Origin of the sequence: Rubrivivax sp. A210, assembly GCF_904426505.1 — a bacterium.
Taxonomy (GTDB): Bacteria; Pseudomonadota; Gammaproteobacteria; order Burkholderiales; family Burkholderiaceae_C; genus Rubrivivax.
This window is the reverse complement of sequence record NZ_CAJGBN010000002.1, coordinates 112,207-159,731: the sequence shown is the minus strand read 5'-3', so window position 1 is coordinate 159,731 and position 47,525 is coordinate 112,207. Positions and strand designations below refer to the sequence as shown.

Annotated in this window: 37 protein-coding genes (1 of these 37 running past the window's edge); 28 read left to right on the top strand and 9 right to left on the bottom strand. The window is 69.3% G+C overall.

The genetic code is table 11. From position 1 onward, the window contains the following. Both JMV16_RS04435 and JMV16_RS04430 read right to left on the bottom strand, forming a co-directional pair. The coding region (locus JMV16_RS04435) for an autotransporter-associated beta strand repeat-containing protein (protein WP_201492969.1) at positions 1 to 3,306 on the bottom strand (3,306 nt) is incomplete at its 3' end. 27 nt (positions 3,307 to 3,333) lie between these two features. Continuing rightward, positions 3,334 to 4,971: a ShlB/FhaC/HecB family hemolysin secretion/activation protein gene (locus tag JMV16_RS04430; protein WP_201492968.1), complete on the bottom strand. Its 1,638-nt coding sequence runs from the start codon at positions 4,969 to 4,971 to the stop codon at positions 3,334 to 3,336. A gap of 361 nt (positions 4,972 to 5,332) precedes the next feature. Here JMV16_RS04430 and tssA point away from each other — a divergent pair, with 361 nt between their 5' ends. The 18 genes from tssA to JMV16_RS04340 all read left to right on the top strand — a co-directional run bounded on the left by tssA (position 5,333) and on the right by JMV16_RS04340 (position 26,391). Then, positions 5,333 to 6,397, top strand: coding sequence for a type VI secretion system protein TssA (gene tssA, locus JMV16_RS04425; RefSeq protein ID WP_201492967.1), 1,065 nt, complete (start codon positions 5,333 to 5,335; stop codon positions 6,395 to 6,397). Between the two features lie 92 nt (positions 6,398 to 6,489). Then, complete coding sequence (tssB, locus tag JMV16_RS04420; protein WP_201492966.1) at positions 6,490 to 6,990, top strand: type VI secretion system contractile sheath small subunit; 501 nt, start codon at positions 6,490 to 6,492, stop codon at positions 6,988 to 6,990. Between the two features lie 44 nt (positions 6,991 to 7,034). Beyond that, positions 7,035 to 8,525 carry a type VI secretion system contractile sheath large subunit gene (tssC, locus tag JMV16_RS04415; protein ID WP_201492965.1) on the top strand — a complete coding sequence of 497 codons (1,491 nt, stop codon included), beginning with the start codon at positions 7,035 to 7,037 and terminating at the stop codon, positions 8,523 to 8,525. Between the two features lie 118 nt (positions 8,526 to 8,643). After that, positions 8,644 to 9,132: an Hcp family type VI secretion system effector gene (locus JMV16_RS04410; RefSeq protein WP_201492964.1), complete on the top strand. Its 489-nt coding sequence runs from the start codon at positions 8,644 to 8,646 to the stop codon at positions 9,130 to 9,132. Between the two features lie 177 nt (positions 9,133 to 9,309). Continuing rightward, positions 9,310 to 9,813: an Hcp family type VI secretion system effector gene (locus JMV16_RS04405; RefSeq protein WP_201492963.1), complete on the top strand. Its 504-nt coding sequence runs from the start codon at positions 9,310 to 9,312 to the stop codon at positions 9,811 to 9,813. Between the two features lie 92 nt (positions 9,814 to 9,905). Beyond that, positions 9,906 to 10,415, top strand: coding sequence for an Hcp family type VI secretion system effector (locus tag JMV16_RS04400; RefSeq protein WP_201492962.1), 510 nt, complete (start codon positions 9,906 to 9,908; stop codon positions 10,413 to 10,415). A gap of 125 nt (positions 10,416 to 10,540) precedes the next feature. After that, positions 10,541 to 11,344, top strand: coding sequence for a type VI secretion system accessory protein TagJ (locus tag JMV16_RS04395; RefSeq protein WP_201492961.1), 804 nt, complete (start codon positions 10,541 to 10,543; stop codon positions 11,342 to 11,344). A 19-nt stretch (positions 11,345 to 11,363) separates the two neighbouring features. Next, on the top strand, positions 11,364 to 11,870 hold the full coding sequence (gene tssE, locus JMV16_RS04390; protein WP_201492960.1) for a type VI secretion system baseplate subunit TssE: 507 nt from the start codon (positions 11,364 to 11,366) through the stop codon (positions 11,868 to 11,870). 114 nt (positions 11,871 to 11,984) lie between these two features. Further along, positions 11,985 to 13,856, top strand: a complete 1,872-nt coding sequence (tssF, locus tag JMV16_RS04385; RefSeq protein WP_201492959.1) for a type VI secretion system baseplate subunit TssF — start codon at positions 11,985 to 11,987, stop codon at positions 13,854 to 13,856. Further along, entirely contained in the window at positions 13,853 to 14,884 is a 1,032-nt protein-coding gene (gene tssG, locus JMV16_RS04380) for a type VI secretion system baseplate subunit TssG (RefSeq protein ID WP_201492958.1), read from the top strand. The genes tssF and tssG overlap by 4 nt, the downstream gene beginning before the upstream one ends. A 14-nt stretch (positions 14,885 to 14,898) precedes the next feature. After that, on the top strand, positions 14,899 to 17,637 hold the full coding sequence (gene tssH / locus JMV16_RS04375) for a type VI secretion system ATPase TssH (protein ID WP_201492957.1): 2,739 nt from the start codon (positions 14,899 to 14,901) through the stop codon (positions 17,635 to 17,637). Positions 17,638 to 17,643: 6 nt separating this feature from the next. Then, positions 17,644 to 18,987 (top strand): tetratricopeptide repeat protein, encoded by a 1,344-nt coding sequence (locus JMV16_RS04370; RefSeq protein ID WP_201492956.1) that lies wholly within the window; start codon positions 17,644 to 17,646, stop codon positions 18,985 to 18,987. Then, positions 18,980 to 20,917, top strand: a complete 1,938-nt coding sequence (locus tag JMV16_RS04365) for a type VI secretion system Vgr family protein (RefSeq protein ID WP_201492955.1) — start codon at positions 18,980 to 18,982, stop codon at positions 20,915 to 20,917. The genes JMV16_RS04370 and JMV16_RS04365 overlap by 8 nt, the downstream gene beginning before the upstream one ends. A gap of 31 nt (positions 20,918 to 20,948) precedes the next feature. After that, positions 20,949 to 22,679 carry a hypothetical protein gene (locus JMV16_RS04360; RefSeq protein ID WP_201492954.1) on the top strand — a complete coding sequence of 577 codons (1,731 nt, stop codon included), beginning with the start codon at positions 20,949 to 20,951 and terminating at the stop codon, positions 22,677 to 22,679. Beyond that, a complete protein-coding gene (locus tag JMV16_RS04355) occupies positions 22,679 to 23,473 on the top strand; it encodes a hypothetical protein (protein WP_201492953.1) in 795 nt (264 codons plus the stop codon). The genes JMV16_RS04360 and JMV16_RS04355 overlap by 1 nt, the downstream gene beginning before the upstream one ends. 51 nt (positions 23,474 to 23,524) lie before the next feature. After that, entirely contained in the window at positions 23,525 to 25,198 is a 1,674-nt protein-coding gene (gene tagH / locus JMV16_RS04350; RefSeq protein ID WP_201492952.1) for a type VI secretion system-associated FHA domain protein TagH, read from the top strand. Positions 25,199 to 25,217: 19 nt separating this feature from the next. Beyond that, on the top strand, positions 25,218 to 25,979 hold the full coding sequence (locus tag JMV16_RS04345) for a PP2C family protein-serine/threonine phosphatase (protein ID WP_201492951.1): 762 nt from the start codon (positions 25,218 to 25,220) through the stop codon (positions 25,977 to 25,979). 25 nt (positions 25,980 to 26,004) lie between these two features. Next, a complete protein-coding gene (locus tag JMV16_RS04340; RefSeq protein WP_201492950.1) occupies positions 26,005 to 26,391 on the top strand; it encodes a DUF4280 domain-containing protein in 387 nt (128 codons plus the stop codon). Positions 26,392 to 26,484: 93 nt separating this feature from the next. Here the strand turns inward: JMV16_RS04340 and JMV16_RS04335 are convergent, their stop codons facing one another. Next, positions 26,485 to 27,033 carry an OmpA family protein gene (locus JMV16_RS04335; RefSeq protein ID WP_201492949.1) on the bottom strand — a complete coding sequence of 183 codons (549 nt, stop codon included), beginning with the start codon at positions 27,031 to 27,033 and terminating at the stop codon, positions 26,485 to 26,487. A 284-nt stretch (positions 27,034 to 27,317) separates the two neighbouring features. Between JMV16_RS04335 and tssK the strand changes: the two genes are divergently transcribed. Genes tssK through greB form a run of 6 tightly spaced genes read left to right on the top strand, consistent with a single transcriptional unit; the run spans position 27,318 to position 36,804 of the window. Next, complete coding sequence (gene tssK, locus JMV16_RS04330; protein ID WP_201492948.1) at positions 27,318 to 28,655, top strand: type VI secretion system baseplate subunit TssK; 1,338 nt, start codon at positions 27,318 to 27,320, stop codon at positions 28,653 to 28,655. Between the two features lie 19 nt (positions 28,656 to 28,674). Beyond that, positions 28,675 to 30,003: a DotU family type VI secretion system protein gene (locus JMV16_RS04325; protein ID WP_201492947.1), complete on the top strand. Its 1,329-nt coding sequence runs from the start codon at positions 28,675 to 28,677 to the stop codon at positions 30,001 to 30,003. A gap of 9 nt (positions 30,004 to 30,012) precedes the next feature. Further along, positions 30,013 to 33,525, top strand: coding sequence for a type VI secretion system membrane subunit TssM (gene tssM / locus JMV16_RS04320; RefSeq protein ID WP_201492946.1), 3,513 nt, complete (start codon positions 30,013 to 30,015; stop codon positions 33,523 to 33,525). Continuing rightward, a complete protein-coding gene (gene tagF / locus JMV16_RS04315) occupies positions 33,507 to 34,226 on the top strand; it encodes a type VI secretion system-associated protein TagF (protein WP_201492945.1) in 720 nt (239 codons plus the stop codon). Before tssM ends, tagF begins: the two co-directional genes overlap by 19 nt. Positions 34,227 to 34,260: 34 nt before the next feature. Next, positions 34,261 to 36,231, top strand: a complete 1,971-nt coding sequence (locus JMV16_RS04310) for a serine/threonine-protein kinase (protein ID WP_201492944.1) — start codon at positions 34,261 to 34,263, stop codon at positions 36,229 to 36,231. Positions 36,232 to 36,234: 3 nt separating this feature from the next. Beyond that, positions 36,235 to 36,804 carry a transcription elongation factor GreB gene (greB, locus tag JMV16_RS04305; protein WP_201492943.1) on the top strand — a complete coding sequence of 190 codons (570 nt, stop codon included), beginning with the start codon at positions 36,235 to 36,237 and terminating at the stop codon, positions 36,802 to 36,804. On the opposite strand, the gene JMV16_RS04300 is transcribed toward greB, so the two are convergent. The 3 genes from JMV16_RS04300 to gmk all read right to left on the bottom strand — a co-directional run bounded on the left by JMV16_RS04300 (position 36,797) and on the right by gmk (position 40,059). Then, positions 36,797 to 39,094, bottom strand: a complete 2,298-nt coding sequence (locus JMV16_RS04300) for a RelA/SpoT family protein (protein WP_201492942.1) — start codon at positions 39,092 to 39,094, stop codon at positions 36,797 to 36,799. The two genes, greB and JMV16_RS04300, sit on opposite strands and share 8 nt — an antisense overlap. 102 nt (positions 39,095 to 39,196) lie before the next feature. After that, positions 39,197 to 39,400 (bottom strand): DNA-directed RNA polymerase subunit omega, encoded by a 204-nt coding sequence (gene rpoZ / locus JMV16_RS04295; RefSeq protein WP_054155240.1) that lies wholly within the window; start codon positions 39,398 to 39,400, stop codon positions 39,197 to 39,199. 38 nt (positions 39,401 to 39,438) lie between these two features. Continuing rightward, the gene (gene gmk / locus JMV16_RS04290) at positions 39,439 to 40,059 is read right to left on the bottom strand and encodes a guanylate kinase (RefSeq protein ID WP_201492941.1); all 621 of its coding nucleotides are present in this window, start codon (positions 40,057 to 40,059) and stop codon (positions 39,439 to 39,441) included. 142 nt (positions 40,060 to 40,201) lie between these two features. On the opposite strand from gmk, the gene JMV16_RS04285 reads away from it, so the two are divergent. After that, on the top strand, positions 40,202 to 41,623 hold the full coding sequence (locus tag JMV16_RS04285; protein ID WP_201492940.1) for a multicopper oxidase family protein: 1,422 nt from the start codon (positions 40,202 to 40,204) through the stop codon (positions 41,621 to 41,623). 10 nt (positions 41,624 to 41,633) lie between these two features. Here the strand turns inward: JMV16_RS04285 and JMV16_RS24150 are convergent, their stop codons facing one another. Continuing rightward, positions 41,634 to 43,088 carry an ATP-binding protein gene (locus tag JMV16_RS24150; protein WP_236580354.1) on the bottom strand — a complete coding sequence of 485 codons (1,455 nt, stop codon included), beginning with the start codon at positions 43,086 to 43,088 and terminating at the stop codon, positions 41,634 to 41,636. Positions 43,089 to 43,173: 85 nt separating this feature from the next. On the opposite strand from JMV16_RS24150, the gene JMV16_RS04275 reads away from it, so the two are divergent. From JMV16_RS04275 to JMV16_RS04265, 3 genes are read left to right on the top strand one after another with little or no spacing between them, the layout of a single operon-like run. After that, positions 43,174 to 44,160, top strand: coding sequence for an ABC transporter substrate-binding protein (locus tag JMV16_RS04275; protein WP_201492939.1), 987 nt, complete (start codon positions 43,174 to 43,176; stop codon positions 44,158 to 44,160). Continuing rightward, positions 44,157 to 44,993, top strand: coding sequence for an ABC transporter ATP-binding protein (locus tag JMV16_RS04270; protein WP_236580353.1), 837 nt, complete (start codon positions 44,157 to 44,159; stop codon positions 44,991 to 44,993). Before JMV16_RS04275 ends, JMV16_RS04270 begins: the two co-directional genes overlap by 4 nt. Next, positions 44,990 to 45,772 (top strand): ABC transporter permease, encoded by a 783-nt coding sequence (locus JMV16_RS04265; RefSeq protein WP_201492938.1) that lies wholly within the window; start codon positions 44,990 to 44,992, stop codon positions 45,770 to 45,772. Before JMV16_RS04270 ends, JMV16_RS04265 begins: the two co-directional genes overlap by 4 nt. A 6-nt stretch (positions 45,773 to 45,778) precedes the next feature. Here JMV16_RS04265 and JMV16_RS04260 read toward each other — a convergent pair whose 3' ends face one another. Both JMV16_RS04260 and JMV16_RS04255 read right to left on the bottom strand, forming a co-directional pair. Further along, a complete protein-coding gene (locus JMV16_RS04260; RefSeq protein ID WP_201492937.1) occupies positions 45,779 to 46,255 on the bottom strand; it encodes a cyclic nucleotide-binding domain-containing protein in 477 nt (158 codons plus the stop codon). 83 nt (positions 46,256 to 46,338) lie between these two features. Continuing rightward, a protein-coding gene (locus tag JMV16_RS04255) for an NAD(P)/FAD-dependent oxidoreductase (protein ID WP_201492936.1) crosses the window boundary here: on the bottom strand, positions 46,339 to 47,525 show its 3' portion. It continues 499 nt past the right edge of the window; the window shows 1,187 of its 1,686 coding nt (coding positions 500–1,686); its start codon lies beyond the right edge, outside the window — the gene reads right to left on this strand; the stop codon is at positions 46,339 to 46,341.

The window sequence follows — 47,525 nt, the reverse complement described above, 5'->3', positions numbered from 1 at the left end:
GGCGTTGCCGGCGTTGCTGAGCACCAGCGTTCCGGTGCCGTTCTTGTCCAGGTTGAAGGCGCCACCGACTACGGTGCCGGCCAGCGTGAGCTGGGCGCCGCTGGCCACGTCCACCGTGGCCGCGCCCAGCAGCGTGAGCGTGCCGCCCAGGCTGGAGGTGCCGGTGCCTACCAGCGCACCGCCGCCACCGACACCGGTGCCGACCAGGCTCAGTGCCTCGGCGCCGATGATGGCGTTGCTGATCCGCAGCGTCGCGCCGTCGGCCACCGTGGTACCGGCATCGATGCTGCCCAGTGCGCTGGCGTGGGTGGCCACCAGGGTGCCGGCGTTGACGTTGGTGGCGCCACTGTAGGTGTTGGCGCCTGCGAGGGTGAGCGAGCCGGCGCCGATCTTGGTCAGCGCGAAGGCGCCGCCGACGGCGCCGCCCAGGCTCAGCGAAGTGGCGCCGCTGTCGACCCGGGTGTCGGCGGCCAACGTGACCGAGCCGCCGGCCACGGCGGCGCCGCTGGCCACCAGTGCGCCGGCGCCACCGACACCAATGCCGGCCAGGCTCAGTGCCTCGGCGCCGATGTCGAAGCCGCTGAGTTGCAGGGTTGCGCCGCTGGTCACCGCGGTGCCGGCTGAGGCCGAGCCCAGCGCGTTGGCATGGCCCACGATCAGCGTGCCGGCCGTCACCCCGGTGCCGCCGCTGTAGGAGTTGTCGCCACTGAGCGTGAGCGTGCCGGTGCCGGACTTGGTGAGGCCGCCGTTGCCGCTGATCGCGCTGGTGATCGTCGTGGCGCTGGGGGTGTCGCCGCTGACGGTGAACTGGCCTCCGGCCGCGACGCCCCCGTCGGCTACCGTCAGCACTTCGCCGCCGATGTTGCTCAGTCGACCGCCGACGCCGGCAACGATGGCCAGGCCGCGGGTAAAGGTGGCGGCGGGGCCGGTGTACTCCAGCGTGCCCTGGTGGGTGGCGTCGCCCAGCACCACGGCGCTTGTGGCGTCGCCCAGGCTGCTGGCGTTGCTGGCGACTGTCAGATCAAACGCGCGCAGCGTGCCGTCGGCAACCGTGGTCACGCCGGTGTAGGTGTTGAGATCGCCCAGCGTCAGCGTGCCCGCGCCGGCCTTGGTGAGACCGCCGGCGCCGCTGATCACGCCCGACAGCAGCAAGGTGCCCGGCACGTCCACGGGCATATCGGCCTGCAATGCGATGGCACCACTCAGGCTCGCGGCGCCCGTGCTGGCCAGGCTGCCGCTGGTGAAGATGAGGGGTTCACCGATGGCCACGCCGCGGATTTCAAGCTTTCCGCCATTGATCGTCGTGGTCGTGCCGGCGGAACTGCCCAGCGCGCCGGGACTGGTAGCGGCGGCCAGGATGCCCGCATTCACGGCGATGTCGCCGCTGTAGCTGCCGCTGCTTCCCGAGAGCACCAGCGTGCCCGCTCCGGCTTTCGTGAGGTTGCCACTGCCCGAAATCACGCTGGCAATGCTGGAAGTGCCGGAATTGAGCGTCCAGGTGCTGTTGGCGGTCAGACTGACGTCGCCGTCGATCGACAGGGTTGCGCCGCTGAGGTTGCCGCCGATCTGGTGAATGCGGTTGGCGCCGGTTCCGGCGTTGCCGCTGTTGCTTATCGAGAGAGCGCCAGCACCGGCGTTCAGCGTGCGGCCGCTGGGCACGGTGACGAATCCCTCGCCTGGTTGCCGGCTGCCAGTTACATGGTTGGCAGTGATCGAGATGCCATTTGCCGAGACATTCGCGTTGATCGTGATGTCGCGGCCGGCCTGCAGGGTCAGCGACCCGAGGCCATCGCCGCCCGTTCCGTCGACGGCGTTGGAGACCAAGATCGTCTGGTCAGCCTGCAACACCACCGAGGTCGTTTGCAGCAACAGTCCGAGGCCGCCGGCGTCGGTGCCCGCTTTGACCCTGGTGGTACCGCCGCCACCGAAATTGATATTGCCGGCGATGTTGTTGCCGCCGGTCTCGATGACGATGTCGTTCGGGTCAAGCAGCAGTGTCCCCATTCGCCCCCTGGCGGCGCTCAGATCGGCCGAACCCAGGAACTCGAGCGATTGCTTGCCGGAGACTTCGGCGTTGCCACCATGGCCACCCTCGACACCCCCCCGTGCGGTCAGCTGGCCATGAAAGCGCGTGGCCTGGTCAGACCACATCACCACGCTGCCCCCATCGCCGCTGACTGTTGCGTCGGCGGCAATCGTGGCACCGGGCCGGACGACCAGCATCTCGGCGTTGCGCACGTCGGGGTTCTTGCCCTGAAAGTCTCCACCCACGAGCACCCGCCCGCCGCCGACCGCGCCCGATGCGTCGACGGCAGCGCCGCTGTCCAGCATGACCCTTTGCCCCAGTACGTGGACCTCGCCCCCCCGCTCACCGGCGCCGAGCCCGCTGGCATCCACCGTGCCCCCCACCCGCGTGATGCCGCTATCCCCCCCATCGATGACCACCCGCCCGTCCCGCATCCCCAGCGAGCGCGCCTGCACCACGCCTTCGAGGTTGAGCACGGTGTCGGCGATGCCGGCGCGGGCGGCGGCGCGCAGTTCGATGCTGCCGCCACCGCTGGCCAGCACGTTGCCGAGTTGGGCCAGGCGCGATTCCAGGCCGTCGCTGCGGGCGTTGAAGACGATCAGGCCGTCGCCTTCGAGGTCGAGTTCCACTGCGCCGGCGGCGGCCACGCCGATGCGGCGGGCTTCGATGCGGCCGCCCGCGCCAATGGTGATGCGCGGCGCCACCAGGGCCACGGTGCCGTCGGCGGCCGTGATCTGGCCGTCCACCTCCAGGCTGCCGGGCTCGGCGGTGCCGGCGCGGCCCAGTTGCAGCCGGCCGGAGTTGATGTCGTCCTGGCTGATGGCCAAAGTACTGGCAACCAGGCTGCCGACATCGACGCGCGAGCCGGCGCCGAACACGATGCCGCGCGGGTTGATCAGCCAGACGCCGCCGTTGCTGTTGAGCTTGCCGTAGATCAGCGAGGGGTTGTCGCCCAGCACGCGGTTGAGCAGCACCGAATCGCGCCCCGGCTGCTGGACGTTGACGCGCTCGCCGGCGGCGATCGAGAAGCTGGTCCAGTCCAGGCCCGCCTTGGCGGTGGTCTGCTTGATGTCGAGCTGGCCGGGCGCGGTCTGGCGCACGGTGGCCTGGCCGAAGGTCGGCACCGCGCCCTGGGGCAGCGCGAAGGACGCCGGCGCGGCGCCGATCAGGCAGGCTGCCGCCAGGCTGACCGGGCGTTGCTGCAAGGCCCGGCGCCGCGCCGCCTGGCGGGTCCGGGGCTGGCGCAGGGCAGACGGGGTGGAGGGGGCGGGGTGGCTCATCTCGGGACCTCTTGCCGGGCGCGCCGGTCAGTTGAACAGCATCGCGGCCTGCAGGAACAGCCGGGCGCCCTTGTCTTCCTCGCCGCCGCGCGGCTTGCCGCTGCTGGCCTTGGCCAGGCTCAGGCGCAGCGAATACTCGCCCGGCCGCTGCCAGGCCAGGCCGAAGCCGGCGCCCGTGAAGGTGGCGGTGTTGGCCTCGGCGTTGGGCTGGTTGGTGATGCGCTGGCGGTAGCGGTACTGTACGTAGCCGACATCGACGAAGACGCTGGCGACGAATTCGCGCGCCATGCGGCCCAGCCATTCCTCGGGCGGCAGGATGCGCAGCTCGAGGCTGGAGACAGCGCCGATATCCCCCGTGCCCTCGCCGGCGGCGAAGGCCCGCACGCCGTCGGGCCCGCCAAGGCGGAACTGCTCGGTGTTGTCGAGGTTGTTGGCCGCGTACTGGCCACGCAGCGCGAAGTAGACCAGCGCGCGGCCGGTGATCAGATCCTGCAGCCGCGTGAAGCCGGCCGTGAACTTGCTGAACTTGAGATCGTCGTCGAGGCCGGCGGTGCTGCCGAAGGCGTACTTCACCTCGCCGGTCATCACATTGGCCTCGTAGGTGTTGACGCCGCCGCCCAGCAGGTCGTCGCGGAAGTCGCCGGTGGTGCCCAGCGAAACGGTCTGCACCGTCCGCTTGGTGCCGCCGTTGAGGTTGCGGTCTTCGTACTGCTTCTGTTCGAAGGAGGCGATCGTGAACAGGTTGAGGTTGCGTGCACGCACCACCGGGTAGAGCCCGTAGACGGTGCCGGTGTAGGCGGTGCCGTGCAGGTCGAGCGGGAAGAGGTTGCGGTCGAGCTGGTACTTGACGCCCGACAAGGAGCTGCCGATCTTGATGCCGTCGTTGCCCACCGGCGTGGTGTAGCCCAGCAGCGCGAAGCCCAGGCCATTGGTGGTGGAAGAGAGTGCGTTGGCGGTGAAGCCGTCGCCGCGGCCAAAGGGGCTGTTCACCTGCACCAGGCCCGACAGGCGGTACTCGCCCAGGGGCTTGGAGCCATTGGCATCGAACTCGGCCTTGCCGGTGACCACCTTTTCGGGGCTGGGCGTCACCACCAGCGACGAGGTGCCGGGCAGGCTGCCGGCCTGGATCTCGAAGCGCGACGTGATGCCGCGCAGATCATTGACGAGGAAGACCACGCGCTCGACATCGCGCACCTTGAGCACGCTGCCCGGTACCAGGCGTGCCAGGTAGGACTCGACGACCTCGCGGTCGACCGGCAGGCCATTGCGCCACTTGAGGATGACGCGGTCGAGGCGGCCTTCCATCACCGCCAGGCGTATCACGCCGTCTTGCGGCGACTGCTCGGGCAGGTAGGCGTAGCCGAGGTAGTAGCCCAGCTCCGACTGCATGTGGCGCGTGACCTCGGCGGCGGCGTTGCTGAGATCCTCGAAGCTGCGCTGCTTGCCGACGAAGCGGGCCGTCAGGCGGGGCAGGGCCGCGCGCACGGCCTCGGGGGCGTCGTCGTCGACGCGGTAGGCGCTCACGTCCAGGCGCAGGTCGCCCTCGGGCTTGCCCAGCTCGCGCGGCGGCGTCTTGCGCGTCGGCAGCTCGGCTGTTGACGGCGGCAGCACCTGGCGCGGGGCCAGTTCGGAAGCCGTGGGCACCTGGCTGCTGGCCGGGCGCACGGGACTGTTCTGCGCAAGCGCGGAACCCGGCAACACCATGGCGACCAGCGCCGACACCACCGCACAGCGTGCGGCCCGAACTCCGAAGATCCCCATCCCGGCCTCGCTGTCTATGCACAGTTTGTCAGTGCATGTTAATGCGCGGGCTGTGGCCGTGCCATGGTGGCTACTCCCCTGTCCGTGGGAGGCGCCGCCTCTGGCAATGGGGCAAGATCGTCGCCAAGCTGCTCGATGGTGGTGCAGCGGCCGGCCCTGCTAGGGGTTCTCAGCCGCACCCGATCCTGCGACATTGTGAGACGATCCGGGGTCTGCCCGAGACGCCTCGAACAACTCCCCCGTCGTCCTGGCCCGCCCAAGCTCCATGAGTGATCTAGAAGAAGCCGAAGCCCTGGTGAATGCCTGGCTTCAGCCATTGGGCGACGAGGCCGCGCCCTGTGGCCCTGATCTCGAATACGAACCCGAATTCCTCGAGCTGACGCAGGCCGCGGCCGGCAGGCCCGAGACCCAGTTCGGACCCGGCGAGCCACCCGACTGGCGCGGTGTCGTGCAGCGCTCGGAAGCCATGCTGGGCCGCTCGCGCGATCTGCGCATCGCCATCTTCTGGCTGCGCGGCAGCCTGCACCTGCAGGGCTACCGCGCGCTGCTGCCCGGCCTCAAGCTCATAGGCGGCATGCTCGAAGGCCTGTGGGACGTGGTCCACCCGCTGCCCGATCCGGACGACGGTGACCCCTATGCCCGCGTCAACGCGTTGAGCCTTCTCGCCAGCGGCGAAGGCCTGCTCACTGACCTGCGCCAGTGCGCCGTCGTGCGTGATCGCGCCGTGGGCCAGATCAGCGGGCGCGATGTCGAACTGGCCACGGGCCTGGCCCAGCCGGTGGGCGAAGAGGCAGTCAGCGGCCGCGAGCAGCTGGCACGCATGATGGCCGCCGTGGTCGAGCGCGACGGCGGGGCGCGCGACGACGCGCTGGCCACCGTGGCGGCGCTGCGCACGTTGCAGTCCACCATTTCTGACCGCTTCAGCAGCGCCGACGCGCCCGATCTCAAGCCGCTGCTGCAACTGGCCAACGCCGTCGCCGCGCTGATGCCGCGCGAGGTTGCCGAAGCCAGTCCCGACGCAGACGCAGAAAGCGCCGACTCTGAGGACGCGCCGGCGGCCGTGCATGCGCCGCCCGCCGCAGGCGGGCGTGGCCTGTCGGGCGGCATCCAGACGCGCGACGACGCGTTGCGCGCCATCGACATGGTCTGCGAATTCCTCGAGCGCACCGAGCCGTCCAACCCGGCGCCGTTGTTCCTGCGCCGTGCACGCCAACTGGTCAACCACAACTTCCTGCAGCTGATGAAGGAACTGGCGCCGACCATGCTGCCCGACGTTGCCCGCATCGTTGGCGTCGACCCCGACACGGTTGAAAGCCCCCAGGCCCCTTGACGAACGCCGGCGCATACAGCAAAACCTCGTTCTTGGCCTATCGCGAGAGCCATACCCCGTCTACCTACAGAGTGAGCCCCTAGGAGCCCCGCATGAGCAGCAGCCAGAAGTTCATCGCCCGCAACCGCGCCCCGCGCGTGCAGATCGAGTACGACGTCGAGGTCTACGGCGCCCAGAAAAAGGTTCAACTGCCCTTTGTGATGGGCGTGATGGCCGATCTCTCGGGCAAGCCTGCCGACCCGCTGGCCCCGGTGGCCGACCGCAAGTTCCTCGAGGTCGACGTCGACAACTTCGATTCGCGCATGAAGGCGATGAAGCCGCGCGTCGCTTTCCAGGTGCCCAACGCCCTCACCGGCGAAGGCAATATGAGCGTCGACATCACCTTCGAGAACATGGACGATTTCTCGCCGGCGGCCATCGCCACCAAAGTCGATTCGCTCAACAAGCTGCTGCAGGCGCGCCAGCAGCTCAGCAATCTCGTCACCTACATGGACGGCAAGGGCGGCGCTGAAGAACTGATCGGCAAGCTGATGAGCGACCCGGCCCTGCTCGGCGCCCTGGCTTCCAATGCCAAGCCCGCCGACGGCTCCTGAGCCGCACGCTCCCCTTAAAAGCACATTCGTTGGAGTAACCTAGCATGGCAGAAACCCAAGCATCGGCTGCGCTGGCCGGCGTCGAGATGGAAGGCAGCGACCTCGCCTCGCTGCTGCAAAAGGAATTCAAGCCCAAGTCCGACGACGCCAAGAGCGCCGTCGAGCAGGCGGTCCAGACGCTGGCGCAGCAGGCGCTGGCCCAGACCCAGCTGATCGGCAACGATGTCGTCGCCTCCATCGAGGCCATGATCGCGGCCATCGACAAGAAGCTTTCGGACCAGATCAACCTGATCCTGCACCACGACGACTTCCAGAAGCTCGAAGGTGCCTGGCGCGGCCTGCACTACATGGTCAACAACACCGAGACCGACGAGCAGCTCAAGATCCGCGTCATGAACGTCTCCAAGGCCGAACTCGGCAAGACGCTCAAGCGCTACAAGGGCACGAACTGGGACCAGAGCCCGATCTTCAAGAAGGTCTACGCCGAGGAATTCGGCCAGTTCGGCGGCGAGCCCTTCGGCTGCTTGGTGGGGGACTACCACTTCGACCAGAGTGCGCCCGACGTCGAACTGCTGGGTGAGATGGCCAAGGTGGCGGCGGCGGCGCATGCGCCCTTCATCACCGGTGCCTCGCCCAGCCTGCTTCAGATGGATTCGTGGCAGGAACTGGCCAACCCGCGCGATCTCACCAAGGTCTTCACGACTCCCGAGTACGCGGCCTGGCGTTCGCTGCGCGAATCGGAAGACTCCAAGTACATCGGCCTGGCTCTGCCGCGCTTTTTGGCCCGTATCCCCTACGGCGCGCGCACCAATCCGGTCGAGGCCTTCAATTTCGAGGAAGACACGGGCTCGGCCGACCACGGCCGCTACACCTGGGCCAACGCCGCCTATGCGATGGCCACCAACATCAACCGCTCGTTCAAGCAGTACGGCTGGTGCAGCCAGATCCGCGGCATCGAGTCTGGCGGTGCGGTGTCCAACCTGCCCACGCACACCTTCCCCACCGATGACGGCGGCGTGGATATGAAGTGCCCGACCGAGATCGCCATCGAAGACCGGCGCGAGGCCGAACTGGCCAAGAACGGTTTCATGCCGCTGATCCACCGCAAGAACAGCGACTTCGCCGCCTTCATCGGCGCGCAGTCGCTGCACAAGCCGGCCGAGTTCGACGATGCCGACGCCACTGCCAATGCCAACCTGGCGGCGCGCCTGCCCTATCTCTTCGCGACCTGCCGCTTCGCCCATTACCTTAAGTGCATCGTGCGCGACAAGATCGGCTCCTTCAAGGAAAAGGACGATGTGCAACGATGGCTGCAGAATTGGGTCATGCAGTATGTCGACGGCGATCCCGCGGGCTCGTCCGAGACCACCAAGGCCCAGTTGCCGCTGGCGGCGGCCGAGGTCGTGGTCGAGGAAGATCCGGCCAACCCCGGTTATTACAGTTCCAAGTTTTTCCTGCGGCCGCACTACCAGCTCGAAGGGCTGACGGTGTCGCTGCGGTTGGTTTCCAAACTGCCCTCGGCAAAGGCGGGCTAAGAAAACGTTGGGTTTCGACCTATCTCCTCCTTGTGGCTGTACAGGAGGACGCCCGTATGCCACGGGCGCTATTGCAGCGAAAACCGCCCCGTGATGGGGCAGCCAAGGAGAATGCACTATGGCAGCAGTTGACTATTTCCTGAAGATTGATGGCATCAAGGGCGAGTCCCAGGATGACAAGCACAAGGACGAAATCCAGCTCGAGTCGTGGAGCTTCGGCCTCACCCAGACCGGCTCGTTCGGACAGGGCGGTGGTGGTGGTGCGGGCAAGGCTTCGTTCCAGGACGTGCATTTCACGTCCCAGACGAATGCAGCGTCGGCCAAGCTCTTCATCGCCAGCGCCACGGGCCAGCACATCAAGTCGGCCATCCTGACCTGCCGCAAGGCCGGCGGCAAGCAAGAAGAGTTCCTGATCATCACGCTGTCGGACATCCTGGTGTCCAGCTACCAGACGGGCGGCCACGGTGCCGGCGGCGAATTGCCGAAGGACCAGTTTGCACTCAATTTCGCCAAGATCGAGTACTCGTACAAGGTCCAGGACGCCAAGGGCGCGCTGGGCGCGGCCATCAAGGCCGGCTACGACCTGAAGAAGAGCACCACGGTGTGATGCCCGCGCCCCTGCCGCCGTCCGGCGGCAGGGGGCTGCGGTGCCATGAACGAAATGCATTTCCTTGGGCCCTTGAATGGGCCCAACGTTTGCCTTGGCCCTTGCTCGGCGCAAGTGCCGGCTCTAGAGAGCAACAGGTGGGTCGCCCGGCGCCAGGGCGACTGAGGAGAGGTCAGAATGCCCGGCAATTTTCAGGATTTCACGCTCAAGATCGACGGTATCAAGGGCGAGTCGCGCGGGGCATCGACCAAGGACGAGATCGATCTCGAGTCCTGGACTTTCGGCATCACGCAAAGCGGTTCGTTCGGCTCTGGCGGGGGTGGCGGCGTCGGCAAGGTGCAGTTCCAGGACATCAGCTTCAGGGCGCGCATCAGTTGCGCCTCACCCAAGCTCATGGATGCCTGCGCCTCGGGCAAGCACATCGAGCGCGCTGTGCTCACCTGCCGCAAGGCCGGTGGGCGGCAAGAGGTTTTCTACACGATGACGCTCAGCGACGTGCTGGTGTCGGCCTACGACACCGGATATTCCGGTGTCAGGTCCGGTGAACTGCAGATGCCCATCGACCAGTTCTCGCTCAATTTCGCGCGCATCGAGACGGCCTATGGCCAGCAGGATTCCAAGGGCGGGGTGGGCGCGGCGATCAAGTCCGGCTGGGACTTGCGAAAGAACGTGAAGATCTGAGGCCGGGCCGGGCTTACTCCGGCCGGACTGACAGTGCAGGCGGCGGCCCGCAGCGATCTGCATGGGCATGACGCAATCTAGGAGCATTCGAAATGGCGATCAAGGGCGCGTACGGGCAAGAGGACTTCCTGCTGTACCTGGAAGGCATCAAGGGCGAGTCGCGAAACATCAAGTTCCCGGAGCAGATCGAAGTCGAGTCCTGGAGCTTCGGGCTCTCGCAGACGGGTTCATTCGGCTACGGTGGTGCCGGCGGCGGCGCCGGCAAGGTGCAGTTCAAGGAACTGAGCTTCGTCACCAAAATGTGCGCCGCATCGCCCAAGCTGCAAACTGCCTGTGTGACGGGCCAGCACATTCCGAAGGCGATACTGACCTGCTGCAAGGCTGGCGGTTCGCAGCAGTTTCCGTTCTACACCGTCACGCTGACCGACGTGCTCGTTTCGGGCTACACCATCAAGGCCGAGGGAGAAACCGTCCTGCCGCAGGATTTCGTGACGCTCAGTTTCGCCAAGATCGAAGTGGCCTACAGCACGCAGTCCGCAGGCGGCAACATGGGTGCCGCCATCAAGGCCGGTTGGGATCTGAACCGGAACGCGCCCGTTTGAACTCGCAGCCGAGGATGAGACACAGGGGCCGCCCGACTGCGCGCGCAAGAATGATCGATGCCTGTCGTGCCAACGGCCGCCAGTCTGCAATGATCGGTCACAGGTAGAACCAGCCGGGAAACCCCATGACGAACTCCACCGCCGCCCTTGAGGCCCTGCGCACGGGCGACGCCGCGCGCGCGCTCAAGTTGCTCACCGACCAGGTGCGCACGCATCCGCAGGACGCCAAACTGCGCGTCTTCCTGTTCCAGCTGCTGGCCGTGCTGGGCCAATGGGATCGCGCGCTCAACCAGCTCAAGGTGGCGTCCGAACTCGATGCCTCCACGCTGGCCATGGCCCAGACCTACCGCGAGGCCATCCATTGCGAGACCCTGCGCCTGCAGGTCTTTGCCGGCCAGAAGGTGCCAATGCTGTTCGGCGAGCCCGAGACCTGGGTGGCCTTGCTCATCGAGGCGCTGCTGCGCGAGGGCCGCGGCGAGCACGCGGCCGCCGCCGAGATGCGCGCCCGCGCGCTCGATGAGGCGCCGGCCAGCGCCGGCACGCTCGACGGCAAGCCTTTCGAATGGATAGCCGACGCCGACGGACGCCTGGGCCCGGTGCTTGAGGCGGTCGTCAACGGGCGGTATTACTGGGTGCCCTTCAGTCGCCTGCAGCAGGTGACGCTGGAAGCCCCGGCCGACCTGCGCGATGCGGTCTGGATGCCGGCCCAGCTGATGTTCGTCAACGGCGGCGAGACCGTGGCGCTGATTCCCGCGCGCTACCCTGACACCGAAATCGCGGCCGGCGACGCTCATGCGCTGGCGCGCGCCACCTCCTGGCGCGAGACCGCCCAGGGCGGCTGGGTCGGCCTGGGCCAGCGCATCCTCACCACCAGCGACAGCGAAGTGGCGCTGATGGACATCCGCTCCATCGCGCTCGCCGGCGCCTGAGGCGGCGCCACGCCCCGACATGGCCACGCTGCGCCAGCAGGACCGGCTCCAACCCGCGCTGCTCGACCGCCTGAGCGACGACGAACCCGAGGCCAAGGTCGAGGCGGTGGAATCGCGCGTCATCAACCGCCAGCGCCTGCGCGAGATGGTGCTGCGTGATCTGGGTTGGCTTTTCAACGCCACCCAGCCCAATGGCGAGATCGACTGGGAGTCGGCGCCCCACGCCCGGCACTCGGTCATCAACTACGGCCTGCCGCCGATGTCTGGCCGCGCCGCCTCGTCCATTGATCCCCATGCGCTGCAGGCCGCCGTGCGCGAGGCCATCATCCGCCACGAGCCGCGCATCCTGCCCGACACCCTGGTGGTGGAGGTCGTCGTCAACGGCGACCAACTCGACCACCACAACCAGATCGGCATCCGCATCAACGGCCAGATGTGGGCACAGCCGGTGCCGCTGGAGCTGATGCTGCACACCGACATCGACCTCGAGACCGGCCGCGTCGCGGTGCGCGAAGGCAAGAGATGACCCCCCCCCGAAGCGCCTTCGGCGCCTCCCCCCCGGGGGGGCGACGCCAGTGGCCCGGCAGAGCCGGTTCCACGGCGTCCGCTTGGTGGTTCACCTCGCACGAGGGGCCTTGACATGGACCCGCGGCTGCTGCGCTACTACAACGAGGAACTGCGCCATCTGCGCGAGATGGGGGCCGAGTTCGCCGAGGCTCACCCCAAGATCGCGGCGCGGCTGGGCATGGAAAGGCTGGAGGTCACCGACCCCTATGTCGAGCGCCTGATCGAAGGCTTCGCCTTTCTTGCCGCACGCGTGCAGCTCAAGATCGATGCCGAGTTTCCGCGCTTCACGCAGCGCTTGCTGGAGATCGTCTACCCGCAGTTCCTGGCGCCCACGCCTTCGATGCTGGTGGCTGCCATCGAGCCCGAGATGGGCGACCCGGCCCTGCCCGCCGGCGCCCTGGTGCCTCGCGGCAGCGTCCTCACCAGCCGCGCCGGCAAGTCCGGCGACACGCAATGCGAGTTCCGCACCGCGCACGACGTGAGGCTGTGGCCGGTGGAACTGGTACACGCCGAATACTTCACCCACGCCGCCGACCTGCCGCTGACGGCCCTGCCCGAGTGGCGCCGCTACCGTGCCGGCCTCAAGCTGCGCCTGCGCGCCGCGGCAGGGTTGGATTTCTCGCAGATCCGCATGGACGACCTGCGCCTGCACCTCACCGGCGTCGACGACATCGCCCACCGCCTGCACGAGCTGATCTGCGGCCACGCCCTGGGTGTGCTGGTGCAGGCGCGCGGCGCCGCCGGCCGCTGGGAGGCGCTGGACCGCGACGCCGTCGAGCCGGTGGGCTTCGAGGACGACCAGGCGCTGCTGCCGCCGGGCCTGGCCGGCTTTTCTGGCTACCGCCTGCTGCAGGAATATTTCGCCTTTCCGCCGCGCTTCTTGTTCTTCGACGTGCTGGGCTGCGGCACGGCAGCGCGCAAGCTCGGCGGCAACGAGATCGAGCTGGTGCTGCTGTTCACGCGCGCCGACCCGGCGCTGCAGCAGGCGGTGGACGCGAGCTGCTTCGCGCTGCATTGCGTGCCGGCCATCAACCTGCTCGAGAAGCGCTGCGACCGCATCCACGTTACGCCGGCCACGCCCGACTATCACGTCGTTCCCGACCGCACGCGCCCGCTCGATTTCGAGGTTCACACCCTGCTCGACGTGCAGGGCTATGGCGTCGGCGTCGACAGCCAGTGGCGCTTCCTCCCCTTCTACACGGCCTTTCACACCGAGCCGCGCAACCATCCGGCCTATTACGCGGTGCAGCGCGAACTGCGCCTGCTGTCCGATGTGCAGCAGCGCCACGGGCCGCGCTCGTCTTACCTGGGCACGGAGGTCTATGTCTCGGTGGTTGATGGCAACGAGGCGCCCTTTGCCGAAGACCTGCGCCAGCTTGGCGTGCGCGCGCTGTGTACCAACCGCGACCTGCCCATCCTGATGCCCGTGGGCCAGCCGGGCGGTGATCTGACGCTGGCCACGCCGGGCCCCGTGTCGCGCATCGCGGTGATACGCGGCCCGTCGCGGCCGTTGTCCGCGCTGCGCGAGGACAACCTGGCCTGGAAGCTGATCAACCAGCTCGCGCTCAACCAGCTTTCGCTGATCGACACCGACTCCGAACACGGCGCCGCAGCGCTGCGCCAGATCCTGCGCCTGTACGCCTCCACCGGCGACGCCGTTGGCCAGCGCCAGATCGACGGCCTGCGCTCGGTGAAGATGAAGCCGGTGGTGCGGCGCCTGCCGATGGCCGGGCCCATCACCTTCGGCCGCGGCGTGGCCATCGAGCTCGAGATCGACGATCTCGCCTTCGAGGGCGGCGGCGGTTTCCTGCTCGGCTGCGTGCTCGAACGCTTTTTCTCGCGCCACGTCTCGATCAACGGCTTCACGCAGACGCGGGTGCATTCGCCGGCGCGCGGCGACATCCTGGTCGGACCGCCGCGCTGCGGTTCGAGGCCGCTGCTGTGAGCGGCGCCCGCACCGATCCGCTGGCGCAGATAGCCCAGGCGCCGCACCGCTGGGATTTCTTCCAGGCGCTGCGCGCCATCGAGGCCGCCCACCCCGAGCTGCCGCGGCTGGGCCAGGCGCGGCGCCCGGCCGACGAGCCGTTGCGCCTGGGCCAGGCGCCTGATCTCGGCTTCGCGCCGGCCGCGCTCTCAGCCGTGGGCGGCGGCTACACGCCGGGCACGCCGCGTCTGGAAGTGCGCTTCTTCGGCCTCTTCGGCGCCAACGGCCCGCTGCCGCTGCACATGACGTCGTATGCGCGCGAGCGCCTGCTGCACAAGGGCGACGCCACCCTGGTGCATTTCGCCGACATGTTTCACCACCGGCTGCTGCTGCTCTTCTACCGCGCCTGGGCCCAGGCCCAGCCGGCAGCCAGCGCCGACCGTCCGGGCGAAGACCGCTTCGCCGATTTCGTCGGCGCGCTGATCGGCGTCGGCGGCCCCGACTGGCGTGGCCGCGACGCGCTGCCGGTCCAGGCCAAGCTGGCCTTCGCCGGGCCGCTGAGCCGCCAGGTGCGTTCGGTCGACGGCCTGCAGGCCGTGCTGTCGGGTTTTTTGCGTGTGCCGGTGCGGGTGGAATCCTTCGCCGGCCGCTGGATGCGCCTGCTGCCCGAGGAGCGTTCGCGCATCGGCCGCAAGCGCGCCTCGCGCCGCGCCTCGACGGCCCAGCTCGGCGCCAGCGCCGTGCTCGGCGGCGCGGTGTTCGACCGCCAGCACCACTTCCGCCTGCACATCGGGCCGGTGGATGCCGCCACCTTCGAATCGCTGCTGCCTACGGGCAAGGCCTTGCCCGCGCTGCAGGCCCTGGTGGCACATTACCTGGGGCAGGAATTCGGCTGGGATCTGCAGCTCGAGCTGCGCCCGGCCGAACGCCCGCTGTGCATGCTCGGCCGCCAGGGCCGCCTGGGCTGGACCACCTGGGTCGGCCCGCGCCGCCCGGGTGAGAGGCCGCTGCTGAATCTCAACGCCCAAGAACTGACATCTCCGCCCTGAAAGGTGAATAGTCCATGGCAGAAATCAATCGCGTCACGCTGTTCGGCAAGCTCAACCCGGCCACCTACAAGGCGGTCGAGGGTGCCACGGTGTTCTGCAAGCTGCGCGGCAATCCTTACGTCGAGCTCGAGCACTGGCTGGCGCAACTGCTGCAGAGCGCCGATTCCGATTGGCACCGCGTCATCAAGCACACCCAGCTCGACATGTCGGCCCTGGCGCGCGACCTCACGGCGGCGCTCGACCGCCTGCCGCGCGGCGCCACCAGCATCTCGGGCATTGCCGAAAACATCGCCGACGCGGTGGAGCGCGGCTGGGTCTACGGCACCCTGCTCTACGGCGACAACGTGGTGCGCAGCGGCTACATGCTGGTGGGCATGCTCAAGACCAAGAACCTGCGCAATGCGCTGGTGGCCATCAGCCGCCAGTTCGAGAAGCTCAAGGTCGAAGACCTGTCCGATGGGCTGGCCAAGGTCGTCGCCGGCTCGCCCGAAGACGGCCAGGGCGCCAGCGACGGCAGCAGCGGCGCGGCCGGTGGCGCCGCCCCCGGCGAGGCCAGCGGCGCCATCGCCCCGGCCGCGATGGGCAAGCAGGAGGCGCTGAAGAAGTTCACCGTCGACCTCACGGCCCAGGCCCGCGACGGCAAGATGGACCCCATCGTCGGCCGCGACGACGAGATCCGGCAGGTCGTCGACATCCTGATGCGGCGGCGCCAGAACAACCCCATCCTGGTGGGCGAAGCCGGCGTCGGCAAGACCGCGGTGGTGGAGGGCTTCGCCCAGCGCATCGCGCGTGGCGATGTGCCGCCCAGCCTGAAAGAGGTGGAGTTGCGCGCGCTGGATGTGGGCCTGCTGCAGGCCGGCGCCAGCATGAAGGGCGAGTTCGAGCAGCGCCTGCGCAGCGTCATCGACGAAGTGCAGGGCAGCCCCAAGCCCATCATCCTGTTCATCGACGAGACCCACACGCTGGTGGGCGCCGGCGGCGCGGCCGGCACCGGCGACGCCGCCAACCTGCTCAAGCCGGCGCTGGCGCGCGGCACGCTGCGCACCATAGGCGCGACCACTTTCGCCGAGTACAAGAAGCACATCGAGAAGGACCCCGCGCTGACGCGGCGCTTCCAGACCGTGCAGGTCGACGAGCCCGACGAGCCCAAGGCCATCCTGATGATGCGCGGCGTGGCCAGCACGATGGAAAAGCACCACAAGGTGCAGATCCTGGACGAGGCGCTGGAGGCCGCGGTCAAGCTCAGCCACCGCTACATCCCGGCGCGCCAACTGCCCGACAAGAGCGTGAGCCTGCTCGACACCGCCTGCGCCCGCGTCGCCGTCAGCCTGCACGCCACGCCGGCCGAGGTGGACGATTCGCGCAAGCGCATCGAGGCGCTGGAGACCGAGCTGGGCATCATCGGCCGCGAGCGCGCCATCGGCATCGACATCGGCAAGCGCGAGGAAGAAGCCCAGGAACTGCTGACCGCCGAACGCGCCCGCCTGGCGGCGCTGGATGCGCGCTGGGCCGAGGAGCGCACGCTGGTCGACGAACTGCTGGCCTTGCGCGCCAAGCTGCGCGACGGCATCCGCCCGGTCGAAGGCACGGGCAGCAAGCTCGAGGCCGATGCGGCTGCTGCGGCGGCCGCCGATGGCAAGACCGATGCCGACCGCGAGGCCGAGCGCGTGGCCCAGTTGGCGCAGCTGAAGGACGTGCAGGAGCGCCTCAGCACGCTGCAGGGCGAGACGCCGCTGATCCTGCCCACGGTGGACTACCAGGCCGTGGCCGCGGTGGTGGGCGACTGGACCGGCATCCCGGTCGGCCGCATGGCGCGCAACGAGATCGAGACCATTCTCAAGGTGGCCGACAGCCTGGCCCAGCGCGTGATCGGGCAAGACCACGCGATGGCGATGATCGCCAAGCGCATCCAGACCTCGCGCGCCGGTCTCGACAACCCGAGCAAGCCCATCGGCGTGTTCATGCTGGCCGGCACCTCGGGCGTCGGCAAGACCGAGACCGCGCTGGCCCTGGCCGAGGCGCTGTACGGCGGCGAGCAGAACATGATCACCGTCAACATGAGCGAGTACCAGGAGGCGCACACCGTCTCCACGCTCAAGGGCGCGCCCCCGGGCTACGTGGGCTATGGCGAGGGCGGCGTGCTCACCGAGGCGGTGCGCCGCAAGCCCTACAGCGTGGTGCTGCTCGACGAGGTGGAAAAGGCCCACCCCGATGTGCATGAGATGTTCTTCCAGGTCTTCGACAAGGGCTTCATGGAAGACGGCGAGGGCCGCTTCATCGACTTCAAGAACACGCTGATCCTGCTGACGACCAACGCCGGCACCGACCTCATCGCCAGCCTGTGCAAGGACCCCGAGCTGATGCCCGACCCCGAGGGCATGGCCAAGGCGCTGCGCGAGCCGCTGCTCAAGGTCTTCCCGCCGGCGCTGCTGGGGCGGCTGGTAACGATTCCGTACTACCCGCTCTCCGACGAGATGCTGGGCAAGATCGTCAAGCTGCAGATCAACCGCATCAAGAAGCGGGTCGAGGCGCGCTACAAGATCCCCTTCGAGGTGGCCGACGAGGTCATCAAGCTGGTCGTCAGCCGCTGCACCGAGAGCGAATCGGGCGGCCGCATGATCGACGCCATCCTCACCAACACCATGCTGCCCGACATCAGCCGCGAATTCCTGACGCGCATGATGCAGGGCCAGCCCATCACCCGCGTGGCGGTCTCGGTGGCTGACGGCGACTTCGCCTACGGTTTCGACTGATCAAGCATGAACACCAGCGCCGCTGACCTCTCGATACCCGAACTGCTGCAGGCGACGATGCAGGCGCATATCGCCGGCAATCTCGATGTCGCCGCCAAGGGCTACCGGCTGCTACAGGGGCTGGCGCCCGACCATCCGGACGTGCTGCATCTTTCGGGCGTGTTCGAGAGCCAGTCGGGTTCGCGCGAGCGCGGCCACGAGCTCATCAGCCGCGCCATTGCCATCGACGGCAAGCAGGCCATGTTCCACAACAACCTGGGACTGGTCTGCGTGCGCATGGGGCGCCTGGAAGAGGCCGAGCGTTGCTATCGGCGTGCCATCGAGCTCGACCCCGACCGCTTTGATGCCTTCAGCAATCTGGGCGTGCTGCTGGGCCAACTCGACCGTCTCGAGGATGCCGAGCAGGAGTTCCTGCGCCTGCTCGAGCGCGTGCCGCGATTCGCGGATGCGCGCCAGAACCTGGCCGGCCTCTATCTGCGCCAGGGGCGGTTCAGCGAGGCCATCGAGCAATGTGCCAAGGGCCTGGTCACCGATCCGCGCAATCCCTTGCTGCGCCGCGTGCTCGGCCGCGCCTATGCCGATGCCGGGCTCATCGATCAGTCGCTCGAGCTCTACCGAAAGTGGCAGAAGGAAGAGCCCGATCACCCCGAGCCGCGCCACCACATCGCCGCCATCACGGGCGAGAACGTGCCTGATCGCGCCTCGGACGATTACGTCCTGGCCACCTTCCGCAACTTCGCCGAGACCTTCGACGCCAAGCTGGCGCAGCTTGGCTACCGTGCGCCGGCCCTGGTGGGCGAGAGCCTCGTCGAACTGCTGGCCGAGACGCCGCCCAAGTCGTTGCGCGTCATCGATGCCGGCTGCGGCACCGGCCTGTGTGCCGAGCAGGTCGCACCCTGGACGCGCAACCTGGTGGGCGTTGACCTGTCGCGGCAGATGCTGGACCGCGCGGCGGCGCGCGAAGCCTATGACGAGCTGGTCGAGGCCGAGCTGGTGGCCTTTCTTCAGACCCGCCCGGCTTGCTGCGATCTGCTGATTTCGGCCGATACGCTGTGCTACTTCGGCCGCCTGGACGAGTTTGCCGCCGCCGCGCGGCGCAGCATGCTGGCCGGCGCCTGGCTGGTCTTCACCGTCGAGGCCCACGATGACGGTGAGGGTCAACCCGATTACCGCATCTACCACCACGGCCGTTACAGCCATCGCCATGGCTATGTGTACGAGGTGCTGGCCGGCAACGGCTTTGGCGACATTTCGCTGCGCGAGGTGGTGCTGCGGCAGGAAGGAGGCAAGCCGGTGCGTGGCTGGTTGACGCGGGCGCGTGTGCCGCAGGGAGCAGAAGGCCATGAATGAATCCTTCAAGGCCGAGTTGAAGCTGCCCCCGGGCAGCACCGCGCTCGACCTCTACACCTTCGAGGGCCACGAGGCCCTCTCGCGCCTGTATGGCTACAGCGCGGTGGCGCTGGGCAAGCTCAATGAGACGGTCGATTTCGAGGCCCTGCTTGGCAAGCCGGCCGAGGTGGTGGTCAGCGACGAGGGCGGCAGCCCGCGCTCCTACCACGGCATCATTGCCGGCGTCGCCTACGACGGCGTGGTGGCGCGCCGGCCGGCCTACCGGCTGGAACTGGTGCCCTGGCTGTGGCTGGCCACGCGTGGCGCCAACGTGCGCGTGTTCCAGAACCAGACCGTGGTCGACATCATCGAGAAGGTGATCCTGCCCTACGAGCCCGCGTTCCAGAACGAGGTCAAGGGCAACCTGGCCAAGCGCGCCTACTGCGTGCAGTATCGCGAGACCGATTTCAACTTCATCAGCCGCTTGCTGGAAGAAGAGGGTCTCTTCTATTTCTTCAGGCACAGCGCCGGCAAGCACGAGATGGTGCTGGCCAACCTGCCCGGCGTCCATGTCAATGAACATGGCCTGAAGGCGTTGCCGTACCACGACAACGCGCGCCAGCGCTCGGAGGGCGCGGTGGTGACGCACTGGCGCTGGAGCCACCAGATCCAGACCGGCAAGGTGGCGGTGCGCGACCACCACTTCATGCTGCCGGCCCAGACCTTCGAGAAGATGGCCGAGGCCGAGGTCAAGCACCCGCACGGCAAGATCCAGCTCTACGACCACGACCTCGGCCTGCCACCTCATGCCGACGATCCGCTGGCGCCGGCCGATCTTCAGACCTTGCCGCCGATGGCCGAGGCCATCGCCAAGCGGCGCCTCGAAGCTCACCAGGCGCTGCGCGTTGCCGCCGACGGCCGCACCAGCGCTCTGCGCCTGTGCGCCGGCGCCCGCTTCACGCTGGAGGGGCACCCGGAGGCAGGCCAGAACGCCGAGCACATCGTGCATTCCACGCACGTCCGCATCCGCATCGCGGGCTACGAGTCGGGCGCGGCCAAGGAGTCGATCCACGAGTGCGACTTCACCGCCTTCCCGTCGACCCTGGTCTTCCGCCCCGGACGACTGACACCCAAGCCGCGCGCTCCGGGCCCGCAGACGGCCACCGTGGTGGGGCCGGCGGGGGAAGAAATCTTCGTCGACAAGTACGGCCGCGTGAAGGTGCAGTTCCACTGGGACCGCGAGGGCAAGAAGGACGCCGGCAGCTCCTGCTGGGTCCGCGTGGCTCAGCCGTCGGCGGGCAAGAGCTGGGGCGTGGTCATGCTGCCGCGCATAGGCCAGGAGGTGGTGGTCGACTTCATTGAGGGCGACCCCGACCAGCCCCTGGTCACCGGCGGTGTCTACAACGCCGAAAACATGCCGCCCTACACGCTGCCCGACAACAAGACCGTCAGCACCATCAAGACCAACAGTTCCATGGGCGGCGGCGGCTTCAACGAACTCAAGTTCGAGGACAAGAAGGGCAGCGAACTGCTCTACCTGCAGGCCCAGAAGGACCGCACCGAACTGGTCAAGAACGATTCCAAGACCGATGTCGGCAACAACCTGACGCTGACGATCAAGAAGGACCGCAGCGAGACGGTCAGCGAGGGCAAGTACGACCTCACGGTGAAGAAGGCCATCACGACCAAGACCGACGACGTCTACAGCCTCACGGCGGTCAAGGACGTGAGCACCGACACCCAGGCCAATGTCAAGGTGACGGCCAAGCAGGCGGTCAAGGTCGACGCCACCACCGAGGTCGAAATCTCGGCCAAGACCAAGATCACGCTCAAATGCGGTGGCAGCCAGATCGAGCTGACGCCCGCCGGCATCACCATCAAGGGTTCCCTGGTCACCGCCGAGGCCCAGGGCCTGATGACGGTCAAGGGCGCGCTGGTCAAGGTCAACTAGCGGCGACAGGGCCGAAGGCGATCCGCAAGCCATGCATCCTCCCGATACCGCGGCCGACGGGCAGGCCGCCTGGATCCGTTTCGTTGGCGAGCTGACCGAACTGCTGGCCGAGATCTGGCCGGCCATGCCCCGGCGCCTGGGCGACCGCTACGCCGCCTTCGTCGAACTCGCGGCCCAGCAGGCCGAGAAGCGCGGCCTGGCGCGCGCCGGTGCGGTGGCGCGCTACGTCAATCTCTGCATCGTCTGGGGGCCCGGCTTCCAGGACAAGCCGGGCTTCGAATGGGCGGCCGGCCTGCTGGCAGCGCCGCCCGAGCGGGGATGGAACACCGCCCACCAGCTGGTGCGGCGCTCGGTGGCCGAACTGGGCAAGCGCAATGACGCCCGCATCGCCCCGGCGGCGCTGGCGGCGGCCGATGAACAGTTGGTTGCGCGCTTCGGCGGCCTGGGTTCGCGTGGCGAACTGCTGCCGCCCACGCCCGTGCCGGCACCGCTGCGGGCCTGTGATTTCGAAGGGCTGGAGCTGCGCCTGCTGGAGCCGGCCGTGGCCCAGCGCTATGTGCTGCAGGGCGGCGAATGGCTGCGCGCCGACATCCCGCTGCCGCCGCCGCTGCGCATCGACGCCGCGCGCCCGCTGCCGCCGCTGGTGGCCGTGCTGTCGCGGCCGCCGCGCCAGCAGCCGGCGGCACGCCTGCAACTGCGCGCCCGCGCCCACGCGGTCTGCGACGGCGACCTGCACCCGGCCGTCGAATACATGGGCGCCCACGGCCTGTGGCGCTGGCAGGGCCACGAGACCCAGGCCTTCAGCTGGCCGGTGCAGGCCGCCGAGCCGGGCCCGCCGCTGGCGCCACCCGGTGTGGCCCTGGCGGCAGAGACCTCGCCCGACATTGCCCGGCTGGTGCTGGAGACCTGCGGCCTGCGCGACGAGGGCGACGCGCTCGGCGCCATGAACACGCTGGTCTGGGTCTGGCCCTCCGACCAATGGTGGGTCGAACTGCAGCGCGCCGCGCCGGCTGCCCGCACCGAGATCGGCGCCGCGGCGGCCGAACCTGCCCGCCTGGCCACGCGCTGCCGCGTCGAATGCGACGGCCAGGCGCTGGACACGGCGGCGCTGCGTGCCGGCTTCGAGCAGGGCCTGGACGGCGCCTGCGCGCAGGCGCTGCAAAAGCTGCTGGCTGCATGGACGGCCCTTCCCGGCCTGTCCACGCCACGGCTGGAGGGCAGCCTGGCGCTGCTGAGCGGTCGCGCCGCCCTCAGCTGGGGCTGGAGCCTGGGCGCTGGCGGCATGGAGGGGCGTGCCTTCTTGCGCCTGCTGGCCGAGATGCGGATGCAGGCCATCCAGGCCGATGTGCAGCTCGAAGGCGAGATCGCCCACGCCGGCGCGCGCGCGCGGCTGCGGCTGCGCTGCGTGGCGGCCGCGCCGCTCGAGCTGTCGCTGGCGCGCGAGGCGGCCGAGCCACCGCTGCTGGCGGCGATGGTGGCGGCCACCGTGCGCTTCAGGCTGCCCTTCGAGGCCGAAGTCGTGCCGCTGGCCGGCGACAGCGGCGGCGTGCTCCAGGTGGCCGATGTGTGCAGCGGCGCCCTCGTCGGCGAGGCCGGCCTGCGCCCGCGTGTCATGGGCGGTGGCGGCTTCGAGTGGTTTGCCGCGCTGCGCGTTGAGGCGGTGAAGCTGCCGCTGCTGCTGGAAGACCCGCTGCTCGGGCGCCACACCCTCGAGCAGCTGCTGCTGCCCGAGGCCACCCTGATGGATTGGGCCCTGCGCTGATGGAAAGACTGCTGGTCCTGCGCCTCGAAAGCCTGGGGGTCGCCGCCGAGGCGGTGCTCAACGGCGTGCCGCTGGCGCGCACCTCACCGCAGCGGCGCGTCGTCACCGTGCCCGTGCATGAGTACACGCTGGCCGGCGCCAACGACCTCGAACTCGTCATCGAGCCGCCCGCGCCCGGCGAGGCCGGCGCGCCCGAGCCGCGCATCAGCGACGGCCATTGCGGCGCCAGCGTGCAGCTGCTGCTGCCGCGCATCGGCCAGATCGCCCATCCCGACAACGCGCGCACGCTGGCGCGCATCGACTGGGCACCGCCCGCCGACGAGGTCACCGTGCTGCCGCACAGCCTGCGCCAGGTGGCCGATCTGAAGATCGGCTTCCCGCGCTGGCGCTGGCTGGACGCGCCGGTGCTGCCGCCGACGCCCGAACTGCTGGGCGCCGCCGCGGCCTATCTGCAGGGCCTGGTGCTGGGCCTGCAGCGCGGCGACCCCGAGCCGCTGCTGCTGGCCTCGCGCCTGCGTCTGGAAGAGCTGGCCCAGGCCTACCAGCGCAGCCTGGCCGACGATGTCGGACGCCTGCGCCTGCAGGTGCAGCAGTGGCATGCCAAGCAGCCGCTCAAGCCGCCCATGCCCAAGGCCGACACCCTGCGGCTGCGCCCGCTGGCTGGCGGGCGCCTGCTCGAATGCCTGGGCGCCGACGGCGGCGCGGCGCTGCACAGCGCCGTGGCCGGTGGCGGGCGCGTCGAATGGCCGCTGCGGCTGGCGCAGATCGAGGGGCGCTTCTATGTGCTGCGCTGAAGCGCCGAGGGCAGCTATGCTCCGGCCTGTCCACCTTCCTGGAGCCCCTGGATGATCTTGCTGACGGTGCTCAGCTACAACGGTGCGCGCGCCGACGGGCCCTCGGCCCAGTTCGACGAGATGGGCGGCACCATAGGCCGCGCCGACAACAACCAGCTCGTGCTGCCCGACCCCGAGCGCACGATCTCGCGCGTACACGCCCGCATCGTCAACCGAGCCGGGCGCTACGCCATCGTCGACAACGGCAGCAATCCCATCGCCATCAACGGCATGGGCGTTGGCTCCGGGCGCGAGCACCCGCTCAACATCGGCGACCAGATCCAGATCGGCGCCTATCTCATCGAGGCGCGCGAGGCGACGGGCGCCGCCGCCCCGGCCGCCGACGATCCCTTCGCCGATCTCTTCGGCAGCTCACCCGGCGGTCTGGCGGCGCCCACCCAGATTCCGCCGGCGCGCGCTGCGGCGTTGCCGTCAGCGCCGCTGCCGTCCAATACCGACTGGATGGCGTCCACGCGCCCGGCGCCCATCTACAGCCCGCCGCCGGCCGCCGCCGCACCTGCAGCGCTGGGCCCGGGCCATATCCCCGACGACTGGGATCCCTTCGCGCCCGACGCAGCGCACGCCCCGTCGGCGCCGCCACCGGCCGTCGATTTCGGCCTCGGCAGCCCGCTTGCCGCACCCGCTTCCAGCCTCAGCATGGGCGGCGCCGACACGCTGGACGATCTCTTCGGGCTGTCTGGCGTGGCCCCGGCTGCCGATCCGCTGGCCGCCGCTCGCGCGCCATCGGCGCCGGCCGCCTTCGACGATCCGCTGGCCGACATGGCGCGCACCGCCACGGTGATGCCGGCCAGCCGCGCCGATCATGTCTCCGAGCTGAACACCCCGATGTCGCTGCCGCGCCAGGCGCCACGCCCTGCGCCGCCGCCGCTGCCCCCAGTGCCACCTCAGCCCTCGGCATTGCCGGCTGGCGCCATCTTTTCCTGGGACGACCCGCCCACCGATGGCCGCGTCGTCACCTTGCCCGGCGCCATGCTCAGTCGCAGCGCGCCACCGCCTGCACCGCCGCCGGCCTCTGCCCGCCCCGCCTTCCAGGTGCCACCCGCCGCGGCCACGCCGTCTGCAGACGACGGCGCATTGCTGGCCGCCCTGCTCGAAGGCCTGCAGGCGCCTGGCCTCAAGCTGCAGGCGCTGACGCCCGAGACCATGAAGCTGATCGGCCAGCTGCTGCGCGAATCCACGCGCGGCGGGGTCGAGCTGCTGGTGGCGCGCGCCGCGCTCAAGCGCGAGATGCGCGCCGCGATGACGATGATCGTCTCGCGTGAGAACAACCCGCTCAAGTTCTCGCCCACGGTCGAGGTCGCGCTGGCCCATCTGCTGGGGCCGTCGGCGCCCGGCTTCATGCCGCCGGCCCAGGCCATGCGCGACGCCTTCGACGATTTGCGCGCCCACCAGCTCGGCGTGATGGCCGGCATGCGCGCGGCGCTCGAGGGCGTGCTGCAGCGCTTCGATCCGGCCCAGCTCGAGACCAAGCTCACGCGCAAGTCGGCGCTCACCAGCCTGATCCCGGCAACGCGCAAGGCGCGGCTGTGGGAGCTGTTCCAGGAGCTGTTCACGCAGCTTCAATCCGAGGCGCAGGACGATTTCGACGAGCTGTTCGGCAAGGCTTTCCTGCGCGCCTACGAAGACCAGCTCGACCGCTTGCACGGCGAAGCCGGGCCGCGCTGACCCAATCAAGGAGGGGGCCATGCTTGCACTCGAAGTTGCCCTCATGACCGACCGCGGCGGCCGCAAGTACAACGAGGACGCCTGCGGCCACTGGCACTCCAAGCGCCACCTCTGCTGCGTGCTGGCCGACGGCGCCGGCGGCCACGGCGGCGGCGACATCGCCTCGCGCATTGCGGTGCAGGAGTTGATCGGCCGCTTCTCGCAGCAGCCGTCGGAGCGCGCCAGCGATCTCGACCAGCTGCTGCGCGTGACCAACGACGTGCTGATCGGGCAGCGCGTGCCCGGCACCGCCAAGCAGGACATGCACAGCACCGTGGTCTGCCTGGTGATCGACTTCATCGGCCACAAGGTGCATTGGGCCCATGCCGGCGATTCGCGCATGTACTGGTTCCGCCAGGGCCGCGTGCGCGACCGCACGCGCGACCACAGCCTGGTGCAGTCGCTGGTTGACAACGGCCTGCTGGCACCCGAGCAACTGCGCGTCCACCCCAAGCGCAGCGAGCTGCGATCAGCCCTGGGCATTGCCAGCGACGTGCTCGAGGTTTCGGCCGGCGAGGGTGACGGCGCGGTTCAGGCCGGTGACGTCTTCCTGCTGTGTACCGACGGCGTCTGGGAATACCTGTCCGACGAGGTCTTCGAGCAGACGCTGGCCGGCGCCGCCAACCCGGCCGCCTGGATAGGCCAGCTCTCGGTGGAGGTGCGCAAGGCCGCCCGTCACAAGACCAGCCACGACAACTTCACGGCACTGACGGTATGGACGGGCGTCGCGCCCGAGTTCTGAGCCTCAGACTTCAAGGAGAGCCGCGATGGCCAAGCAGACCTGCATGGGTGCGCTGATGAAGTGCAGCTTCGGCATGGCGCCGAGTTCGCTGATCCCCACGCCCAAGACCGTGATGAGCAGCAGCATGGTTGCCGCCAACATCCTCGATCACAAGCCGTTGATGAACATCATGCCCTTCGGCGCTTGCCAGAGCCTGGCCAATCCGATGGTGGCCTCGGCCACGGCTGCCGCGATGGGCGTGCTGACCCCCATGCCCTGCATCCCGATGACGATGGCGCCCTGGGTGCCGGGCGCGCCGACGGTGCTGCTGTGCGGCTCGCCGGCGCTCAACGACAGCTCCAAGCTGATGTGCAACTGGGGCGGCGTCATCGCCATCAACATGGCGGGGCAGATGACGCACGATCTGCCCTGAGGCGGACGGCCCTATACAAGGCTCGCCGAGGCGGTCCCCGACTAACAAAAAGGCCCGCCGAAGCGGGCCTTGCTCATGGTGCGGCGCTGCAGCTCAGGACGGCGGCACCGCGCGGCCGATCTCGACGCGGCGATTTTCGGCAGCGAAGGGGTCCTTGGTGTTCTTCGGCGCATTGGCGCCCACGCCTACCGGCTCGATCATGGTCGGGTCGGCACCCAGTTCGACCAGGAATTCCTTCACGGCCTCGGCGCGGCGCTGAGACAGCGTGAGGTTGGCGGCTGCCGCGCCCGAGGCGTCGGCGTGGCCTTCGACGCGCACCACCTTGCCCGTGCCGCGCTTGGTCTTGAGCACCTCGGCAAAGACTTCAAGCTGGCGGCGCAGGGCATCGGGCAGTTCGGCCGAGCCGAGCTTGAACGACGACGCCGGCAGCGAGTAACGCACGGCGGGCTTGAAGCCCATGCACTTGAAGCCGGCAGCCTTGAGCTGTTCGCAGGCCTCTTCGGGGAACAGGCCCTCGGCCACGGCCTTGGCGTCTGGAACAGTCTGGCCCATGTCGATGGCGGCATCCTGGGCGTAGACCGGGCCGGCGGCCACCGCCGCCAGGCTCAGCGCGCAACGGGCAAGAACACTGTGTAGCTTCATGGATCTACCCCTGTGAAAATCGATGGAACCGCCCGAAGCGCAACTGCAGAGCCCTTCGGGTCTCTGCGGTCAAGATGGAAAATGCCAATGGCCCACCTTGACCGACGGATGCCAAAAATCATACACCTCGAAGCATCTCGCTTCCATCCCCTGAAGGAAGGTTGCCGCCCCTGCGCGCCGGCCCCGAGTGACGGCCTCCGGCCGGCCGTGTATCGTTGAGCGGTGGGTGGCTGCCGTCGCGGTGCCCGGCACTCGATCAAGACAGCGGAAAGCGGCCTGACGCGATGACTTGGCACAACAAGGTGATGTGGTCCGAGGGCCTGTTCCTCCAGCCCCAGCACTTCCAGCAGCAAGACCGTTTCATCGGGCGCCAGGTCGAGGGTCGCATCGGCTCTGCCTGCGCCTGGCCCTGGGGTTTCCTGGCCCTGCAGATCGACGATGCGGCGCTGCTGCAGGGCCGCATCATGCTCAGCTCGGCACGCGGCGTGTTGCCCGACGGCCTCGCCTTTGCCATCCCCAGCGACGACGCTGCGCCGCCGGCCTTCGACGTGCCCGCCGATGTGCGCGACCAACTCGTGGTGCTGGCCGTGCCGCAGTCGCGCCCGGGCGTCACCGAGAGCGATGTCGAATCGGCCGAGGGCTCGATGCCGCCGCGCTGGCGCGTCGCCGACGTCGATGTCGCTGACATCCACGCTTCGAGCTTGCGCGAGGCACCGGTGCAGATCGGGCGCCTCAACTTGCGCCTGATGCTCGAGCGCGACATCAACGAGGGCTATGTCGCGCTCGGCCTGGTGCGCGTGGTCGAGCGCCGCGCCGATGGCCGCGTCGTGCTCGACACCCAGTACGTGCCGCCGATGCTGCACGCGCCGGCCCACCAGGTGCTCGACGGCTACCTGCGCGAGGTACACGGCATGCTGCACCAGCGCGGCGAGGCTCTGGCCGCGCGCATGCTGCAGCCCGGCCGCGCCGGCACCGGCGAGATCGTCGATTTCCTGCTGCTGCAGGTGGTCAACCGCCACCAGCCGCAGTTTGCCCACCTGCAGCGCCTGCCGCTGCTGCATCCCGAGCGCTTCTACGATCTCTGTCTGGGCCTGGCCGGCGAGCTGTCGACCTTCCGCGAGCAAAAGCGCCCGGTGCCTTATCCGGAGTACCGCCACGACGATCTGGCCGGCTGCTTCCGCGCCGTGCTGGGCGATCTGCGGCAGTCGCTGTCGATGGTGCTGGAGCAGACCGCGATCCCGATCGACCTGCAGGAGCGCAAGCACGGCATCCGCGTGGCCATCATCGCCGACGTCGAGTTGCTGCGCACGGCGGTCTTCGTGCTCGCCGTCAATGCCCAGATGCCGGGCGAAGCGCTGCGCATGCGCTTCCCCACCCAGGTCAAGATCGGGCCCGCCGAGCGCATTCGCGACCTCGTCAACTTCCAGTTGCAGGGCGTGGTGCTGCGGCCGTTGCCGGTGGCGCCGCGGCAGATTCCTTACCATGCCGGATTCACCTATTTCGAGCTTGAGACGCGCGGCAACGAGTTGTGGAAGCAGCTCGAGTCATCGGGGGGCCTGGCGATGCATGTCGCCGGCGATTTCCCCGGGCTGGCGATCGAGTTCTGGGCCGTGCGCGGCTGAGCGCAGGAGCTGTTAGCCGATGAGCGACCAAGACCCTCCGCACGACCCGTTTGCCTCCTTCGAGGCCGACCGCACCGTCATCAAGCCCAGCGCCGGGCGCGGCGCCCGCGCGGCCCCGGCCGCCGTGCCCGCGAGTACGCCGCGCGCCCCCGAAGTGCCGCTGCCCGACCTGCCGGCCCACGCCAGCCTCAACCCCCTGGTGCAGGCCGCCGCACCGCTGCTGAGCGCCGCGCCGCGCATCCGCGCTACCGTGCGCCATTCCGACCCGGCTGGCCTGCGCGCCAATCTTGTCGAGTCGATCAAGCGTTTCGAGGCGGTGGCGCGCGGACGCGGCCTGCCCAATGACCAGGTGGTGGCGGCGCGCTATGTGCTGTGTACGCTGATCGACGAATCGGCGTCGAGCACGCCCTGGGGCGGCTCGGGCGCCTGGTCGTCGCAGAGCCTGCTGGTTCACTTCCACAACGAGGCCTGGGGCGGCGAGAAGGTCTTCCAGCTGCTGCAGCGCCTGGCCGAGCAACCGCAGCAGCAGCGCAACCTGCTCGAGCTGATCTACGTGGTGCTCACGCTGGGCTTCGAGGGCCGCTACCGCGTCGCCGACAACGGCCGCGCCCAGCTCGATGCGCTGCGCGAGCGCCTGGCGGCCAAGCTGCGCGAGCTGGCCGGCGCCGCCGACCGCGAGCTCTCGCCGCAGTGGCAGGGCGTGGCCGCGGCGCCCGTGCGCCTGTCCGACGGCGTCCCGGTATGGGTGGTCGGCGCCGCGCTGGCGGGCCTGCTGCTCGCGCTCTTCCTGCTGTTGCGCCTGACGCTCAACGCCCAGACCGACGCCACCTTCACCGCGCTGCAGGCGCTGGATGCGCGCGCTGCGCCGGTGGCCGCCGCCCCGCCGCCGCCGGTGGCGCCTGCTGCGCCACCACCACCGCGCTTGGCCGGCCTGCTCAAGGCCGATATCGACGCCGGTGCGGTGGAAGTGCGCGATCTGGCTGACCGCTCCATCGTCACGTTGCGCGGCGACGGTGTCTTCGATGCCGGCAGCTCCGACGTGAGCGCACGCGTGCGGCCTCTGCTGCTGCGCATCGGCGCCGCGCTGGGCCAGGTGCAGGGGCCGGTGCTGATCGCCGGCCACACCGACAACCAGCCGATACGCTCGCTGCGCTACCCGTCCAATTGGCATCTCTCGCGCGACCGCGCTGCCAGCGTCAAGGCCTTGCTGGGCGGCAGCGTCAAGCCCGAGCGCCTGACCGCCGAGGGCCACGCCGACACCGAGCCGCTGGCCGACAACGGCTCGGCCGAAGGACGCGCCCGCAACCGCCGCGTCGAGATCACCCTGCTGGCCGCCGCGCCGAACTGAAGTCCACACATGAAGCGCTTCCTCCAATGGCTGCTGAGCCCGGCCGTGATGGTCACGCTGGGCCTGCTTGTGCTGTCCGCGCTGCTCTGGTGGGTGGGGCCGCTGGTCGCCATCGCCGGCGTCGCGCCCCTGGGCCCGGTGTGGCTGCGCGTGGCCCTGCTGGTGCTGATCTGGCTGGCCTGGATCGCCCGCCTGGCCTATGTGGCCTGGAAGAAGAAGCGCACCAATGCGGCCCTGCTGCAGGGCTTGTCGGCCGGGCCCAGCGCCAGCGACAAGGAAGCCCAGGTGCTGGCGCAGCGCTTCAACGAGGCGGTGGCACGGCTCAAGGCCAGCCAGGGGCGCTCGCTCCTGGGCGGCGGCCAGCAGATCTACGAGCTGCCCTGGTATGTCTTCGTCGGCGCGCCCGGCTCGGGCAAGACGACGGCGCTGATGAATGCCGGCCTGCAGTTCCTGCTCACCGAGGGCGGCGGCGCCAAGGCCTCGGTGCAGGGCGTGGGCGGCACGCGCAATTGCGAATGGTGGTTCACGTCGGACGCGGTGCTGATCGACACCGCGGGCCGCTACGCGACGCAGGAATCCGACCGCGACGTCGACGCCAGCGCCTGGGACAACTTCCTCGCCCTGCTCAAGAAGACGCGGCCGCGCCAGCCCATCAACGGCGTGCTGCTCACCGTCAACATCCAGGATCTGCTGCAGCAGGGCGCGCCCGAGCGTGCCGAGCACGCCGCCAAGCTGCGCGCCCGCCTGAACGAGCTGCAGGCCAAGCTGGGCGTGCGCGCACCGGTCTATGTGCTCGTCACCAAGGCCGACCTGATAGGCGGCTTCAACGAGAGCTTCGAGGCCCTGGCCAAGGAAGAGCGCGACCAGGTCTGGGGCTTCACCTTCCCGGCCGATCTGCCGGCCGGCCACGACCCGCTGGCCGATTTCGCGCCGCTGTACGAGCAACTGCAGCAGCGCCTGCTGGCGCAGCTGGTTGACCGCCTAGAGGCCGAGCGCGATGTGCTCAAGCGCAGCGCCATCTTCGCCTTCCCGCAGGAGTTCGCGGCGCTGCAGGCGGTGCTGGGTGATTTCCTGCGCCAGGTCTGCTCGGGCGGCGGCAAGCTCGAGGCGGCGCCGCGCGTGCGCGGCGTCTATTTCACCAGCGGCACGCAGGAGGGCTCGCCGATTGACCGCGTGATGGGCTCGCTGGGCCGCTCCTTCGGCATCGACGCGCGGCCAGCCGCCATCGCGCCCGGGCGCGGCAAGAGTTTCTTCCTGCACCGGCTGCTCAAGGAGGTGGTCTTCGCCGAACGCGGACTGGGTGCCCGCAACCCGGTGGCCGAGAGCCGGCGCCGGTTGCTGCGCGTGGGCGCGATGGCGACGATGGGCGTGTTCGCGCTCGCGGTGGCGCTGGGGTGGGCGATCAGCCGTGCGCGCAACCTCGATCACGCGGCCCAGGTGGCGGCGCGCCTGCCGGCGCTGAAGCAGGCTGTCGACAGCCTGCCGCCGCCCAGCACAGCCGATGTGACGCCACTGCCCCAGCCGCTGGCCCAGTTGCACGATGCAGCGCTGGTCGAGGGCTTTGCCATCGATTCGCCGCCGCTGCTCAATGGCCTCGGCCTCTACCAGGGCGACAAGCTCGACGCTGCCGCCCAGCTGGCCTACCGGCGCCAGCTCGAGAAGTCGCTGGCACCGCGCATCGCGCGCCGCCTCGAAGAACGTCTGCGCGCGGCCAACAAGGACAACCTCGAGAACGCTTACGAGGCGCTCAAGTCCTACCTGATGCTGCACCAGCCCGAGCACTTCGACGCCGCCCAGCTGCGCGCCTGGGTCGGTGCCGACTGGGACGCCAACCTGGCGCGCATGGCGCCCGAGCAGCGCAGCCAGCTCGATGGCCACCTCGACGCCCTGCTGGCCCTGGGCCCGCCGCGCGCCGTGCTGGCGCGCGACGAGGCCCTGGTGGCCAGCGCCCGCGAGTTGCTGGCGGCCTTTCCGCTCGAATACCGCGTCTACAGCCGCATCAAGCGCCAGTACCGCCCCGGCAGCGTGCCCGATTTCACGGCCGCCGGCGCCGCCGGCCCCAACGCACCTCAGGCGCTCGAGCGCGCCAGCGGCGAGCCGCTCAGCAAGGGTGTCTCGGGTCTCTTCACGCGCGATAACTACCGCCGCAACGTGCTGCCGGCGGTGCAGAAGACCACGCCGCTGCTGGCGGCCGAGGAAGCCTGGGTGCTGGGTTTCAAGCCCGATCCGGCGCGGCTGCGCGACGCCACCGTGGGCAGCGCGCTCACCGACAAGGTGAGGCGCCTCTACTTCGAGGACTACATCAAGGCCTACGACGCCTACCTGGCCGATGTGCGCCTGGTCAAGCTGGGTGACCCCGAGCGCACGCTGGCCGTGGCGCGCCTGCTCGCGGGCGTCGATTCGCCGCTCTCGTCCTTCCTGCGCGGCGTGGCCGAGCAGACGCGGCTGGTGGTGCCCGAATCGGCCAAGAACGCGCTGCAGAAGGCGGCCGAGGAGGCCAAGGCCGACGTCGCGCGCATGGCCGGTGCGGCGCCGGTCGACGGCGGCGCCGGCGGGCCGCTCGAACGCATGGTGGACGACCATTTCGCGCCCATCCTGCGCCTCTTCGTCGGCGAGCCGCCGCCCATCAACGAGACGCAGAAGATGTTCGGCGAACTGCATGCCCAGCTCGCCGCCGTCAAGGCGGCCAAGGACAGCAACTCGCCGCCGCCGCCCGCGGGCGGGTCCGACAAGGTCAAGATCGCCGCCGCCCAGCAGCCGGCGGCGGTGCGCGCCATCATCGAGCAACTGGCCAACGCCACCAGCGGCCAGAGCCGCGGCGCCGAGCGCGAAAGCCTGAGCGCCGAGATCAAGCCCATCGCCGAGGTCTGCAACCGTTCCATCAACGGGCGCTATCCCTTTGCCAGCGGCTCGCGTGCCGACGTCCTGCCCGATGACTTCGGTCAGGTCTTCGGCGGCGGCGGCTTGCTCGACGAGTTCTACCAGCGTCGCCTGGCGCCCCTGGTCGACACCTCGACGGCGGTCTGGAGCTTCAAACCGCTCACCGACGGCAGCAAGCCGGTGTCGTCGGCGGCGCTGGCCGAGTTCCAGCGCGCCCAGCGCATCCGCGAGGTCTTCTTCCGCGCCGGCGGCAAGACCCCGGCCATCCGCATCGAGATGCGCCTGACCGAGCTCGAGCCCACGCTCAAGGAGCTGACGCTGGACGTCGACGGCCAACTGCAGAAGCTCAACACCGGCGGGCCCTCGATCAGCGTGGCCTGGCCGAGCACGCGCGTGGCCTCGACGATCCGTCTTTCCACCGCGCTGGGCGACAAGGGCCCGCTGGTGATGACCGAGGGGCCGTGGGCACTGTTCAGGCTGTTCGAGCGCTTCCAGATCGAGCCCGGCGGCGTGCCCGAGAAGTTCAGTGTCATCATGAACCTCGACGGCAAGCGGGCGCGTCTTGAAGTCATCTCGGCCAGCGTGTTCAATCCCTTCCAGCTGCGCGAGATTCGCCAGTTCAAGTGTCCGGCGGCCTTGTGAACGCCGGCCCGCAAGCGCCCGGTTGGCACGGCAAGCTGCCGTCGCTGGGCGACTTTGCATCGCGGCGTCTCGACGCCAGCTTCATCGAGCCCTGGGATGGCTGGCTGGCTGCCGGCCTGCTGGCGCTGCGTGAGGCGGCGCCCGACACCTGGCTGCAGGACTACCTGGCCAGCCCGAGCTGGCGTTTCATGCTCGCCGCCGGCGTGCTGCCGGGCGCGGCCGGCGATGCAGGCTGGGCCGGCGTGCTGATGCCCTCGGTCGACCGGGTCGGGCGCTATTTCCCGCTCACCCTGGTGCTGCCGCTGGGTGCCGGCCCGGGCACGACGGGCGAGATGGCCGCGCTCTGGCACTGGCTGGGACGCCTGGACGACCTGGCGCGTGACGCGCTGTACGAGGACTGGGCGGCCGACCGGCTGGAGGACGAGCTCGCCCGCATGGCCCTGCCTGAGCTGACGCCGCCGCCGGCGGCACTGGCCTGGCCGACCGCAGGCGGTGGTGTGGCCGAGCTTACCGGCCCGTCCGGCTGCGATGTCGTGCAGTTGATGGGCGGCGCAGCGCAGCGTGCCTGGCTTGCCCACAGCCACGGCTGCGGCTGCTGGCACGCGCGTCCGGACGAGGCTCCGGCGCGAATTCTGCTCACCCGCGGCCTGCCCGACGCGCATTCGATGGCCCGGCTCTTCGGCCCGGCTGCGACAATCTGAGCCTTTACCCCAGAGCCAGCCGCCACGCCTCGTCATGACCTCCGACGCCCACGACGACGACCGCACCGTCATCCGGCCGTCCGGCCCTGCGCCGGCGGCCGGCTTCCAGTCGACCGAGTGGTCGGCTGAGGCCGCAGGCGACCGCACCGTGATTGCCCCGCCGCCACCGCCCGTGGTCGAGGACGACAGCGGCGGCCACCTGGCCCGCGGCACGATGCTGGCCGAGTTTCGCCTCGACGGCCTCATCGGCGAGGGCGGCTTCGGCGTCGTCTACAAGGCCTTCGACACCTCGCTCGAGCGCGAGGTCGCGCTCAAGGAGTACATGCCTTCCTCGCTGGCCCAGCGCGTGGGCAAGACCAGCCAGGTGCAGGTCAAGAGCGAGCGCTACCGCGAGACCTTCCTGGCCGGGCGCGAGAGCTTCGTCAAGGAAGCCAAGATGCTGGCCAGCTTTGACCACCCGTCGCTGGTCAAGGTCTACCGCTTCTGGGAGGCCAACGGCACCGCCTACATGGTGATGCCGCTGCTCAAGGGCACGACGCTGAAGGACGTGCTGAGCGAGAAGAAGGCCGGCGGCCAGGCGCCCGATGAAGCCTGGCTGCGCTCGGTGCTGGGGCCGCTGACCGAGGCGCTGCTGGTAATTCACGCCGAGCAGGTCTACCACCGTGACATCGCGCCCGACAACGTGATGTACCTGCCCGAGAAGGACCGTTGGCTGCTGCTCGACTTCGGCGCCGCGCGCCGCGTCATCAGCGAGCAGACGCAGGCGCTGACGGTGATCCTCAAGCCCGGCTATGCGCCGGTCGAGCAGTACGCCGAGATCCCGGGCATGAAGCAGGGCCCGTGGACCGATGTCTACGCATTGGCGGCGGTGGTCTATTTCGCCATCGTCGGCCGCACGCCGCCGCCCTCGGTGGGGCGGCTGCTCAACGACAACTACAAGCCGCTGCTGCAGGCCGCCGCCGGCCGCTTCAGCGACGCCTTCCTGTCCGCGGTCGACCGCGCGCTGGCGGTGCGGCCCGAGCAGCGCACCCAGAGCATCGGCGAGTTCCGCAGCGATCTGGGCCTCGGCGTCGCGCCCGATCCCTATGCCACGCGGCCCATTCCCCCGGGCACCGAGATGCCGGCGCGCCGGCCTGAAGCCCATCATGTCCAGCAGGCCACGGTGGCGCTGCCGACGCCGTTCGCCAAGACGCCTCCCGCCGCCCAGCCGCAGCAGGCGCCCGCGTCGCGGCCCGCCGCGACTCCCGGGGTACAGCCGGCAGCGGCCGCGCCCAAGGGCAAGGGCGCGCTGATCGGCGCCGCCGTCGCTGGCGTGCTGGCGGTCGCGGGCGGCGCCTACTTCGCCCTCACGCCTTCGAGTCAGCCGGCGCCGGCGGTGGTGGCCGCGGCGCCGCCGGTGGCGGCACCGGCGCCTGCACCCGCAGCTTCGGTGGTTGCGCCCGCCCCGGCTCCCATGCCCGCTCCGGCACCAACGCCGGTGCAGGCGCCCTTCGACGTCGGGCGCGAGTTCGAGCGCATCGTCGCTCGCCAGTCACCCACCTTCGGCGTGCGCGCCGAGACCAAAAAGGTCGATCTGCAGATCGGCAAGGACGACCACAAGTTCAGCGTCACGGCCGACCGCGAAGGCTATCTCTACGTCGTCGCCTCGGCCTCGGACGGCTCGCTGGCGCAGATCGTTCCCAATTCGATGGGCGGCAGCGTCAAGCTCAAGAAGGGCCAGACCTGGCGCTTTCCTACCGGCGACGGCTTCGCGCTCGCGGCCGACGCGCCGGCGGGCTCGACCACGATGCTGGTGATGGTCTCTGCCTGGCAGCGCAGCCACGATGCGCTCAACCCCAAGACCGAGTCGCACATCAGGATCTTTCCCGCCGTGGCCGAGATCGGCGCGCTGGCGGCGCGCTGGGACGGTCCCAATTCCATCCTGGCCGGCAAGCCTCTGTGCGCAGCCGGCGGCCCCTGCGATGACGAATACGGCGCGGCGCTGCTGCACTACAACGTCAAGTAGGCCTTGAACAAGGCTTTCGTGAAGGAGCCGTCGGGGGACGACGGCGACGACGACGAGGCCCCGGGCCTGCCGCCGCTGCCGCCGGGCACGCGCAACTACATCACCCCGGCCGGCTACCGCCGGCTGCGCGAGGAGTTGATGTCGCTGCTCGATGTCGAGCGGCCCAAGGTGGTCGAAACCGTGTCCTGGGCGGCCAAGAATGGTGACCGTTCGGAGAACGGCGACTACCTCTACGGCAAGAAGCGCCTGCGCGAGATCGACCGCCGCATCCGCTTTCTCACCAAGCGGCTGGACATCGCCGAGGTCGCCGACCCCTCGGCCCACCACGGCCGCACCCAGGTCTTCTTCGGCGCCACCGTTACCTACGCCAACGCGGCCGGCGAGGAGCGCACGGTCACCATCAAGGGCATCGACGAGGCCGACAGCCTGGGCGGCGAGGTGAGCTGGGTCGCGCCCATCGCGCGTGCCCTGCTCAAGGCCCACGAGGGCGACGAAGTGGCGCTGGTCACGCCGGCCGGCCTGGAGCGCATCGAGGTCGTGCGCGTGGCCTACCCCAAGCCGGCAGCTAGCTGAGGCGGCGGCGCGAGACCTTCTGCACCACGGCCGCGCGTCGCAGCGTGCGCAGCACCTCGGCCAGGTGGTGGCGGTCGCGTACCGCCACCAGCACGCGCAGCTCGATGTTCTCGCCCGCCGGCGCCTGGTCCATGTCGAGGTGGACGATGTCGGCTTCGGCGGCGCTCACGGCCGAGGCCACCTGGGCCAGCACGCCCTTGCCGTTCTTCACCAGCACGGCCAGGCCGGTCTCGAAGGACCGCGTCAGTTCTTCGGCCCAGGCGATGGCGATCCAGCGTTCGCTGTCGCGCTCGAACAGGCGGCGGCCGGTGGCGCAGTCGGCGGTGTGGACCAGCAGGCCCTCGCCGCGGCCCAGGTAGCCGACGATGGGGTCGCCGGGGATGGGCCGGCAGCAGGGCGCGAGCTGCACCGAATTGCCCTCGCTGCCGTCGACGAAGACCACGCCCTGGTTGGTGGTGGCGTCGTCCTGGGTGTATCGGCCCAGGCTCAGGGTCACGGCGTCGGGCTTGATGCCGCGCTCGGTGAGCAACTGGGCCAGGCGCTTGGCCACGATGATGGCGATCTTGCGTCCGAGGCCGATGTCGACCAGCAGCTCGCCGCGGCCACGGTTGCCGCTCCAGCGCGTGAGCTGCTGCCACAACGCCACCGCCTGGGCGTCGGCGGGGTCGGTGGACGGCAGCTGCAAGCCCTCGGCGCGCAACGCCTGGGCCAGCATCTTCTCGCCCAGGGCGCGCGACTCCTCGGCCTCCATGTTCTTGAGGTAGTGGCGGATCTTGGAGCGCGCACGGCCTGTGCGAACCATGCTCAGCCAGGCCGGGTTGGGGCGGGCGCCGGGGGCGGTGATGATCTCGACCACGTCGCCGCTCTTGAGCTCGGTGCGCAGCGCTGCCGCCTCGCCGTTGATCTTGGCCGCCACCATGTGCTGGCCGACGTCGGAGTGGATGGCGTAGGCGAAGTCCACCGGCGTGGCGCCGCGCGGCAGCGCCATGATGCGGCTGCGCGGCGTGAAGACGTAGACGGCGTCGGGGTAGAGGTCGATCTTGACGTGCTCGAGGAATTCGGCCGCGTCGCGCGTCTCGTCCTGGATGTCGAGCAGGCTTTGCAGCCACATCGTCGACAGGCGCTGGGCGTCGCCGCCGAGCTTGGTGCCGCCGGCCTTTTCGCCGGTCTTGTAGAGCCAGTGCGCCGCAATGCCGGCCTCGGCCACCGCGTGCATCTGCTCGGTGCGCATCTGGAACTCGACAGCCGTGCCCAGCGGACTCACCAGCGTGGTGTGCAGGCTCTGGTAGCCATTGGCCTTGGGGATGGCGATGTAATCCTTGAAGCGCCCCGGCACCGGCTTGAAGAGCTGGTGCAGGATGCCCAGTGCGATGTAGCACTCGTTGAGGCCGGGCACGACGATGCGAAAGCCGAAGATGTCGCTCACCTGGGCGAAGCCGGCGTGCTTCTCGCGCATCTTGCGGTAGATCGAGTAGATGGTCTTCTCGCGCCCGCTCACCTGGACCTTGATCTTCTGCTGCGCGAAGGCCTTTTCGACCTCTTTCTGCACGCGCTCGACGATGTCGCGCCGGTGGCCGCGGGCGCGCTTCACCGCCTTGGCCAGCGCCGCGTGGCGCCAGGGGTAGAGCAGCTCGAAGCACAGCTCCTGCAGCTCGCGGTACATCTGGTTCAGGCCCAGGCGATGGGCGATGGGGGCGTAGATGTCCAGCGTCTCGCGTGCGATGCGCTGGCGCTTTTCGGGCGCCATGGCCTGCATCGTGCGCATGTTGTGCAGGCGGTCGGCCAGCTTGATGAGGATGACGCGCACGTCGCGCGCCATCGCCAGCAGCATCTTGCGGAAGCTCTCGGCCTGGCTTTCCTCGCGCGTGTTGAACTGCAGCTTGTCGAGCTTGGTGAGGCCGTCCACCAGGTCGGCCGTCGGGGCGCCGAACTTCTCGATCAGCTGCGTCTTGGTGACGCCCTGGTCCTCGATCGTGTCGTGCAGCAGCGCCGCCATGATGGCCTGGGCGTCGAGCTTCCAGTCGGCGCACAGGCCGGCCACCGCCACCGGGTGGGTGATGTAGGGCTGGCCGCTGGCGCGGAACTGGCCCAGGTGGGCCTCGTCGGCGAACTTGTAGGCCTCGCGCACCAGCTTCAGATCGGCCTTGGCCAGGTAACCGATCTTTTCGGTCAGGCCGGCAAAGGAGCTGACCTCGCCCGCCAGCCCCGTGAGGCTGGGCGCCAGGCTGACACGCTGCAGCCCCTGCAGGGCGGCGGGCAGGAGGTCGGCGGCAAAGGAGCGCAGGCTCATGCGCTGGAATTTAGCGCGGATTGCAGCGACACCATCGCGCACTGCCCAAGCAAAACGGCGCTCCGAGGAGCGCCGTTGCCGTGTGCGGGGCTGGCCCTGGGGTCAGACCGGCACCTTGCGCAACATTTCGATGCCCACTTCGCCGGCGGCGATCTCGCGCAGTGCAGTCACGCCCGGCTTGTTCTTGGTCTCGATCTTGGGCGCGTGGCCCTGGCTGAGCATGCGAGCGCGGTAGGTGGCCGCCAGTACGAGCTGGAAGCGGTTGGGGATCTTGACGAGGCAGTCTTCGACGGTGATGCGGGCCATGGGTGCCTTCAGGGAGATGCCGCTGGTGCAGCGGAGATTCAGACCAGGCCCAGCGCCGCAAATACCTGCGAGCGGTTGCGCATCTGGGCGGCGTACTTGAGGCGCTGCGAGTGGACGACCGTCTTGAGGTCGAAAAGCGCCGTCTCGAACAAGCTGTTGATTATAACGAAGTCGAAATGTCGGGCCTGTGCGACCTCGCCGCGCGCATTGTCCAGGCGCTGGGTGATGACCTCGGGCCGGTCCTCGCCGCGGCGGTTCAGGCGCTGCGACAACTCGCCAAAGCTGGGCGGCAGGATGAAGATCAGCACTGCATGGGCAAACAGCTGCTTGATCTGCAGCGCGCCCTGCCAGTCAATCTCGAGCACCACGTCGTCGCCACCGGCCAGGCGCTGCTCGATGGCCTTGCGGCTGGTGCCGTAGAGATTGCCGTGGACTTCGGCCCACTCGAAGAAGTCGCCGCGCGCCGCCATGGCACGAAACTCGGGCTCGGCGACGAAGTGGTACTCGCGGCCATCCAGTTCCTGGCCACGCGGTGAACGTGTGGTGTGCGAGACCGAAACGGCAAGGTGGCTGTCGAGTTCCAGCAAGGCCTTGACCAGGCTGGATTTGCCGGTGCCACTGGGGGCTGCGACGCAGAAGAGATTGCCCGGGGTTTCCATCCCCAGGCATTCTAAGAGCGGGCATTCCTGGCCCGGAGGGTGCAGCGACTCGGAGTAAAGTCAGCCGCCTTCGCGCCATGACGCCAGCAGGGTTGAACCCGCGGAGGCCTGTGCGATCAAGACGACAAGACCGGAGACCGCCATGCAGTTGAACCGCCGTCATTTCATCCAGGCCGCTGGCGCCATCGCCCTGCCGGGCACGGCCTTCGCCGCTGCTGCTGCCGCCAATCCGCGCGAGCTGACGATGGACGTCTTCAAGCAGCGCGTGCGGCCGGGCGGGGCAGCCACCGAGGTGTGGGGCTTCAACGGCTCGGTGCCGGGCCCGGTGCTGCGCTATGCCCAGGGCGACAAGCTCGACCTGCACGTCGTCAACCGCCTGAAGCAGCCGACCACGGTGCATTGGCACGGCATGCGCGTGCCCAATGCGATGGACGGCGTGCCCCAGGTCACGCAGGCGCCCATCGAGCCGGGTGCCGCCTTCGACTACCGCTACACCATCGAGGACGCCGGCACCTACTGGTACCACCCGCACCAGTCCAGCTTCGAGCAGGTGCCGCGCGGCCTCTACGGCGCCCTCATCGTCGACGAGCAGCGCCCGCTGCCGGTGGACCGCGACATCGTCTGGCTGCTGGCCGACTACAAGCTCGACGAGCGCAATGCCCAGGTCGAGGACTACGGGCGCGTGGCCGACTTCGGCGCTCGCGGACGCCACGGCAATGTGATCACCATCAATGGCACGGCCGCCGGCGCCGGCCGCACGCTGCCGCTGCGTCCCAACGAGCGCGTGCGGCTGCGCCTGATCAACGGCGCCTCGGCGCGCATCTTCCGGCTCGAGTTCGGCGGCCATGCGCCCTGGATCATCGCCCACGACGGCCAGGCCGTGCCGCCCCACCCTATTGGCGACGGCGGCCTGCTCTTCCTGGCGCCGGGCCAGCGCACCGACCTCGTCCTCGACGGCAACGCCGGCTCGCGCAAGGGTGGCTGGGCCATCACCGACCGCCGCGGCCAGGGCAGCGAGATTGCCCGCATCGTCTACGCCGGCAAGCCGGTGCGCGCCAGGGCCCTGGGCCAGCCGCAGGCGCTGGAACCCAATCGCCACACCGAGGTCAGGCTCGAAAGCGCGACCCAGCACTTCCTGATGTTCGAGGGCGGCGAGGGCGGCATGCCGGCCATCGGCCAGGTCGACGGCAAGGCGCTCAAGGTCGAGGACATTCGCGCCCAGCACGGCCTGACCTGGACCATGAACTACAGCGCCCAGCACGAGCACGCGATGATGCACGAGCCGCTGTTCTACATGCGCAAGGGCGAGCATGTGCAGCTGCGCATGATCAACAACACCTTGTTCGAGCACCCCATGCACCTGCACGGGCACTTCTTCCGCGTGCTGGCTTTGGACGGCAAGCCCAATCCGCTGCGCGAATGGCGTGACACCGTGTTGCTCGGGCCCCAGGGTTCGGTCGACATTGCCTTCGTGGCCGAGAACCCAGGCGAGTGGATGTTCCACTGCCATGTGCTCGACCACGCCGCGGGCGGCATGATGGGCACGGTGGCCGTCTTCGACTGAAGCGGGCGGCTCAGCGCGGGTCGCCCGGCGCCCTGGCGTCCTTCGGCTGGCGCAGCGGCAGCCAGATGCGGAAGCGCGAGCCTTGGCCGGGCGCGCTGTCGACCTCGATGCGGCCGTGGTGCTTGCGCACGATGTTGTAGCTGATCGACAGCCCCAGCCCGGTGCCCGAGCCCACCGCCTTGGTGGTGAAGAAGGGGTCGAAGATGCGCGGCAGGTGTTCGTGCGCGATGCCGCGGCCGGTGTCGGCGATCTCGACCCAGGCCTCGTCGCCGGCGCTGCCGGTGGCGATGGTGATGCAGCCCTGGCCGGTGATGGACTGGGCGGCGTTGATGAGCAGGTTCATGAAGACCTGGTTGAGCTGGGGCAGCACGCAGGGCACCGGCGGCAGTTCACCGTAGGCGCGCTTGACCTCGCAGTGGTACTTGATCTGGTTCCAGATCACGTTGAGCGTGCTCTCCAGGCCCTTGTGCAGGTCTTCCTCGGCCCACTCGGCGTCGTGCTCGGCACGCGCGAAGTTCTTGAGGTCCAGCACGATCTTGGCCACACGCTCGAGCCCGGCCACCGATTCGGCAAGCAGCGCATCGATGTCGCTTCTCTCGTAGCCTATGTCGATCTCGCGGGCGATGCGGTGAACCTCGGCGAAGGCAGCCGCGCCTTCGGCCTGCCGGGTCTCGGCCACGCCGTAGGCGTCGAGCAGAGTCTCGAAATCGGCGACGTATTTCTGCAGCGCATTGAGGTTGGACTTGACGTAGCCCACCGGGTTGTTGATCTCGTGCGCGATGCCGGCGGCGAGCTGGCCTATCGAGGCCATCTTCTCCGACTGCAGCAACTGCGCCTGCGCCTGCTTGAGCTGGGCGTTGAGGTCTTCCAGCGCGCGGTTGCTGCGTTCGAGGTGGAGGTTGCTGCCTTCCAATGCCGCCGTGCGCGCCTGCACCAGCTGCTCGAGGTGGTTGCCGTATTCGGCCAGCTGGGCTCGCTGCTGCTCCAGCGCCAGCAGCCGCTGGTGGGCGCGCAGCGCGGTGATCGCGGAGACGAAGATGCGGGCGCTGCTCAGCTCCGACTTCAGGCAATAGCCGTTGATGTCCAGGCTGGCCACCACCTCGCGCTCGGGCGCATAGCCGGGCTGGCCGGTGACGAGGATGATCTGCGCCTGCCGGTTGCCCAGATCCTGGCGGATGTGGCGCACGAGGTCCAGCCCGGCGTGATCGGTCTCCATCACCACGTCCAGCAGCACCAGGGCGGTCTCGGGGTGGGCGGCCAGCACGCGGCGTGCCTCCTCGCTGCCGTGGGCGTCCAGCAGCTGCAGCCGGCGGCCATCGACCACCATGTCCTGCAGGGCCAGGTGCAGCACGGTGTGGATGTCGGGCTCGTCGTCGACGAGCAGCACCGTCCAGGCTGCGGTGCCGGGCGGTGCGGTGGCGTCCTCGGGCGCAAAGAGTTCGCCGAAGGCCGTGCTTGCGCTCATGGCAGGACTGTAGCCCCAGCCGTGTCGGCCCCGAGAGGGCTGCGATATGCTGCGGCGCCTTTCCGTCACGCCCTCCGGAGTTGCCATGCCCGCCATCCCCCTGCGCCGCCTGCTCGCGGCCGTTCTGCTTGTCGTGGCCAGTGCCGTGCAGGCGCAGGAGAAGTTCAGCTTCCTCACCAACTGGTACGCCGAGGCCGAGCATGGCGGCTTCTACCAGGCCCTGGCCACGGGCCTGTACAAGAAGGCAGGGCTGGATGTCACGATCAGGATGGGCGGGCCGCAGGTCAACGGCCTGCAACTGCTGGCCGCCGGCCAGGTGGACTGCTTCATGGGCTATGACGTGCAGACCATGAAGGCGCGCGAGCAGGGCGTGCGCGCGGTCACCGTGGCCGCGGCCTTCCAGAAGGAGCCCATCGTGCTGATCGGCCACCCCGGCGTGCTGCGCTCGATGGCTGACCTGAAGGGCCGCACGCTGCTGATCTCGGCCGATGCCCACACCAACTACTGGCCCTGGCTGCGTGCCACCTACGGCCTGTCGGACAGCCAGCTGCGGCCCTACACCTTCAACATCCAGCCCTTCCTGGCCGACAAGAACATCGTTCAGCAGGGCTTTGCCACCAGCGAGCCGTGGGCCATCGAGAAGGAGGCCAGGATCAAGCCCAGCGTGCTGTTGCTGGCCGACCACGGCTGGCCCAGCTACTCGATGACCGTGGTGTGCATGGAGGACACGCTGGCCAGGAAGCCCAAGGCCGTGGCCGCCTTCGTGCGCGCCAGCATGCAGGGCTGGAAAGACTATCTGCAGGGCGACAGCCGTGCCGCCGATGCGCTGATCCGCAAGGACAACCCCAATATGCCCGACGAACTGCTGGCCCACGGCCGCAAGATGGTGCTGGACAACGGCATGGTGCTGGGCGGCGACGCGGCCAAACTGGGCGTGGGCACCATCACCGACGAGCGCATGAAGAAGACCTACGAGATGCTGGTGGCGACCAAGCTGATCGACCCGGCCAAGGTCGAGCTGCGCAAGACCTACACGACCGAGTTCGTGAAGGACCTGAAGATCCTGCCGTGAGTGCGTTCGCCGCGGCAGAGTCCAGGCCGGCGCCGGACGCCATCGCGGTCGAACTGGTCGCGGCGCACAAGACCTACCCCAATGGCACCCAGGCCCTGCTGCCGATGGATCTGGCGGTGCGCGAGGGCGAGTTCCTCACCTTGCTCGGCCCTTCGGGCTGCGGCAAGAGCACGCTGCTGCACCTGATGGCCGGACTGCAGGCGCCCAGTGGCGGCGCCGTGCGCCTGTGGGGCCGCCGGGTGGCCGAGATCGAGGCCAGCGGCCACCGGCTGAGCTTCGTCTTCCAGGATGCGACGCTGATGCCCTGGGCCCGCGTCGACGCCAATGTGCGCCTGCCGCTGGACCTGGCCGGCGTGGCACGTCCAGAGGCCGATGCGCGCGTGCGTGCCGCCCTGCAGGGCGTGGGCCTGGCGCGCTTTGCCGGCCACCGGCCGCGCGAACTGTCGGGCGGCATGCAGATGCGCGTGTCCATTGCCCGCGGACTCGTCACCGAGCCCACGCTGCTGCTGATGGACGAGCCCTTCGGCGCCCTCGACGAGATCACGCGCCAGCGACTGGATGGCGATCTCGCCGAGCTGTGGCGGGCGCGCCGGCTCACGGTGGTCTTTGTCACGCACTCGATCTTCGAGGCCGTGGCGCTGTCGACCCGCGTCGTCGTGATGGCGGCGCGGCCGGGCCGCGTGGTCGAGCAGCATGTGATTGACGAGCCTTATCCGCGCGGACCGGATTTTCGCGTCTCGACGCGTTTTGCCGAGCATGCGCGCGTGCTGCAGGACGCGCTGCTGCGCGCCAGTGCCGGCGAAGACGACGACGGCGGCGGAGCGCCCGCTTGAAGCCGGCCCTGCAACGCCTGCTCTGGCCGACAGCGGTGGCCGTGGCGCTGCTGGCGCTGTGGCAGGGCCTGGTCGTGGCCTTCGAGGTGCCGGTCTTTCTGGTGCCCTCGCCGCTGCGGGTGGGCCAGACCCTGGTGGCCGATGCACCGCTGCTGCTGAGCGCCCTGCTCAATACGCTGAAGGTGACGCTGCTGGCCCTGGCCTGCGCCACCGTGCTGGGCACGCTGATAGCCTTTGCCTTCGTGCAGAGCCGCGCGCTGGAGACGGCGCTCTTCCCCTATGCCGTGCTGCTGCAGGTGACGCCCATCGTGGCCATCGCGCCGCTGGTCATCATCTGGGTGCGCGACGCCACCGCCTCGCTGGTGATCTGCGCCACCCTGGTGGCGCTGTTCCCCATCATCGCCAACACCACGCTGGGCCTGCGCAGCGTCAACCCGGCGCTGCTGAGCTATTTCAGGCTCCAGCGCGCGACAAGGCTGCAGACACTGTGGCGGCTGCGCATCCCGTCGGCGCTGCCGTTTTTCTTCGGTGGCCTGCGCATCAGCTCGGGCCTGGCACTGATTGGCGCCGTGGTGGCCGAGTTCGTTGCCGGCACCGGCGGCAGCGGCACCGGCCTGGCCTACCAGATCCTGCAATCGGGCTACCAGCTCAACATCCCGCGCATGTTTGCCGCGCTGGCCCTCATCACCGCGGCCGGCGTGGCGTTGTTCGCGCTGATGGCCGGGCTCAGCCGCTGGGCCCTGGGCGGCTGGCACGAGAGCGAGCAAGGGCGAGACTGACAGCCGCTACATAGCCTCGCGCGCCGCCAGCTGCATGCTCAGCGCGAACAGTGCCTCGTCGGTGGTGCGCAGGCGGCGGCAGACCTCGCGGCCGATGTTCATCTGCAGCAGCGCGAACTGCTCCAGATCGTGCTCGTACAGGCGCAGCAGGTCGTCGGTGGAGAACTCGATGAAGACCGAATGGCTGTCGGCACGCACGGTGGCGCTGCGCGGCTGCAGGTCCATCAGCGCCATCTCGCCGACGCAGTCGCCGGCCTGCAACTGGCGCAGCAGCTGTTCGCGACCCTGCCATTGCTTGATCACCGCGGCCTGGCCGTGTTCCAGCACAAACATCGACTGCGCCGGTGTGCCCTCGCGGAACAGGCAGCCGCCGCGGGCCAGCTCGACCCGGCGGGCTCGTTCCAGCAACACGCGCAGGCTGTCCTCGCCCAGCGCGCCGAAGATGGGCACGCGCTGCAGCCAGTCGGTCGAGGTCGGCAGCATTGCAGGAGGCTTTCCGGCGTCCCCATCAGGGGCCGCCCGAGGCGCCAGTGTACGCAGCGGGGCCCCCGTTCGGGGCGCCTCTGTCAGTTCGACAGCAAGGCTTGCCCCAGCGCCTCGGCGGTCTCGATGCCGTCGACGCCGGCCGACATGATGCCGCCGGCATAGCCTGCACCCTCGCCGGCGGGGTAGAGGCCGGCGGTGTTGAGGCTTTGGCGGTCACGTCCGCGCGTGATGCGCAGCGGCGACGAGGTGCGCGTCTCGACGCCAGTGAGCACCGCGTCGGCCATCGCGAAGCCGCGGATCTGGCGCTCGAAGGCGGGCAGCGCCTCGCGGATGGCGTCGGTCACGTAGGCCGGCAGGCTGCCCTGGCGCGGATCGGCCAGGTCTGTGAAATGCACGCCGGGCTTGTAGGAGGGCTCGACCGTGCCCGCTGTGCTGGAGCGCTGGCGGCGCAGGAAATCGCCGACCAGCTGGCCCGGCGCCCGATAGCCGCCGCCCCCGAGCTCGAAGGCGCGGCTTTCCCACTGGCGCTGGAAGGCCACGCCGTCCAGCGGGTCAACCGGCCCGCTGCCGGGTTGCAGGCGGTAGTCGTCGGGCGAGATGCCGACGACGATGCCGGCATTGGCATTGCGCTCGTTGCGCGAGTACTGGCTCATGCCATTGGTGACCACGCGGCCGGGCTCGGAGGTGGCGGCCACCACCGTGCCGCCCGGGCACATGCAGAAGCTGTAGACCGAGCGCCCGTTGCCGGCGTGGTGAACCAGCTTGTAGTCGGCGGCGCCCAGGATAGGGTTGCCGGCGTTGGGGCCGAAGCGGGCGCGGTCGATCACGCCCTGCGGGTGCTCGATGCGAAAACCCACCGAGAAGGGCTTGGCCTCCAGCACCACGCCGCGCTGCTGCAGCATGGCGAAGGTGTCGCGTGCGCTGTGGCCCAGGGCCAGCACCAGGTGGTCGGCGCGAATCTCCTCGCCACCGGCCAGCACCAGGCCACGCAGTGCGCGCGTGCGGCCGGCGGCGTCGGGCTGGGGCAGATCCTCGATCAGCAGGTCGACCGCCTGCTGCTGGAAGCGGATCTCGCCGCCCAGCGCGGTGATGTTGGCGCGCATCTTCTCGATCATGCCGACGAGGCGGAAAGTGCCGATGTGGGGCTTGGCGACGAACAGGATCTCTTCCGGCGCGCCGGCCTTGACGAACTCGGTGAGCACCTTGCGCGTGAGGTGGCGCGGGTCGCTGATCTGGCTCCACAGCTTGCCGTCGCTGAAAGTACCGG

What these genes read in the sequence shown, in the direction of transcription:
- tssA (WP_201492967.1), top strand. Translation starts at nt 5,333, where the DNA reads ATGAGTGATCTAGAAGAAGCCGAAGCCCTGGTGAATGCCTGGCTTCAG.
- JMV16_RS04325 (WP_201492947.1), top strand. Translation starts at nt 28,675, where the DNA reads ATGAGCGACCAAGACCCTCCGCACGACCCGTTTGCCTCCTTCGAGGCC.
- JMV16_RS04260 (WP_201492937.1), bottom strand. Translation starts at nt 46,255, where the DNA reads ATGCTGCCGACCTCGACCGACTGGCTGCAGCGCGTGCCCATCTTCGGC.
- JMV16_RS04400 (WP_201492962.1), top strand. Translation starts at nt 9,906, where the DNA reads ATGGCGATCAAGGGCGCGTACGGGCAAGAGGACTTCCTGCTGTACCTG.
- rpoZ (WP_054155240.1), bottom strand. Translation starts at nt 39,400, where the DNA reads ATGGCCCGCATCACCGTCGAAGACTGCCTCGTCAAGATCCCCAACCGC.
- tssM (WP_201492946.1), top strand. Translation starts at nt 30,013, where the DNA reads ATGAAGCGCTTCCTCCAATGGCTGCTGAGCCCGGCCGTGATGGTCACG.
- JMV16_RS04340 (WP_201492950.1), top strand. Translation starts at nt 26,005, where the DNA reads ATGGCCAAGCAGACCTGCATGGGTGCGCTGATGAAGTGCAGCTTCGGC.
- JMV16_RS04275 (WP_201492939.1), top strand. Translation starts at nt 43,174, where the DNA reads ATGCCCGCCATCCCCCTGCGCCGCCTGCTCGCGGCCGTTCTGCTTGTC.
- tssE (WP_201492960.1), top strand. Translation starts at nt 11,364, where the DNA reads ATGGCCACGCTGCGCCAGCAGGACCGGCTCCAACCCGCGCTGCTCGAC.
- JMV16_RS04410 (WP_201492964.1), top strand. Translation starts at nt 8,644, where the DNA reads ATGGCAGCAGTTGACTATTTCCTGAAGATTGATGGCATCAAGGGCGAG.
- tssF (WP_201492959.1), top strand. Translation starts at nt 11,985, where the DNA reads ATGGACCCGCGGCTGCTGCGCTACTACAACGAGGAACTGCGCCATCTG.
- JMV16_RS04370 (WP_201492956.1), top strand. Translation starts at nt 17,644, where the DNA reads ATGAACACCAGCGCCGCTGACCTCTCGATACCCGAACTGCTGCAGGCG.
- JMV16_RS04335 (WP_201492949.1), bottom strand. Translation starts at nt 27,033, where the DNA reads ATGAAGCTACACAGTGTTCTTGCCCGTTGCGCGCTGAGCCTGGCGGCG.
- gmk (WP_201492941.1), bottom strand. Translation starts at nt 40,059, where the DNA reads ATGGAAACCCCGGGCAATCTCTTCTGCGTCGCAGCCCCCAGTGGCACC.
- JMV16_RS04345 (WP_201492951.1), top strand. Translation starts at nt 25,218, where the DNA reads ATGCTTGCACTCGAAGTTGCCCTCATGACCGACCGCGGCGGCCGCAAG.
- JMV16_RS04405 (WP_201492963.1), top strand. Translation starts at nt 9,310, where the DNA reads ATGCCCGGCAATTTTCAGGATTTCACGCTCAAGATCGACGGTATCAAG.
- JMV16_RS04395 (WP_201492961.1), top strand. Translation starts at nt 10,541, where the DNA reads ATGACGAACTCCACCGCCGCCCTTGAGGCCCTGCGCACGGGCGACGCC.
- JMV16_RS04285 (WP_201492940.1), top strand. Translation starts at nt 40,202, where the DNA reads ATGCAGTTGAACCGCCGTCATTTCATCCAGGCCGCTGGCGCCATCGCC.
- tagH (WP_201492952.1), top strand. Translation starts at nt 23,525, where the DNA reads ATGATCTTGCTGACGGTGCTCAGCTACAACGGTGCGCGCGCCGACGGG.
- tssB (WP_201492966.1), top strand. Translation starts at nt 6,490, where the DNA reads ATGAGCAGCAGCCAGAAGTTCATCGCCCGCAACCGCGCCCCGCGCGTG.
- JMV16_RS04355 (WP_201492953.1), top strand. Translation starts at nt 22,679, where the DNA reads ATGGAAAGACTGCTGGTCCTGCGCCTCGAAAGCCTGGGGGTCGCCGCC.
- tssC (WP_201492965.1), top strand. Translation starts at nt 7,035, where the DNA reads ATGGCAGAAACCCAAGCATCGGCTGCGCTGGCCGGCGTCGAGATGGAA.
- JMV16_RS04365 (WP_201492955.1), top strand. Translation starts at nt 18,980, where the DNA reads ATGAATGAATCCTTCAAGGCCGAGTTGAAGCTGCCCCCGGGCAGCACC.
- tssK (WP_201492948.1), top strand. Translation starts at nt 27,318, where the DNA reads ATGACTTGGCACAACAAGGTGATGTGGTCCGAGGGCCTGTTCCTCCAG.
- JMV16_RS04310 (WP_201492944.1), top strand. Translation starts at nt 34,261, where the DNA reads ATGACCTCCGACGCCCACGACGACGACCGCACCGTCATCCGGCCGTCC.
- JMV16_RS04300 (WP_201492942.1), bottom strand. Translation starts at nt 39,094, where the DNA reads ATGAGCCTGCGCTCCTTTGCCGCCGACCTCCTGCCCGCCGCCCTGCAG.
- JMV16_RS04360 (WP_201492954.1), top strand. Translation starts at nt 20,949, where the DNA reads ATGCATCCTCCCGATACCGCGGCCGACGGGCAGGCCGCCTGGATCCGT.
- JMV16_RS24150 (WP_236580354.1), bottom strand. Translation starts at nt 43,088, where the DNA reads ATGAGCGCAAGCACGGCCTTCGGCGAACTCTTTGCGCCCGAGGACGCC.
- tssH (WP_201492957.1), top strand. Translation starts at nt 14,899, where the DNA reads ATGGCAGAAATCAATCGCGTCACGCTGTTCGGCAAGCTCAACCCGGCC.